The organism is Hymenobacter sediminicola, assembly GCF_014250515.1.
Lineage (GTDB): Bacteria > Bacteroidota > Bacteroidia > Cytophagales > Hymenobacteraceae > Hymenobacter > Hymenobacter sediminicola.
Map to the genome: position 1 here is coordinate 3,810,731 of NZ_CP060202.1, position 56,450 is coordinate 3,867,180.

Genomic DNA, 56,450 nt, shown 5'->3' on the forward strand with positions numbered 1-56,450 from the left:
CCGGCGTCTACATCCTGCGTGCCCGCACCGAAGGCGGACTCGATGTGCGCCGCATCACCAAGCAATAGCAGCCATAGCGGCTACTTTCTAGCTTAGTCACGAAAGCCCCGCCGGTACTGCCGACGGGGCTTTTTGCTGGCCTTTAGTACTGCCCGACGGACGGTAGCGGCGCGACGCTTCCAATCATTTTTCAACTGGTTACAACCTTCTCTGCAGCCGGTAGCTCTACAAAGTACTTTTGCAGCTCACAAGTATTCATCTTCTCATATGCGTCTAATTAGACTCTGCTACGTGCTGGCCGCTGGCTTGCTGTTCCATTTTCAGGCCTCGGCCCAAACCAGCCAGCGCCCGGCAAACCATCTGGAAAACAGGCTAAAGAAGCTTCGTCCGGCCACTGTTGGCGGCCTGGCTGGCCGTAATTCGCAGCAAACCGTGAGCCGCCCGGGCCGCGCCGTGTACTACAGCTGGGACCCCAACACTCAGGCCTGGAGCACCAGCCCAGGCGTGGAAACCTACCGCTACGACAGCCGCGCCAACCTCACTCAGGTAACATATTCCGACTCAACAACCAACGCGCCAAGCATCCGCAGCACGTACAGCTACGACACCCAAAACCGCAATACGGAAGAACTGACGGAGCAATGGACAGCCACTGCCTGGGTGCCGGTCAGCCGCTACACGGCCACGTACGATGCGCAAGGCAACCACACGCAGCAAGTAGGGCAGACGCTACAAAACGGCACCTGGGTGACGACGGAAGGTTACCAGTTTCAAAACACCTACAACACGGCAGGCGTCATGACCGGGCAGATTGTCCAGCGGTTTCAGAACGGCGGATTCGTGAATGAAGGGCGCAGCCTCTACACGGTAGTCAACGGCCAGTGGACAGAAGTAGTGGAGCAGGAATGGGAAGCTGGCGCCTGGGTGAATGAGACCCGCTACACCGATATTCAGTGGGCCGACTGGGCCGCCCTGCAGCCGGCTTCGTATCGGGAACAGCGGTGGGAAGGTGCCTGGGACGATCAGGCGCGCTTCACGCATACGTATGCGCCTAATGGCACCGTCACGAGAGAAATAGAGCAGGCTACGGGCCCGGGCACCTGGGAGCTGGATGCTCGGCTCACCGACTCGTTTGATAATTTTGGCAACTACCTGGGGGCCCGGTTCGAAGAGTATCGCAACAATGCCTGGGTAATCGACTACGAGGAACGCAACGTGCTGCTCTACACGGCCACCAACGACGTGCGCCGCAGCACCAGCCAGGAGTACGACAGCTTCATCACCGGCGCGGGCTTCGAAAATCAAAGCCGCTACAACTACTCCAACTTCCAGAGCATTACGCTGAGCACCGCTTCGGCGGTATTGCTGGCCCAAGCCAGCATCTATCCTAATCCTACTGCTAGCGCCGCTACGTTCACGCTGTCGGGCCTCCCGGATAACGGACCGGTACAGGTGCAGGTATTCAACCAGTTGGGCCAGCCCGTACTGACGCGCACGACCACGCCCCGGGCGGGCACACTACAGACTTCGCTCAATGTGGGCGAATTGCCAGCGGGCCTATACTTGGTGCGGGCCACTACCTCGGCCGGTACCGTAGTGAAGCGTCTGGTGCGCGAGTAACCCGTTTTCTTTCCTTCAGTAGCAACGCCCCGGCCCGCCATGCGAGCCGGGGCGTTTTTTGTGCAGGCCCCACACATTTCCTGGCAGATAGTAGCTTTACGGTATGGCGTCCCTGTTTCAGACCTATCTCCAGCTCGGCTTCCACCATATCCTCAACCTGCAGGCCCACGACCATATCGTGTTTCTGCTGGCCCTGTGCGCTCCTTATGTGCTGGCCGACTGGCGGCGTGTGGTAGCACTGGTAACGAGCTTCACTATTGGGCATTCGCTCACGCTGGCACTGGCCACGCTGGGCGTGGTGCAGTATAGCGCCGGCTTCATCGAGAAGCTGATTCCGATTACGATTCTGATTACCTGCATCGTGAATCTGGTGAAAGCGGGACGAACTGAACCGCGGCTGGCACGCCGGTTGCGCCCCGAACCCGTTGTGCTGGCGCTTCCCAACCTGCTGGCCATTGTGTTCGGATTGGTGCATGGTCTCGGCTTTTCCAGCTACCTGCGTGAGCTGCTGGGCCAGCAAAGCCGCCCGGTGCTGGAATTGCTGGCGTTCAATGTGGGCGTAGAACTGGGCCAGTTGCTCATCGTGAGCTTCATTCTGCTGCTGGGGTTTCTGCTGTTGCGCGGTTTCGGCGTAAGTCGCCGCGACTGGCTGCTGGTTGTGAGCGGCGCCGCAGCCGGTATTGCCGTGGTATTGCTGCTGGCGTAATGCCAAGCGACACCAGGGCCCTGACGAGCCTGCACATATTTCATAGCCAGAATAGTATATGCAGCATACAAAGAAGGTGCAACGCCCGTCGTCAGCACGTGTCTTTGCCCAATCTGCCGGTGAACTTTCCGTAGATTTACCTCCTTCGCTTTCTGCCTTTTCTGCGCTTGACTATTATGCTTAAACCTTTCCTGCCGGTGGCGGGCCTTGCCTTGCTGCTGGCGTCGCCGGCGCTGGCTCAAACCACCAATTCGGGCACCGACAAGTTCGCGCAGCTCGAAACGCTACTGCCCACGCCCAACTCCTACCGCACCGCCTCCGGCGCCCCTGGCTCCGACTACTGGCAGCAGCGCGCCGACTACAACATCCGGGTGAAGCTGGACGATGAGAAACAGGCCATTACCGGCTCCGAGGACATTACCTACACCAACCTCTCGCCCGACGTGCTGACCTACCTGTGGGTGCAGCTCGACCAAAATATCCTCGACAAAAACTCCATCACGACGGCTACACAGGTGGGCCAGATTCAGGACCGGATGCCGTTCCAGACCCTGGATTATCTGCAGCGCAGCGAGTTTGAAGGCGGTTTCAAGATTGGGGAAGTAAAGCTGAAAGGCGGCAAGGCCCTACCCTACGTCATCAACCACACCATGATGCGTGTGGATTTGCCTACGCCACTACGGCCCAAGCAGGCTGTCACGTTCAGCATTACGTGGAGCTACAATATCAACGACCAGCTCAAAATCAACCAGCGCAGTGGCTACGAGTATTTCCCGGAGGACAAAAACTACCTCTACGAAATTGCGCAGTTCTACCCGCGCATGGCCGTGTACTCTGACAATCAGGGCTGGCAGCACAAGCAGTTCCTCGGCAACGGCGAATTTGCCCTGCCCTTCGGCGACTACCGCGTAAGCATTACCGTTCCCGCCGACCACGTGGTGGGCTCGACCGGCGTGCTGCAAAACCCCAACGACGTGCTGACCAACGCCCAGCGCCAGCGCCTCGAAAAAGCCAAAAACGCCAAAACGCCGGTGCTCATCGTGAGCCAGCAGGAAGCCGAAAAGGCCGAAACCAGCCGCGCCAAAGGCACCAAGACCTGGACCTACGCTGCCAAAGACGTGCGCGACTTTGCTTGGGCCAGTTCGCGCAAGTTCATCTGGGATGCTATGGGCATTCAGCAGAAGGGCAAGCCGGTGATGTGCATGAGCTACTACCCCAAAGAGGGCAACCCCCTGTGGGGCAAGTACTCGACGGAAGTAGTTGCGCATACCATCAAAACCTACTCCAAGTATACCATCGACTACGAGTATCCGGTGGCTATTTCGGTGCACGGCCCGGTAGGCGGCATGGAGTACCCAATGCTGTGCTTCAATGGCGGCCGCCCCGAGAAGGATGGCACGTACTCTGCTGACCGGAAATACGGAATGATTTCGGTGATTATTCACGAAGTAGGCCACAACTTCTTCCCGATGATTATCAATTCCGATGAGCGGCAGTGGAGCTGGATGGATGAAGGCCTGAACACGTTCACGCAGTACCTCACCGAGCAGGAATGGGAGCGTGACTACCCATCGCGCCGTGGCGAGCCGAAGAACATTGTGGACTACATGCGCACCGGCAAAAACCTGCAGACGCCCATCATGACCAACTCGGAGTCGGTGCTGCAGTTTGGGCCGAACGCCTACGCCAAGCCGGCTACCGGCCTCAACATTCTGCGCGAGACGATTCTGGGCCGTGAGCTGTTCGACTACGCTTTCAAGGAATATGCGCGCCGCTGGGCCTACAAGCACCCCACACCAGCCGACTTCTTCCGCACGATGGAAGACGCCTCCGGCACCGACCTCGACTGGTTCTGGCGCGGCTGGTTCTACACCACCGATGCCTCCGACCTGGCCATTACGGGCGTGAAGTGGTACTCGGTGGACTCTAAAAACCCCGAAATTGAAAACGCCCGCAAGCGGGAGTTAATTAATCAGGCACCGCAGACTCTGTCGCAGCAGCGCAACCTGCAGGACATCAAGCGCACCCTCGTAGATGAGAAGCCCGAGTTGAAAGACTTCTATAACAACTACGACCCGCTGGCCACCACCGACGCCGACAAGCAGCGTTATCAGCAGCTGGTAAAAGGCCTCTCGCCGGAGCAGCAGAAGCGCCTGAACAGTGGCCTGAACTTCTACGAAGTGGGACTGAAGAACGTAGGTGGCCTGACCATGCCCGTTATCGTGCAGATGACGTACGAAGATGGCAAGCAGGAAAAGATGACGATTCCGGCCGAAATCTGGCGCAAAAACAACGCGGAGGTAACCAAGGTATTCATCACCGAAAAGCCCGTAGTAAGCTTCGTGCTGGACCCCTTGCAGGAAACCGCCGACATCGACCAGAGCAACAACGCTTGGCCCCAGAAAGCGGCGCCGTCGCGCTTCGAGCTGTTTGAGTACCAGCACCGCCCTCAGCCCAACCCGATGCAGCAGCAAACCTCGATGCAGAAGATGGAGCAGAAGCCAGCTGGCAGCAGCACTGGCGGCACCAACTAAAGTTGTTGTTTCCGAACCTAATGACAGAGAAGAGCCGGGCGTTATCGTCTGGCTCTTTTCTGTTTTATATTACTCCGTAATGGCTTGGCTAAGCAACGAGGATGAGGCGTCGGATGTGGAGTTGCTCAATAGATTTGCGCCTTTTGCACTGCTTTTTGGCCTTTTTATTGGAGCGCTATTTCTTTGGTCAAATAGATGCGCACAAATTGAAAACGCCAGGAAACTTAAAACACGCAGCATTGCAGCTGTTATTTATCAGAAGTATATAGACAAGCAGGATCATGGATATCGAAGGATATACTTGCGCTATGTGGAAGAAGATATCTACTTCCCCGGCAGCTGGCTTTATTACGACTCCCTGCAAGTGGGTGACTCGCTGTATAAGCCGTCTGGCTCCACTTATTTCTATCTTGTGGGGCACCAAAACGGCGTAAGGACCCTGCGCCGCCTTCTCAACGATTCACTTTAACCTCCACCACTATGGGACTTCTCGACGGCCTGCTGGGCAACGCTTCCGAAACTGATGCGCAAGACATTCAGCTGGAACTGAGCCAGCTGCTCTCTCCCGGCGAAACCGTGCGCAACGCCTATGCCGTCATCCGCGACCTGATGGTGTTCACGACCAAGCGCCTCATCATGGTAGATAAGCAAGGAGTGACGGGCAAAAAGCGTGAGTACCTGAGCATCCCGTACCGTAGCATCGAGCGGTTTTCGATGGAAACCACCGGCCACTTTGACCTCGACGCGGAACTGAAAATCTGGGTGCGCGGCCAAACCGAACCCATCAGCAAAACCTTCCGCGGCGACAAAAACGTGTATGACGTCTACCGCGCCCTCGGCGAATTTGCCGTCTGAGCGGGCGGGGTGGTGAGCAAACTGTCATCCTGAGCTTGCGAAGGACCTTATTACGCGTAAACGATTTACGTACCAACGCGCCGTTCTGCCGTAACAAGGTCCTTCGCAAGCTCAGGATGACAGTTTTCTAACGCTCTCTTATGCCCCGCTTTTCTTCCGCCCACGCCCTCAAGCAGGCCCGGCAGCATCCGCTGATTCCGGTATTTTATCATGCCCAGGAAGACTACGCCCGCCGGGTGCTGGCGGCCTGCCACGCGGCCGGGGTTCGGCTGTTTGAGTTTACCAACCGCGGCTCGGAGGCGCACAGCATTTTTGCGCGGCTGCAGCGTTTCGTAGAGTCCGATTTTCCGGATTTGCTGCTAGGCGCAGGCACCATCTTCACGGCCGAAGAAGCTGGCCGCTTCATCGAGGCCGGCGCCGACTTTATCATCCAACCCGTCACTAGTCCCGACGTGGCCGCCATCTGCCGCAGCCTCGATTTGGCTTGGTTGCCTGGCGCCCAGACCCTGAACGAGGTGTATGAGGCCCACCGCCTGGGCGCGACATTAGTTAAACTGTTTCCCTCAGCCTACCTCACGCCCACCTATCTTAGCATCCTGCGTGGCCCACTGCCACAGGTACCGCTGATGGTTACGGGCGGCATCCAGCCCACTATAGAGAGCCTAGCGGAGTGGAAAGCGGCCGGTGCTACCTGCGTCGGCCTCGATGCGCGCCTGCTCGATACCGACGAACCTGCCCGCCTCACAGCCCAGGTCCGGGAGTTGCTGGGGGTGCTGACAAAGGAATAGCCCCATACCCTATACTACCCTCCTACTACCGGGGCGCTGGGTGTGGGCACTGAGGGCGTGTACTGCGGCGTCTGGGCGTTATGCTCGGCGCGGGCCTTGCCTTTGTCGTCCTTGAAATCGGAGCGTTTGTAAGGGCGGATGATGAGACGCAGGGCCTTATCGGTGCTGAAGTAGCTGATGGCCCAGCTGATGAGCGTCACGGCTTTGTTGCGGAAGCCCACTAGCGTCATCAGGTGCACAAACAGCCAGGTCAGCCACCCGAAAAAGCCGCCGAACGTATGGTTGCCAGGCAGGTCCACGACGGCCCGGTTGCGCCCTACAATAGCCATGGAGCCTTTGTTGGTGTACTTGAAATCCAGGGGGGCGTCACCGCGGAGCAGGCGCTTGAAGTTGCGGGCCAACTGCTCGGCCTGCTGAATGGCCACAGGCGCCAGCATCGGGTAGCCGCGCGGCATATCGTCGCTCACCATATTGGCCACGTCCCCGATGGCGTACACGTTTTTCCGGCCCTCTACCCGATTCCAATGATTCACGCTGATGCGCCGGTTGCGGGTCACGACTTCCGGTGCCAGCCCTTCCAGCGCCGAGCCGTTGACGCCGGCCGCCCAAATCAGGCAGCGCGTCGGGATAAACTCGGTGTCTGAAATATAGGCTTTGCCCTCCTCGTAGCGCTGCACTTTTCGGCTGAGCCGCAGCTGCACGCCCAGGTCTTCGAGGTAGGCCCGGGACTTCACCTGCGCTTCCTTCGACATCGGCCCCAGCACTTCGCCGTCGGCCTCCACAATGAATATCTGCATTTGCTGCAAGTCCAGCTCGGGGTAGTCTTTGGGCAGCACGTCGTTGCGCATCTCGGCCAGGGAACCTGCAATTTCTACGCCGGTAGGCCCGCCGCCAACAATCACCACGTTCAGCAGGGCCTGCCGCTCGGCGGGGTCTTCGGTGAGAATGGCGGTTTCGAAGTTCTGGAACAGGTAGCTGCGCAGGTTCAGCGCATTGGGCACGCTCTTAATCTGCATGGCGTTTTTCTCGATGCTCTCAATGCCGAAAAAGTTGGTGAGTGAGCCGGTAGCCAGCACTAGGTGGTCGTAGCGGATGCTGCCGATGTTGGTTTCGAGAGTGTTGTGGGCTGTATCCACGCGCTGCACGTCGGCCATGCGGTAGAACAGGTTTTCCTGGCCGGCGAAAATCTTGCGAATTGGGTAGGCAATGCTGTCGGCTTCCAGCGCGCCGGTAGCCACTTGGTAAAGCAGCGGCTGAAAGTTGTGGTAGTTGTTCCGGTCGATGATGACTACCTGCACGGGTGCGTCGGCTAGGTCCTTGGCCAGACGCAGCCCACCAAAACCGCACCCGACAATAACAATGCGCGGCTGCGAGGTAACTGGAATATTGGTATCCATTTCGGGTCAGGGAAGATAAAACACTTCCTGTACCACGAAACGAGGCCGGAGGTTGTGCCGCAGCGTATCTGCTCTGTATACGGCTGCGTATCAACAGGAAGCCCCTTACTGTATGTCAGCAAGGGGCTTCTATATTTTCTTCCGTCAACTAGCGGCAGCACACTGCGGGCTAGTAGTCTACGCCCTCTTTTTTCTTGAACTCGCCGTCTTTCACCTGCTTAATCAGCTGCAGCCAGCTGAAGGGGTTGAGCAGCGGGTTGTTGGTGTACGGCGAAGGGCCCATGCCCATACGGCGCTGCTGGTCGAGTTGCTGAGCCTGCAGGGTCTGGCGGTAATTGCCCATACTCGTAACGGGCGCATTGTTGAAGATGCGCCGCAGAATATCCTGGTTGAGGTTGTCGGCGGCACTGGAGCCTTTTTCTTTGGGTAGGCGCAGAGCCAGGAAGGCTTCTTTGAAGGCTTTTTCGGTGGCATATGGGAACACCCGCACCTCGGGCAGCACCGTCACGTCTTCGCGCAGCTGCACAATTACGGAGTAGCTCTGGCGCGGGTAGTCGGCCGGAATTACCACGTACTGGTTGCGGTAGCCAAGGCTTCGGATTACGATACTGTCGCCGGCTACTACCGGAATAGAGAAGTAACCGTAGGCGTTGGTGGCGGTGCCGCGGCCGGCTTTGGGCACAAACACGGTGGCACCGGGCACGCCCAGCAGCGAGTCGCCGGTGGCCACGATGCCCGTGAACTGCACCACACGCTGCTGGCCCTGCGCCCGCGCCGCCGTGGGCGCCAGCCAGCAGGAGGCCAGCAACATCAGCGCGAAAGCCGCCAGCAAAGAGGGAAATCGAACTACTACAGACATACAGGGAATTACAGACTACAAGTATACGGCACTTTTGGGGGTCGCTGCCGGGTTTGAAGTAAATTCGCGCCGGGCCGCTATGGTCCGCTCCGCCCCTACTTCGTCTAAAGATGCGCCTCAAACACTTCAGCGTTGCATTTGGCCAGCAACTCTTCAAAGCTTTCGGCGATGAAAGCCGGGTGCGCATCCTGCATCTGCTCTGGCGCAACCAGGAAATGTGCATTTCCGACCTGGAACAGGTGCTCGACTTCACCCAGACCAAAACGTCCCGGCAATTAGCGTACCTCAAAAATGCAAGCCTGGTGAACTACCGACGCCTCGACAACTGGGTGTTCTACTTCATCAAGGAGGAAGCGCAGGACTTCGTGCAGCAACTGCTGAGCTATATGGAGCGCGACGCCCAGCTGCAGCACGACCAGAAGATTTACCAGACGCTCTGGTCGAACCGCGAGCTGGCCGCGTATAAGCTGCAAAACCGCCGCTGGACCGGCATTGCCGAATAACTAATATTCATGCGTAGCGGTTCTTTTCTGCCTATTGCTTTCTGCTTCCGTGAAATCAGCCGCTTCCGTTATCCGCCTGTTTGTTTGTACTGCTCAAAAAGATGAAGTGGGCCGGGATGTGGCCCGGGCTCTGAAAATCGAGCTAAAGAAACAGGGCCTGAAAAAGCTGCTTACGGGCGGCGAGCGGCATAAAGTGCGCGTGCAAACCTGCAACTGCCTCGACCTTTGTAAGCACTGCAAGAAAGGCCCCGGCGCAGCCCTCGTCATTCATCCCGAAGGAACAGTATATGGCGACGTACGGCCCAAAGATGCTGCTGATATCGTGCACGAACACTTAGGCGAAGGCCGGGTTGTTAAAAGACTGCTACTTGAGTAAGAGCTTCTGCTCCACCTGTCATCATTTACCTCATCACTATAATCAGTGAAGTACCAGCACATTTTCTTCGACCTCGACCACACGCTCTGGGACTTCGAAACCAACGCCGACGAAACCCTACGTCACCTGTTTGAACTGCATGACCTGGGTCGCTACGGCACCTTCACGGTAGAAGAATTTATCCGGGTCTATTCCGATATCAACCACGCGCTGTGGCGCTTATACCAGGGCGGCAAAATCACGCAGACCCAGCTGCGCTCCGTGCGCTTTGTGCGGACATTAGCCAAGTTGGGTGTGCCCGAAGAGGAAGTACCGGCTGATATTTCCAGGCAGTTCACCGACATTCTGCCCCAGAAAACGGCCGTATTCCCCTACACCTACGAGGTGCTGGATTACCTCCGGGCCAAAGGCTATAAGCTGCACCTGATTACCAACGGCTTCCGCGACATCCAATACATCAAGCTCAACTCTTCCAACCTGACGGATTACTTTCAGGAAATCGTAACGTCAGAGTGTTGCGGACACCTCAAGCCCGATAGCCGCATCTACCAGCACGCGTTGGAGCGCACCGGCGCCACTGCCCCGGAAAGCATTATGATTGGCGACAATCTGGAGTGCGACGTGCTAGGCGCCTACAATGCCGGCCTCGACCAAGTGTACTTCAATCCCGAAAAGCGCCGCCACTTCGCCCAGACCACCTACGAAATAAGCTGCTTGAGCGAGTTGAAGCACATTTTATAGGCACTACACAGCAAAACAGTCTTTCTACCTTTGCAGTCGATGATACGACTGATTGGCTTTTCGGGAAAACGGGGTAGCGGCAAAGACACGGTGGCGCGCTTGCTACAACAGCTGCAGCCGGCTCGGCAGTGGAATATCCGTTCTGTAGGGGAGCCAATTAAGGCAGTTTGTGCGGCGCTGGCCGGGGAAGAACAGGCGCCCTATTTTTCGCAGCAGGGCAAAACGGAGCTGCTTCCGGCCTTCGGGCGCACCCGTGGCGAAATGCTGCAGCAGATTGGCTTGGCCCTCCGCCAATGGGAGCCGGATATTTGGGTGCAGGCATTCTTTTTCCAACTCCCCCCGGAACAGTTCACGCTGATTCCCGACGTGCGTTTCCCCAACGAGGCCGACCTTATCCGCAGCCAGGGCGGCCTAATGGTGCGCGTAGAAGGCGACCCGCTCCGCCAGCGCGGCGACGGCACGCGCGACGACCAGCACCTCAGCGAAACCGCCCTCGACGACTACCCCCATTTCGACTTCACTGTCCACAACACCGGCTCTGTGGCTGACCTAGAGTTGCAGGCGCGGGCGCTACTAAGACGGCTGTAAGCGTTGGAATTCTGAACCCTGCCCTTTCCTCATAGTAGTTCAGTTCTTATGGGATATACTTACGCATTCTGTATGAGCAATATAATCACCGATCCTTCTGCTCGAATCTATCCATAACATGATAACCTCGACTGGCCAAATCAGGAGGGTACTATTCCTTACGAAACATTGTAAAGGATTAGCGGCCAGCTTGGTTTTCCTGCTTATTGTAGCTAAGCCTAATATCCTTTTGGCAGCACTTCTTCCCTGAAAAAAGTCCTTGTTTGCATATAAAAGCCAGGCGAATCCCCAATCCCATAGCTCAAAGTCTGATCCTTCCGCAACGAGTAGTACTGGTATACAGAAGCAACACATTATGCAATGATCTAAGAAGGCTGAGCCGAGGCGTTTATAACGGTTCATAAAATTTTTACTCCAAGTCTATTGCCAAAATGCTGGCAAGTAAACGGATATATGATTATTGGCAGCGGATATTCAACGCCTATTCTGTCTACATTTTGATTGGACGCAACGCGTAATGAGAAGCTGTAAGATCAGGTATCCTACCTTTGCTTCTCCCCACAACCTAAACCAGCCCCCTACTATGGCCAACGGCTTTTTCAACGTCCCGACCCCGATAAACGAGCCCGTAAAGGGCTACGCCCCCAACTCGCCTGAGCGGGTGGAGCTGCTCAAGACCCTGCGGGAGCTAAAGCAGCAGAAGCGCGACATTCCGATGCACATCGGCGGCCAGGAAATCCGCACCGGCAACAAGAAAGATATTACCCCGCCCCACGACCACCAGCACGTGCTGGGCCAGTTCCACGAAGGCGACGCCTCGCACGTAGCGCAGGCCATTGACGCGGCGTTGGCCGCCCGCCCGCTGTGGGCCGAAATGCCCTGGGAGCACCGCGCCGCCATCTTCCTGAAGGCCGCCGACCTGCTTGCCGGCCCCTACCGGGCGCGCATCAACGCGGCCACCATGCTGGGCCAGAGCAAGAACGCCTTCCAGGCCGAAATCGACGCGGCCTGCGAGCTGATCGACTTTTTCCGGTTCAATGTGCATTTCATGCAGCAGATCTACCAGCAGCAGCCCGAGAGCCTGCCTGGTATGTGGAACCGCCTAGAGCACCGCCCGCTGGAAGGCTTCGTGTTTGCCCTCACGCCCTTCAACTTCACCTCCATTGCCGCCAACCTGCCCGCCTCGGTAGCCATGATGGGCAACGTAGTGGTGTGGAAGCCTTCCAACACGCAGATCTACTCGGCCCAGGTGCTGATGGAGCTGTTCAAAGAAGCCGGCGTGCCAGACGGCGTCATCAACTTGGTGTACGTGGACGGCCCCACCGCCGGCGACGTTATATTCAAGCACCGCGACTTTGCCGGCATCCACTTCACCGGCTCCACCGGCGTGTTCCAGAACATCTGGAAGACTATCGGCCAGAACATTGCCTCTTACAAGAGCTACCCGCGCATCGTGGGTGAAACCGGTGGCAAGGACTTCATCTTGGCCCACCCCTCGGCGCACGCCAAGGCCGTGGCCGTGGGCATGAGCCGGGGCGCGTTTGAGTACCAAGGCCAGAAATGCTCGGCGGCTTCGCGGGTGTACCTGCCCTCCAACCTGGCCGACGAAATCCTGGGCTACGTGAAGGAAGATCTGGCCTCGTTCAAGATGGGCGACGTGGAGGACTTCTCGAACTTCATCAACGCCGTTATCGACGAGAAATCCTTCGATAAGCTGGCCAAGTACATCGATGGCGCCAAGGCTGATCCGAACGCCGAAATCGTGGCCGGCGGCGGCTACGACAAGTCGAAAGGCTACTTCATCGAGCCCACCGTCATCGTGACCAAGGACCCGAAGTACGTGACCATGTGCGAGGAGCTGTTCGGCCCCGTGCTCACCGTGCACATCTACGACGCCGACAAGTTCGACGAGGTGCTGGAACTGGTGGATACGACTTCGCCCTATGCCCTCACCGGCGCCATCTTCTCGCAGGACCGCTACGCCATCGACCATGCCTCGAAGAAGCTGGTGCACGCGGCCGGCAACTTCTACATCAACGACAAGCCGACCGGCGCGGTAGTTGGCCAGCAGCCCTTCGGCGGCGCCCGCGCCTCCGGCACCAACGATAAGGCCGGCTCTATGCTGAACCTGCTCCGTTGGGTGTCGCCGCGCGCCATCAAGGAAACCTTCGTGCCCGTCACGGATTACCGCTACCCATTCCTAGGCTCGGCTCCAGCTGAGGATCTGAATCGGGACAAGGGCCTGTAGGCCGCTGCTCGTTTTCTGAGAAATAAAAGGCCGCTCCGGAATTCCGGGGCGGCCTTTTTGTTATTCACCGGCTTTGCCATTCGGCCTGCAGAGTCGGTAGGTACTCAGTACCATCAGCCAGCCATTCCAACGCAGCATCGGGGTGCGGAAAGTAGTGCGACTCAAAGCGAATGTCGGGCTGGACCAAATCGTGCAGTGCGTCTACCACCAGTTGGTTGTGCACGCGCTCCACATCGATGGTTAGAATCAGGTGCTGCAGCGGTAACTGCACGATACCGGGCATCCAGTGCTTACCCAGCCATATCTCGTCTTCAATAGTAATGTCGGGCACGGTATTTATGTCCAATAGCAGCACTCGCACACCAAGCTGCCGGGCTAGCAGCAGCAGTTGCGCCGAGCTGGCTTGCATCGTCCCAGTATTGTCGTTGGAAACCCACTCCAGACGCAGCAAGTCAAGGGGTTTGTGGTATTGCAGACAGAAATCAGGAATACTAGTAATCAGCACAAAAACACGCAACTGACAATTACAACGAAGTGGCTGCTTACAGCCACTAACAGCTTTACCGTATAACTCGCAATCCGGCAGAGCGGATTGCAGCCGCGCCCAATTCTGCTACAACCAGTCCATTACGACTAGTTCGGTGCGCGGAAGCAGCCGACAGGCCAAATATACCCCTTTCCCCTACCCTCCTATTTCACCTTTGTTCCCAACCGGCTAGGCCCTACCTTTGCCTCCCATGCCGTTTCTACGCGGCGTTTATTTGTCGCAGCCTATGCTTCTCGCCGTTCCGACCCAATATCAGCCCCAGGATTTCCTGCCCATCGTGGTGCAGTTTGTGCTGGCCGTGGCCTTTGTGGCCTTCGCCATGATTACGTCCCACCTACTGGGCCCACGTCGCAAGAGCGTGGTGAAGGACGAAGCCTTCGAGTGCGGCATCGAGTCGGTGGGTAACGCCCGCACCCCGATTTCGGTGAAATACTTCCTCACGGCCATTCTGTTCGTGCTTTTCGACGTGGAAGTTATCTTCATGTACCCTTGGGCCGTGAACTTCCGCCAGCTGGGCACCACCGGCTTCTACCAGATGCTGGTGTTCTTGGCGTTGCTGATGGCCGGCTTCGCCTACGTGATTAAAAAAGGTGTTCTGCGCTGGAACGAAGCCCGTTAAGACGGCGCAACGGCAACCTTTGGCCCCGGCCGGATGTTGCCTTTCTGAAGCGTAGCTGCTTCTGTTAACCTGACTTGCTCCCATGGATACTCGAGTTCCTGAAATCAAAACGGTAGACGCGCCCGACGGCCTAGAAGGCGCCGGTTTCTTCGCTACCTCGCTGGAGAAAGTGGTGGGCATTGCCCGCGCCAACTCGCTCTGGCCCTTGCCCTTCGCCACCTCCTGCTGCGGCATCGAGTTCATGGCCACCATGGGCTCCCGCTACGATATTTCCCGCTTCGGCTCGGAGCGCCCCAGCTTCTCGCCCCGGCAGGCCGATCTGCTGATGGTGATGGGCACCATTGCCAAGAAGATGGCGCCCATCGTGAAGCAGGTGTACGAGCAGATGGCCGAGCCCCGCTGGGTGCTGGCCATGGGTGCCTGCGCCTCCTCGGGCGGCATTTTCGACACCTACTCCGTGCTCCAGGGCATCGACCGGATCATTCCGGTAGACGTGTACGTGCCCGGCTGCCCACCCCGCCCCGAGCAGGTGCTCGACGGCCTGATGCGCATCCAGGACCTGGCCAAAAACGAATCCTTCCGCCGCCGCAACTCGCCCGAGTATCAGGCCCTGCTGGCGTCTTACAATATCAAGTAAGCTACAAGCTGTCAGCTACAAGCTCCAAGCCTTTATTAGACGCTTGTAGCTTGCAGCTGACAGCTTGTAGCCAACAGCTAATAGCTCAAAAAATGGCTGACCAGAACGAATCCACCCCGGCTCAGGAACAGGCTGCCGCCCAGGACCCGGCCGCGCAGAAAAACGCGCAGCTGCTGGCGCTGCTGCACCGCCTGTTCGGGGCCGACGCCTTCACCGACGTGGAGGAGCCCTACGGCCTGCTGACGGCTACCACCACCCGGGAGCAGATTCACGGCATCATCGAAGGCCTGCAGAAGGATGAGGAGTTGCAGCTCAACTTCCTGACTACCATGTGCGGCATGCACTGGCCCGAGAAGAAGGATCAGGAGCTGGGTATTGTGTACCACCTGCATAGCCTGACGCAAAACATCCGGCTGCGCCTGAAGATCTTCTTCCCGATTGCCGACCCGGTTGCCCCAACGCTGACCGACCTCTACTCCGCCGCCAACTGGATGGAGCGCGAGGCCTTCGACTTCTACGGCATCATCTTCCCCGGCCACCCCAACCTCATGCGCATCCTCAACGTGGAGGACATGGACTACCACCCGATGCGCAAGGAGTACGCCCTGGAAGACGGCACCCGCGAAGACAAAACCGACCTGTTCTTCGGACGATAACAAGTTGTCATGCTGACGAAGGAAGCACCTTATCACGGGTGCCTTCGCCAGAGTTAGAAACCCCAGCGGCGCGGACGTGATAAGGTCCTTCGCTGCGCTCAGGATGACAGTAGTAACATGGCAGTAAACGACACGCTGGAAGGCACCCATAAAATCATCGAGTCGGCCCGGGAGCAGCAGCCCAACCTGAATCCGCTGGCCCCGACCGTCAACGACTTCAACCAGGAGCTCACCACGCTGAACCTGGGCCCCACGCACCCCGCTACCCACGGCATCTTCCAGAATATTCTGCAGATGGACGGGGAGCGGATCATTTCCGGCGTGCCCACCATCGGCTACATCCACCGGGCCTTCGAGAAGATTGCCGAACGCCGGCCCTTCTACCAGATTACCACCCTCACCGACCGGATGAACTACTGTTCGTCGCCCATCAACAACTTTGGGTGGCACATGACGGTGGAGAAGCTGCTCGGCGTGGAGGTGCCTAAGCGCGCCCAGTACATCCGGGTAATTCTGATGGAGCTGGCCCGCATCACCGACCACCTGATCTGCAACGGCATTCTGGGCGTGGACACGGGCGCTTTCACCGGCTTCCTCTACCTGATGGATGAGCGGGAAAAGGTGTACGAGATTTACGAGGAACTGTGCGGCGCCCGCCTGACCACTAACATGGGCCGCGTAGGTGGCATGGAGCGCGACCTTTCCGACGTAGCTATTGCCAAGCTGCGGGCCTGGCTGAAAACCTTCCCGGCCGTGATGGCGGAGTTCGAGAAGATGTTTAATCGTAACCGCATCTTCATGGACCGGGTGGTAGACGTGGGCGGCATCTCGGCCGAGCGCGCCCTCAACTACGGCTTCACCGGCCCCAACCTGCGCGCCGCCGGCGTCGATTACGACGTTCGGGTGATGAACCCTTACTCCAGCTACCAAGACTTCGAGTTCGAAATTCCGGTAGGCACCAAGGGCGACACCTACGACCGGTTCATGGTGCGCAACGAGGAAATCTGGCAGAGCCTGCGCATCATCACGCAGGCCCTGGAAAACCTGCCTGAAGGCCCCTACCACGCCGACGCCCCCCACTTCTACCTGCCGCCCAAGCAGGCCGTATACCAGAACATGGAGGCCCTCATCTATCACTTCAAGATTGTGATGGGCGAGATTGATGCCCCCGTGGGCGAGGTCTACCACTCGGTAGAAGGCGGCAACGGCGAGTTGGGTTTCTACCTGGTTTCCGATGGGGGCCGCACGCCCTACCGCCTGCACTTCCGCCGGCCCTGCTTCATCTACTACCAGGCCTATACCGAAATGGTGGTGGGCCAGACCCTCTCCGACGCCATCGTGACGCTGTCATCGATGAACGTAATTGCCGGGGAGCTCGACGCGTAGTTTTTTGCTGAATACAACTGATATGGAATCGACTGCTACCAAGCCGCAATTCTCCGAAGCCGCGAAGGCTGAAATTGCGCGCATCTGCAAGCAATACCCGGAGGAGCGCCGCAAATCGGCCATGCTGCCGGTACTGCACATTGCCCAGGCCGAATTTGGCGGCTGGGTAAGCCCCGAAGTGCAGGATCTGGTGGCCGAAGTGCTGGGCGTGGCCCCGATTGAGGTATACGAGGTGTCGTCGTTCTACACCATGTTCAACCTCAAGCCGGTAGGTAAGCACGTGCTGGAAATCTGCCGCACCGGCCCCTGCATGCTGCGCGGCTCCGACGAGCTGACGCAACACTTGGAGCGCATCACCGGCGCTAAAGTAGGCGGTCCGGCTTCCGAAGATGGCCTGTTCACGCTGAAGGAAGTAGAGTGCTTGGCTGCCTGCGGCTTTGCGCCTGTGGTACAGGTGCGTGAGAAGTACTACGAGCAACTGGACACCCAGGAATCGGTGGATGCCATGCTCTCGGAGTTGCGCAACCAGGTGCACCGCCCGGCGCTGCCCTGGGAAGAAACCGGCCTCCCGAACGCAGTGGCCAACAACTAACGTCTTTCAGCTCTGAACCTATGGGACGCAAACTGCTGACCGAACATATTAACGTTGAAGGCATCGAAACCTTTGAGGTATACCGCAAACACGGCGGTTACCGCTCGGTGGAAAAGGCCATCAAAACGATGACGCCCGACGAGGTGGTGGAAGAAGTGAAGAAGTCGGGCCTACGGGGCCGCGGCGGCGCGGGCTTCCCCACGGGCATGAAGTGGAGCTTCCTAGCCAAGCCGGAGGGCGTGCCGCGCTACCTCGTCTGCAACGCCGACGAATCGGAGCCGGGCACCTTCAAGGACCGCCAGCTGATGTCGAAGCTGCCCCATCTGCTCATCGAGGGCATGATTACGAGCTCGTACGCGCTGGGCGCCAACACCTCGTACATCTACATCCGCGGCGAGTTGTTGTACGTGCTGCGCATCCTGGAAAAGGCCATTGCCGAGGCCTACGCGGCCGGTTTCCTGGGCAAGAACATCCTGGGCTCGGGCTACGACCTGGACCTGTTTGTGCATCCCGGTGGTGGCGCTTACATCTGCGGCGAGGAAACCGCCCTGCTGGAATCGTTGGAAGGCAAACGCGGCAACCCGCGCAACAAGCCCCCATTCCCGGCTGTACAGGGCCTCTACGCCCGCCCCACGGTGGTTAACAACGTAGAATCCATTGCCGCCGTGCCGGTGATTGTGAATGACGGCGGTGATGAATACGCTAAAATCGGTGTCGGCCGGAGTACGGGTACCAAGCTATTCTCGGCTTGTGGCCACCTCAACAAGCCCGGCATCTACGAAATTGAACTGGGTCTGCCCGTCGAGGAATTTATCTACTCCGATGAGTATTGCGGCGGCATCTGGAAAGGCCGGGAGCTGAAGGCGGTAGTAGCTGGCGGTTCGTCCGTTCCAATTCTGCCCAAAGAGCTGATCCTAAAAACCGCCGCCGGCGAAAACCGTCTGATGACCTACGAGTCGCTCAGCGACGGGGGCTTCGTGACGGGGACTATGTTGGGCTCCGGTGGCTTCATTGCCATGGACGAGACGACCTGCATCGTGCGCAACACCTGGAATTTCAGCCGCTTCTACCACCACGAGTCGTGCGGGCAATGCTCGCCCTGCCGCGAGGGAACGGGCTGGATGGAGAAGGTGCTGCACCGCTTGGAGCACGGCCACGGCCACATGGAGGACATCGACCTGCTGGTGAGCGTGGCGAAGCAAATCGAGGGCAACACCATCTGCCCCCTCGGTGAAGCCGCCGCCTGGCCCGTAGCCGCCGCCGTGCGCCACTTCCGCCACGAGTTTGAGTGGCATGTGACCCACGCCAAGGAAGCCGCCCAACCCGGCGCGGTGTACCGGCCAAGCGGTGTACTGGTGTAATAACAGAACGTCATGCAGAGGCGCAGCCGAAGCATCTCGCTCGTGTAGTAATCAATAGTACCACAACGTCAGCACGCGAGATGCTTCGCTCCGCTCTGCATGACAGACGATTTTCGATAATGGCTAAAATAACTTTCGACGGCATCGAGGTGGAAGTTCCGGACGGAACCACCATCCTGAATGCGGCCCGCCAGATTGGCGGCAGCATCGTGCCCCCGGCCATGTGCTACTACACCCCACTGAAAGGCTCGGGCGGTAAGTGCCGCGCCTGCCTCGTTCGCGTGGCGGCCGGCTCAGCCAAAGACCCGCGCCCCATGCCCAAGCTGGTGGCCTCGTGCGTAACGCCGGTGCAGGATGGTATGGTGGTGGAAAACACCACCAACCCGCAGGTGCTGGACGTCCGCAAGGGTATTGTGGAGATGCTGCTCATCAACCACCCCCTGGATTGCCCCGTGTGCGACCAGGCTGGGGAGTGTGATTTGCAGAATTTCGCCTTCGAGCACGGCGTGAGCACCACCCGCTACCAGGAAGAGCGCCGCACCTTCGAGAAAATCGACATCGGCCCGCTGATTCAGCTGCACATGACCCGCTGCATCCTGTGCTACCGCTGCGTGTACACCGCCGACCAGATTGCCAAGGGCGACCGGATTCACGGCGTACTGGGCCGCGGTGATGCTGCTGAAATCGGCACTTACATTGAGAATATCATCGACAACGACTTCTCCGGCAACGTCATCGACGTGTGCCCGGTAGGCGCCCTCACCGACAAGACGTTCCGCTTTAAGTCGCGCGTGTGGTTCACCAAGCCCGTGAATGCCCACCGCGACTGCCCCAAGTGCTCCGGCAACGTGGTGCTCTGGTACAAAGGCAACGACGTGCTACGCACCACGGCCCGCAAGGACCAGTACGGCGAGGTGAAGGAGTGGATCTGCAACGAGTGCCGCTTCGAGAAGAAGGAAACCGCCGACTGGACCATCGAAGGCCCGGCCCACATCGACCGTTCTTCGGTCATTTCGGCCAACCACTACGAACTGCCGGTCCTCAACCAATCCGTAGTAGCCGACCTGCCCGAAAGCACCCAGCGCGACCTGCAGCAGAACCCACCGCTGAAATTAGGCAACTAACCCCAGCACGTCATGCTGAGCTTGCCGAAGCATCTCTACCGCCAAAGTAATCAGTTACTATTGCGGTAGAGATGCTTCGGCAAGCGAACGACAGATGAAGCATGACAGACGTCCTCAAGGCTAACAGCTCAAAATAATATGATTGAACTACCCGCACTAGGCTGGCAATCCATTGTCATCTTCATCGTATTCGCGCTTTCGCTGCTGATTGCAACGTATTGCACCTACGCGGAACGCGTAATTGCCGCATTTCTGCAGGACCGTGTGGGACCCGACCGCGCCGGACCCTACGGCTTGGCGCAGCCGCTGGCCGATGCCGTGAAGATGTTCACGAAGGAAGAATTCTTCCCCGGCGGTGCCAACAAGGCGCTGTTCGTGTTCGGCCCCTGCCTGGCCATGATTACGGCACTGATGTCATCGGCGGTAATTCCGTTCGGCAACATCATGAACTTCGGCAACAACCTGTTTTTCCTGCAAGGCATTGAGGTGAACATCGGCATGCTGTGGGTGTTCGGCGTCGTGTCGCTGGGCGTGTACGGCGTGATGATTGGCGGCTGGGCTTCCAACAACAAGTTCTCGCTGCTGGGTGCCATCCGCGCGGCTTCGCAGAACATCAGCTATGAGCTGGCCATGGGCATGGCTCTGATTGCTGTGCTCATGATTTCGGGTACCCTGAGTCTGCGCGACATCACGCTGCAGCAGTCGGTAGCCGGCGAGTGGCACGTCTGGAACATCGTGAAACAGCCGCTGGGCTTCATCATCTTCTTGGTATGCGCCTTCGCCGAAACCAACCGCACGCCCTTCGACCTTCCCGAGTGCGAAACCGAGCTGGTGGGCGGCTACCACACCGAGTATTCGTCGATGAAGCTGGGTCTGTACCTATTTTCGGAGTACGTGAACATCTTCGTGGTGTCGGCCGTGATGAGCGTGCTGTACTTCGGCGGCTTCAACTTCCCCTTCCAGTACGAGCTGCGCGACTGGTTCGTGAGCAACCAGGGCTGGGAGCTGGCTTCGGCCCAGAACCTGATTACGCTACTGGGCACCGTGGGCCTGTTCCTGAAGATTTTCGCCTTCATCTTCTTCTTCATGTGGATCCGCTGGACCCTGCCGCGCTTCCGCTACGACCAGCTGATGCGCCTGGGCTGGACCATCCTCATCCCGCTGGCCATTTTCAACATCGTCCTCACCGGTGGTCTCATCTTGGCCGGCGTGATTTAAGTATCTTTAAACTGCCCGCGTCTGTCATGCAGAGCGCAGCGAAGCATCTCGCGTGCTGACGTTGTGCTACCAGCTAACGGCGCATGCGAGATGCTTCGCTGCGCTCTGCATGACGGCCCATCATTCCGACAGTTTTCGTAACTGATTATATGCAACTCACCAACCGAGCCAAGAAGCTAGAAAAGAAGCCGATGACGCTGGCTGAGCGGGCGTACCTGCCGGCCATCTTCCAGGGCCTGAGCATCACGATGCGCCACTTCTTCATGAAGAAGGCCACCGTGCGCTACCCCGAGGAAGTGCGGCCCTTCTCCAACACGTTCCGCGGCCTGCACGTGCTCAAGCGCGATGAGCAGGGCCGGGAGCGGTGCACGGCCTGCGGCCTGTGCGCCGTAGCCTGCCCGGCCGAAGCCATTACGATGGTGGCCGGCGAGCGGAAAAAGGGCGAGGAAGGCCTCTACCGCGAGGAGAAGTACGCCATTAGCTATGAAATCAACATGCTGCGGTGCATCTTCTGCGGCCTCTGCGAGGAAGCCTGCCCCAAAGCCGCCATCTACCTCCAGCCCGACAAGATGGCCCCACCGCGCTACGAGCGGGACGAGTTCATCTACGGCAAGGACCGCCTAGTGGAGCCCGTGTCGCCGGACGAGCGTTCCGTGCGCGGCATCCAGCTCACGGCCGACCAGGCAACCACGCTGCGCACCCGCTTGGCCTAGTTGTTAGTTGCTGGTTGTCAGTTTTCAGGGCTTTTGCGCTGCATAACTGACTACCGCCTTTCAAATTAACAACTGACAACCAACTACTGACAACTCACTCCATGTCTCCCATCTTCCTCTTTCTGACTTTCGTGGCGCTGCTGAGCGCGCTGGGTGTGGTATTTGCCAAAAACCCGGTGCACAGCGTACTGTTCCTGATTCTGACGTTCTTCTCGCTGTCAGGGCACTACCTGCTGCTGAACGCGCAGTTTCTGGCGGCCGTGAACATCATCGTGTACGCTGGTGCCATCATGGTGCTGTTCCTGTTCGTGATTATGTTCCTGAACCTGAACGTAGACACCGAGCCGCACAAGCCAGCCCTGGCCAAGATTGCCGCGGCCGTAGCGGGCGGCTCCCTCCTGCTCATCCTCGTGGCCGCCCTGAAAGACGTAACGCCCATCGGCGTACCCGCTGGCACGGCGTTCAACTCGCAGATAGGCATGGTGGACCAGTTAGGCATGAAGCTCTACACCGACTACCTACTGCCCTTCGAGCTGGCCTCCGTGTTGTTCCTGGTTGCCATGGTCGGCGCTGTAATGCTTGGCAAGCGCGAAGTAGGCGAGCGGAATTTCTAGTAGTATCTGCTGGCTTCAGCGGAAACGAAGCGCGGCGGCTGATACATCAGTCGCCGCGCTTTTTTTAGGAATCCAGTAAGGAAATAAGATGCACACTATAACTAATGATTTGGGCCGAATCAGTTTTCACGATTCATCCATCGAGAAAACAAGTCGTAGTGTTAATGAATTGGCATTGCATTTCGACTGGGCGAAGATTCAGAACTACGGGAAGGATTGTGACCTTATAGATATAGTAGTTGGCGAGTGTTATCTGGTTCTTTTCGGAGTAACGTCCGAAGTATTTTTAAAGCACCAAGACACGCTTGGTTCGAGCCAAGTCGTAGGCCCGCCACAAGTACACGTATCCATAGATATTGAAACAGCATTCAGCCTGATAGGCCACAATGAGTTCCGCACTACTACATCTGGCCAAGTCTTGTCGTTGAGTGGAATGTATGAAGGGGTAGATGGTATTTATTGGTTGGAGCAGCAGATTTGCTTTCAGACAGGTTGCTTTCATTGGAACAACCACGTCACACTGTCAGACTGGCGGCAAGGCGCTATTCCGCAATAAAACAGCGGCACCCGATTCCTCAGGTGCCGATGCTGTTTTGCTACGTACCCAAAACTACCTATTCCACTTCCGGACTACGGCGGCGCATCCAGGCGGGGCCGGTGCAGGCGCCTTCCATTTTCTGGCGGAACTTCTCCTTTTCCTCGGGCGTGAGGCATTCCAGACGGGTTTCCATCTTCTGCTTCCACTGGCGGCGCTTGCGGGCCCAGTCGGCGCGGTGGCCGCGGCCGCCCCAGCCCCCGAACAGGATGCGCGAAAGCACCAGCAGCCCCAGCGCCTGCCAGATGCTGATGAGGGGCAGATTGAAAAGGTCAGGCAGCAGCCAGTTCCAGAGGCGCATGGTTACGTAGCCGGCCACGGCCAGGAACAGTGTAATCAGGAGCAGTATTTTTAGGCCGTGTAACAGGCGAAAGGAGCGGTTCATGGTAATTGGGTGTTAAAAGAACGTGATGCAGAGCGCAACGGAGCCTCTCGCGTGCATACTATTGATTACTACTCAGGCGAGATGCTTCGCTCCGCTCTGCATGACGTTCTGCTTGGTTCATCTAATCCGTAAACAGCTCGGTGTAGAGCGTGCGGAGGCGTTTGCGCAGGTGCTGCACGGCGTAGTGCTTGCGCGAAATCAGGGTTTTGAGCGGGACGCCGGTTTCTTTCTCCATTTCGCGGAAGGTTTTGTCTTCCAGCTCGTGCCAGATAAACACCTGGCGCTGGGCGGCGGGCAGCTCGGCCAGCGCGTCGCTGAGGGCTTCCATGAGGGTTTCGCGCAGCAGTCGGTTCTCGGGCGCGTCGTCTACGGCCGGCAGAATATCGGCCAGCAGCAACGAATTTTCGTCGCCGTCGGCGGCAAAGGCAGCCATTTCGTTTTCCAGTGAAACGGGCTTTTTGCGGCGGTAGAGGTCGGTGATTTTGTTGCGGGCCACACGGAACAGCCAGGCGGCGGCCTGCTCCACGGGCTTCATCAGCCGGTAGCTTTCCACGAGCTCGGCAAACACGTCCTGCAGCACGTCTTCGGCCTCGTCCTCGTTGGGAATGCGGCGGCGGATAAACGCCAGCAGACGCTTCCGCTGGGTGCGCACGGCTTCCTGTATCTGCAGGTCCTGGTGGCCGGCCGTCATGCGTGCAGCGTCGAGTGGTAGAGCTATGGATTCCATTCTGCTGACACAGACGTGGAGCGCCGGAAGATACTTTATCAGTACGCGGAAATTTTATCGGGGCAGCAAAACGCCGGTCATCCTGAGCGCAGCGAAGGACCTTACCACGCTGGAACGAGTCGTTGAAACGATTGTCGTGCAGACGTAATAAGGTCCTTCGCTGCGCTCAGGATGACAGGTGTGTTGTTGTTGCTTACAAAAAGTGGTACAGGAACGTAATGACGCCGGTGTAGGCAGGCTTTTTATTGCCTTCGATTTCCATCGTCACGCCGATGTTGGCTTTGGCGATGCCGCGCAAATCTTTCACGGCCAGCAGCTTGGCGTGCAGGCGCACAGGCGTGTTCACCAGCACGGCCTGGTTGAAGCGGAACTCACTGATTTCGTAGTTCACCTGCATCTTCAGGTTTTCCACCTGCACCAGCTGGTTCCAGAAGTAGGGCAGCAACGACAGCGTGAGGTAGCCGTGGGCAATGGTGCCCCCGAACGGTGACTCGGCGGCGGCGCGCTCGGGGTCGGTGTGGATCCACTGGAAATCCAGGGTGGCGGCGGCGAACTGGTTGATTTGCTCCTGCGTGATGACGTGCCAGGGCGTGATACCGAGGTCCTGGCCCTCGTGCTGTTGCAGCTCGGCTAAGCTGCCAATGGTGATGCTCATGAGGCAATAAGTTGCGGTGGCGGAAGTGCTAAAGTACGGTTTGCCTACGGGAGCGGCTATACCTGCGCCGAAAAAGGTCCGGCTGCGGCCCCGAAGACTTTCCTGAGAGCGAATCTTCGCCCCGAAAACGCCCAATCAGGCCAATTTAAAGGGTGGCGTTTTCCGATTTTCAGGATACCTTTGCCAGCTAATTGCCCCGCCGTGCCCCGGCCGATGGGGATTCGTTCCGCCGCCAACGCTACCGCATGGACCAGAACATACCGCAGGTTATCCAAACGGTTCCTCTTCAGTACTACGTTTTCTTCGCCGCCGCGCTGTTCAGCATCGGTGTGCTGGGCGTACTTACCCGGCGTAACGCCATCATCATTTTTATGTGCGTGGAGCTGATGCTCAACGCCGTGAATGTGCTGCTGACTGCCTTCTCGGCCTACCGCGCCGACCCCAACGGACAGGTTTTCGTGTTCTTCATCATGGCCGTGGCCGCCGCCGAAGTGGCGGTCGGGCTGGCCATTATTGTGATGATTTACCGCAACCTGCAGAATACCGACGTCACTCTGCTCAACCGCCTGAAGTTCTGATTTGCCATGTCATCCTGAGCGGAGCGAAGGATCTTATCACGTCTGGATTATTTCTGAACGATTACCGTTCTAACGTGATAATATCCTTCGCTCCGCTCAGGATGACAGACGTACTTCTGCATCCCTGACTTATGCAAGAAACTGTAATCCCCGCTGCCGGCGCGCCGTACTCCACGTTTCTGTACGTGCTTATTCCGCTGCTGCCGTTTTTGGGCTTTCTGATCAACGGGCTGCTCAACCGCAAGCTTTCGGGCACGGTGGCCGGTGCCATCAGCAGCTTGGCGGTGCTGGGCTCGTTCGCCATTTCGGTGTTCCTGTTCCTGAACTTCCAGTACCAGTACACCGTCACGCTGTTCGACTGGATTTCGGTCGGCTCGATGCAGATTCCGTTCAGCTACCAGATCGACCAACTCAGCCTGATTATGCTGCTGCTCGTAACGGGCGTGGGCTTCCTGATTCACGTGTACAGCATCGGCTACATGCACCACGACGAGAACGTGGGCAAGTTTTTCAGCTTCCTGAATCTGTTCGTATTCAGCATGCTGGTGCTGGTGCTGGGCGCCAACTTCGTGATTCTGTTCATCGGCTGGGAAGGCGTGGGGCTGTGCTCCTACCTGCTCATCGGCTTCTGGAACAAAAACACCAGCTACAACAACGCCGCTAAGAAAGCCTTCATTATCAACCGCGTCGGTGACCTGGGCTTCCTGCTCGGCATCTTCCTGATTTACCTGACCTTTGACTCGGTGCAGTACGCCGAGGTGTTCCAGAAAGCATCAACGATGCAGATTGGCGCGGGTGTGGTCACGGCCATTACGCTGCTGCTGTTCGTGGGTGCTACCGGTAAATCGGCGCAGCTGCCGCTCTACACCTGGCTGCCCGACGCCATGGCCGGCCCTACCCCCGTGTCGGCCCTGATTCACGCCGCTACCATGGTAACGGCCGGTATCTACATGATTCTGCGCGCCAACGTGCTGTTCACGCTGGCCCCCGATACCCTCGAAGTTATTGCCATCATCGGCGCGGCTACGGCCCTGTTTGCCGCCACCATCGGCCTGGCACAGAACGACATCAAGAAGGTGCTGGCCTACTCCACCGTTTCGCAGCTGGGCTACATGTTCCTGGCTCTGGGCGTGATGGGGTACAGCACCAGCCTGTTCCACGTCCTGACCCACGCCTTCTTCAAGGCGCTGATGTTCCTGGGCGCCGGCTCTGTGATTCACGCCATGAGCAACGAGCAGGACATGCGCCGCATGGGCGGCCTGCGCAAAGCCCTGCCGATTACGTTCATCACCTTCTTCGTGGGCTGCCTGGCCATTGCCGGCATCCCGCCCTTCTCGGGCTTCTTCTCCAAGGATGAAATCCTGCTGCACGCCTTCGAGCACAGCAAGGTGCTGTACGCGGTGGGCCTGTTCACGGCCTTCCTGACGGCCTTCTACATGTTCCGTCTGCTGTTCCTCACCTTCTTCGGCGAGTTCCGGGGCACCGAGGAGCAGAAGCACCACCTGCACGAGTCGCCGGCTTCCATGACGCTGCCGCTCATCGTGCTGGCTATTCTGGCCGCCGTGGGTGGCTTCATGAACGCGCCCTTCTTCCTGGGTGAGGAAAACGCCTACCTAGCCAACTACCTCGCGCCCCTGTTCACCTACTCCAAGCAGCTGAACCCGGCCGCCTTCGGCGTACACCCTGACCACGCCACCGAACTCATGCTCATTGGCCTCTCGGTGGGTGCGGGCGTGCTGGGCATCATTCTGGCCTACGTGCAGTACGTGAGCCGCGGGGTGCGCCCGGTGGAAGACGGCGAGTCGCGCGGCTTCCTCGAAAACCTGATTTACCACAAGTACTACATCGACGAGCTGTACAACGCACTGATCGTGCGCCCCATCATGTGGCTCTCGCGCGGTCTGTTCCGCTACGTGGAGAACGGCATCATCGACCCCATCGTGAACGGCTTCGGCCGCCTGACTATGGGCGGGGGCCAGCTCCTGCGCTACGTGCAAACCGGCTCCGTGGAAACCTACCTCATCCTGATGGTGGTGGGTATCGTGCTGGTAATGGCGCTGAACTTCGGGAAGTTTTAAAATAGAGCTATGAAATACAGTTTCCTCACTCTTGTATTCACCTTCTTAGTGAACATCGCCTTTGCTCAGAAGCAAAAGATAGAAGTGAAGGGGGATGCCATTTTGGTCGATGGAGCAAAGTATGCTTTGATTGAACAGGAAGGTTGCGGCATTATGGATGTAGACTGCTTCTACTACATAAAGTCGTTGGAGGGCAAACGGCTATTCGTTGTGAAACAACAACTTTTCAACGATCCGTCAGAAGTAAAAGCCTCCGACCCGCAAGGAAAAGTCCTGTACCTGCAGTTTGTCTTCACTGGCTCTGGTGCAAAAGCTGAAACTACGTTTCCTACCACCTTGCACTTACGTGCTATTGATGTAGCCCGCAAAGTGGTAAAAGCTCAGCTTATGAATAATGGTACCCTTGACGAACAGGCCACGGCTGATTTTGTGACTAACAATGGCACTCCTTTTTCGGAGCGCCGTCAGGCTTTAGGCGGTCCTAAGGTCATCGTAATTGAAAAAAATTAGGGCTGCTTCGGCCAGCCCATCCTTGGCCCTCCTTGCGTCTGGTGTGCGCCTGAAATCTGCGGTTTTTTCTACATGCTGACTGTCCTTCTTCTACTCTGGCCCGTGGCGGCCGCCCTGCTGCTGCACTTCTTCAAAGGCCGTGCGGCCCGGGTTCCGGCGCTGGGCGCGGCCCTGGTTGAATTTGCGCTGGCGGCCTACGCCGCCCTCACGTTCAACGCCAACAACTCCGGCCAATTCAGCTTCAACCTGAACTGGATTCCCTCGGCCGGTATCCACTTCGCGGTGGGCATGGACGGGCTGAGTTTGCTGCTGGTGCTGCTGACGGCCGTGCTGGTGCCCGTGATTCTGCTGAGCGCCTTCCGCCGCAACTTCGAGAACGAGTCGGTGTTCTACGCGCTGGTGCTGTTCATGCAAACCGGTTTGGTGGGCGTCTTCACGGCCCAGGATGCTTTCCTGTTCTACTTCATGTGGGAAGTGGCCCTGATTCCGATTTACTTCCTGGCCGGTGTGTGGGGCGGCGTGAACCGGGCCCGCGTCACGTTCAAGTTTTTCCTGTACACCATTATCGGCTCGCTGTTCATGCTGGCCGGCTTCGTGTACCTCTACTTCCAGACCGGCCCCGCCGCCGACGGCCTCTCGGCCCACAACTCGGCGCTGGCCTCGTTCTACGCCCTCAACCTGCCTGCCGAAACGCAGGTATGGCTGTTCTGGCTGATTTTCGCGGCCTTCGCCGTGAAGATGCCCATCTTCCCCTTCCACACCTGGCAGCCCGACACCTACACCGAGGCTCCGGCTCCAGCCACCATGCTGCTCTCGGGTATCATGCTGAAAATGGGTATCTACGGCTGCATGCGCTGGCTGCTGCCGGTGGTGCCGATGGGCGTGGATTACTGGCAAAACCTCATCCTGATTCTGGCCATTATCGGCATTATCTACGGCGCCATCATCGCCATCCGGCAGCAGGACGTGAAGCGGCTGATTGCCTACTCGTCTCTGTCGCACGTGGGCCTGATGATTGCCGGCGTGTTCTCGCTGACCCAGATGGGCTTGCAGGGTGCCGCCATTCAGATGCTGGCCCACGGCGTGAACGTGGTAGGTATGTTCTTCATTGCCGACGCCATTGAGAGCCGCACCGGCACCCGCAATATTGCGGACCTGGGCGGCCTCACCCGCAAAGCGCCCGTCCTGACGGTGTGCTTCCTGGTGCTGCTGCTGGGTACGGTGGCGCTGCCGCTCACCAACGGCTTCGTGGGCGAATTCCTGCTGCTGGCCGGCGTGTACCAGTTCAACGCCTGGATGGGCGCCGTCGCTGGCGTGACCATCATTCTGGGCGCGGTGTACTTGCTGCGCATGTTCCAGCGCGTGATGCTCGGCCCCGATTCCTCGTTCACCGAAACCTTCACCGACCTCACCGGCTCGGAGCTGGCCCTGCTGGTGCCGCTCATCGTGCTGGTGTTCTGGATCGGCCTGTTCCCCAACACGTTCCTGCACCTGTCGGAAGGCAGCGTGTTGAACATTCTGAACGAGGTAGTAAAACGGTAGTTCCACCCGCGTCCCAGGGCTGAAGTCCTGGTCTACGCAGCGGTTCTGCTTCTTATTCTGGCTATTCGGGCCGCATTTGTACACGCTCCATAGCCCAGGGCTTCAGCCTTGGGAACTCCAGCCGACCATATGAATTCCATCATTCTCCTTTCCGTTCTGGGCCTCGGCAACCTGTTCCTGGGTTTCCGCCGCTCCAACCGGCTACTGCTGCCCGTGATGATGCTCATCCTGGGGCTGGTGCTGACCGTGAACTTCATCGACTGGAACGAGGGCGCGCAACCGTTTTTCAACGGCATGCTTACCATCGACAACTTCTCGGTGGCTTTCACCGGCATCGTGCTGCTGACGGCGCTGGTGCTGGTGCCCTTCTCCCAGAAATACGTGCTCGACGGCGAAAGCAACCTGGCCGAGTACTACTCGCTGCTGCTGTTTTCGCTAGTGGGCGCCATTATGCTGGTGAGCTACAACCACCTGCTGATGCTGTTTCTGGGCATCGAAATCCTGAGCGTGGCCATGTACGTGTTGGCCGGCTCCGATAAGCGCAACCTGCGTTCCAACGAGGCCGCCCTCAAGTACTTCCTGATGGGCGCGTTCTTCACCGGCATCCTGCTCTTCGGCATGGCGCTGGTGTACGGCGCCACCGGCACGTTCGTGCTGAGCGAAATCAGCTTCGCGGTGCAGAATCCGGTCAATGCCTCGCTCACGCCCATGCTCTACATTGGCATGCTGCTGATGCTGATTGGCATCGGCTTCAAAGTATCGGCCGCGCCCTTCCACTTCTGGACGCCCGATGTGTACGAGGGCACCCCTACGTTCTTCGCCGCCTTCATGAGCACGGTGGTGAAAACCGCCGGTTTCGCCGCCTTCCTGAAGCTGCTGGTGCAGGCCTTCCCGGCTGCCAATGCCCAGGGCATCTGGCTGCCCACGCTTACCGCCATGTGCGTGCTTACGCTGCTCATCGGCAACGTGGGCGCCGTGGCCCAAACCAGCATCAAGCGCATGCTGGCCTACTCCAGCATCTCCCACGCCGGCTACCTGATGATTGCGCTGGTGGCCTACAACGGCCAGCTGGAAGGCGCTTCCGCCAACGGTATTCTGTTCTACTCCCTGGCCTACTCAGTAGCCACCGTCGCCGCTTTCGGGGTGGTGAAACTGGTGGCCGATGCCCGTCAGCGCGAGGACTACAACGGTCTGAACGGGCTGGCCAAAACCAATCCGCTGCTGGCGTTTTCGCTCACGGTATCCATGCTGAGTCTGGCTGGTATTCCGCTCACGGGCGGCTTCTTCGGCAAGTTCTTCGTGTTTTCGGCGGCCGTGGAGAATGGCTATATCGGCTTGGTGGTGTTTGCCGTGCTGATGTCGATGGTGAGCATCTACTACTACCTGCGCCCCATCATTGCCATGTACATGCGCGACACCGACGCGACTACCGAATCGCCAGTACCGGTCAGCACGTTTCAGGCGGGCGCGCTGTTGCTGCTGGCTGCCCTCACCGTGCTGTTGGGCGTGCTGCCGGGTTTGGTGGCCGGTGTACTGTAGGCCTGAATCATTCGTTTTCCCTTCTCTCCCATATTGAAACGACCCTACCAGTTGGTAGGGTCGTTTTCTTTTGAGCCATCCGCAATACCTGGTCTGTAGCAACCATGTCCAGTAATTCATCTGCTCGAATCCGGCTATACTTGTCGCCATGAAATTTCCTTTGACGCTGCTGACTCTGTTTGTGCTACGCTTTCCGGTCTTTGCTCAAACGCCTACGCTGCTAAGCCTACCCGAGCAAAGCTTCGAGCAGTTCTGGCAGACCTTCCGCGACAACTACGCCTTCTTTCCCCTCAAACAAGTAAACTGGGAGGCCTCCTACCGCACCTTTCGCCCGCGTATTACAGCCACTACTCCCACTGACACGCTGGTGCAGGTATTTCGCCAGATGGTGGAACCGCTGCACGACGGGCATATTACCATTTCTCGGGGCGAGGCAATCCTGTACAAGGGCGAAAGCACCCGCAATACGTTCAAACAGACTTTCAAAACTGTGCAGCCGGAGTTCTGGCGCGTGACATATGCGCAGTTGCAAAAGGCTGGATTTGGACCAGTGAAAGGTATCGGGCCCGATTTTAAGGGCAAGCAGGTGCTTTACACCAGCCAGAATGGCTCTGTCGGATACCTGCACCTGACCCGCAGTTTCGCCGATATCAGCGGGGCTATTGGCACGGAGGCGCAGGAGAAAAAAGACCAGCATAAGCTGGAGAGACTATTTTCTCAGGCCCTGAAGCAGCTCCAGGGTTGCCAAGTGTTACTGCTCGACCTACGCGACAATGGCGGCGGACACAGCGGCTACGAACTGGCCGGACACTTTACGCAGGCGCGGTATCTGGCCAACTACAAAGCGTTACGCCGGCCCGGCGGCTACGACCTGTTTACAGAACCACAACCGGTATACGTCACGCCGGCGGCCGGCCCCCAGTTCACCGGCCCGCTGGTGCTGCTCACCTCCGACCAAACGGCCAGTGCCGCCGAAGACTTAGCTATTGCCCTCACCCAGCTTCCACAGGTTACGCAGGTGGGCACGGCCACCAAAGGCATGCTGTCGGATATGCACAGCGTGCACCTACCAAACGGCCTCGACGTAACTCTTTCTAACCAGCGCTACACTACGCCAGAGGGAAAGGCATTGGAAGACATTGGGGTGCAGCCGGATATAGTCGTGGAAAACACACTGGCTGATCTGGAGAAGCAACACGATGCGGTGTTGGTACGGGCGCTGGAACTGGCTTTAGAGGAAGCCCGCCACAAGGCGCAGGTGAAATAAGCAGTCTGAGATAGGCGGAGCAAAGGCCGCGCGGCCTACTTCTTAATCACGCGGATGCTGATGCGGCGGTTGAGGGCGCGGCCTTCGGGTGTGGCGTTGGGAGTAATGAAAAACTTACCGCCGTAGCCTTTGGCCTGAATCCGATTCATGTCAATGCCCATACCGGCCATGGCCAGCATAGCCGTTTTGGCCCGCTCCTCGCTCAGCTGAAAATTTTTCAGCGGGGTGCCGGTGCTATCAGTGTAGCCGCCCAGCTTTACTACAGAAGTTGGGAAGGTTTTGAGGATGCTGGCCACGTTGCGCAGCTGCTGAAACGATTCGTCGGTGAGCGTGGTAGCGCCCGGATCGAAATACACCCGGTCGAAATTGATCCAGCCTTTAGTCCGATTCACGGAATCCACCTCAATGGCCGGGTCGGCGAGGAAGGTGAAGAGGCGGTTTTCGGTGGAATTGGCTCCTACTTTCTGGGTAGTGCCGTCGGCGAGGCGCAGAATAATGGGCTGGCCGGTATCGTAGATGTAGTTGCCACTGGCATCGTCGTAGCGGCCGGACACGGCAGCAGTTGGGGCTTTGGAACTAGTAGCCGCAGACGTGGCTACCGGGCTCAGGGAGGCTACTGCCGCCCCGTCGACGGGCTGGCGCGGGGCCGGCCGGTCGTGCCCGAACAGGTAGCCCAGCAACACGGCCACCAGTAGCAACAGCCCCCATTGCCACCGTATAGGACCACTGCCAGCCGCCCCAGTCGAAGGAGCGACAAAATAGGCCTCACTTGCCGCCGGTCTTATCCGAACCGGTCCATCAGTTGCCATTTCCGGCAACGTGGCGTAGTCGGGCGGTAGCGGATGCTCCGCCAGGCTACGGCTGCTTCCGTCGGCGGCCACTGTCTGCCGGCTGACGAGCAACGCGCGCCGGAGAGTATCTTTTTCTCTGCTTACCCATCCGGCAAGGGCCGCTGGGTCTAGACTATTCTCTTGCGCAAGGTCCCCAGCAACGCCCAGAATAGCAGTTGTGCTGATGCCCAATAGGTGAGCAGCCGTGCGGTCATCAAGTCCGGTGGCGGTAGCCCGGTCGTGCACAATAGCATCGTGTGCATCGCCAAGCAGGTCGCGCATCAGGTCTTCGCTACGCTGCTGCCAGCCATTCTGCCCTGGCCTGGCCAGAGCTTCCAACACGCTGGCTCCGTATGCTTCGCGGCTGAGCTTCCAGAAGATTTCGGGGCCGTATGGTTTCTCAATACGCCCTATCAGCGTGTGCAGGGCCAGCGGTAGCAGCTGGTCGAGGCCGGTTCTTAATTCGGTTTCGCTCTCCGGGCCAGCCTTAGCCAGAGCGGTCAGCACATCTTTCGTAAAAGTTGCGCGAGCAGTTTGCAATAGGGTTTGTTCCATGGGTTTGCAGCACTAGAGTCCAACTTCTCATAAAAGGTAAGTTTTTTATTACAATAATTACATATAATTTTATATGTAATTCACCTAATATGCCTCTCGCGTCAGCAAAAGGCTTTTTAGGTGAAAGCAGAGCAAATGAATTAAGTATTCCAGCTGCACGTAGCGACAGGCATGGTACTACTATTGCTGCCTATGCGCGCTGCATTAGCACCGTAGCTTCGTCAGCATATTGCACTGCATCGTCACTGAACGGCTCGTCGCCGCGGAACTTGAGGAGCAGGCGGGCCGTGGTGATGATATCCTTCTGGCAATAGCGCGCAATGCGGGGCAAATCATTTTCCTCGTAGTATACGCGGGCTACGTCTTTGCCCTGGATATCGTCTTTGGGCGTTGGAATGCCGAACATGGCGGCCAGTAGGCTCAAAGAAGTGAAGGATTTCCGGTCGCCGAACTTCCAGAGTTCCATGGTATCGAGGTGGGTGATTTCCCAGGGCTTTTTGCCGGCCGTATCGAGGTGGGGCGGCAGTTCGAGGCCATTGATGAGCATCCGGCGCGACAGGTACGGAAAGTCAAATTCCTTGCTGTTGTGGCCACACAGCCGGAAATGCGGCCGGTGGCTGATGACTTCACTGAACTCCTGCAGTAGCTTTTTCTCATCGTGCCCATAAAACGACTTCACGCTAAAGCGCAGCTCGCCAGTGGGCGCCGTCCGGAAGCGGCCGATAGAAATGCAGACCACCCGCCCAAATTCGGCGTAGATGCCCGCCTGCTCAAACAGAGTAGCGGCGTGCAGCGTATCCGGCAGAGGCGCAATATGGTCGTGGTGCGAAATCCAGCCTTTTTCGCGGCGCAGAGCGTGGCACTTGTGCTCCCAGAGTTCCTTGAGCATCTCATGCAGGTCGTCGTGGCAGCCTACACACGGCACCGTTTCGATATCAAGAACAAATACCTCATCGAGCTTCAGGTCACGGAGCAGGCGCATAGACGGAGCAGATCAAACAGTGTGCGGACACCGAATATAGGCTTTTCCGTTGCGCAAGCACCATTTCGATTATGATGCGGCTTACCCCTGTGCCACCGTCGGAGGCTGCCTGAAACCGGCATCCTTTCCGGCGGTGGTGCCTGCCAGAGCCGCTACGGGTTGCAGCACCGCAGCAGAAGAGCTTCCGACTGCGGCTGCCTGGGGCACTCTCATTCTGGAAGCACTCAGGCCAGGGCGGGGTGCTTCCGAATCCAGAGGCCCAATAAAGAAATCAGCAGCTGCGGACGCGGGTGCGGCATATCAACAGGCATTTAGGTAACCCAACCGGCTCCGGATGCCCTCCACTTGCGCAGATTTGCCGGGGTCGTTGGTCAGGTTGAAGGTGCCATATTCCAGCGTGCCCGTCAATCACACAATGATGTGAGAGGGTGGCGTATAGCTAGCCGTTGGCAACCTTGCTCCGGCCCCAACCAGCTACGTCAGGCCCTGACGAAGGGCTTTGCTGACGGCTTCGGTCATGGAGCGCACATGCAGCTTCTCATAGATTTTCTTGATGTGCGAGCGGACCGTATCAATGCTGATGCCCCGGTCGGCGGCTATCATTTTGTAGCTGTAGCCTTCTACCAGCAGGCCCAGAATTTCCTGCTCCCGGGCGCTTAGGTTGGCCGGCGACTCGTCGGCGGTGGTGCGGCGCGGCGCTTTCGGAAACAGCCGCAGCACCTGGCGGGCAATGGCGGGGGTCATGGGGGCTCCTCCGGCGCGCACCTCCCCAATGGCATCTATCAGCCGGGCTGGGGGCGTTTTCTTGAGCAGGTACCCGTCGGCACCAGCGCAGATGGCATCGAATACCCGGTCGTTTTCTTCGAACACAGTTAGCATTACCACGTTCACGCCGGGCGCCACAGCCTTGATGCGGCGCAGACCTTCGATGCCGGTACAGCCGGGCATGTCAATATCCATCAGCACTACATCAGGGCGCAGGCGCTCCATATCAGCCTCGGCCTGGGTGCAGTTGCTGAGTGCTCCGGCCAGCTCCAGGCCCGAAGATCCGGAAAGCAGCTGGCTCAGACTGGCCCGCAGGTCAGCGTTGTCTTCGTAAATCAGGACGCGGGTAACAGTTTCCATCATAAGAGGCAGGTAAGCCGGGAATCTAGCTAAGGTACGCGCTTCAGCGGCGCTATCCGATTACATAATAATGTGAGCAACAGCTACTAGAAAAACTGGCTGACGGCGCGGTGTACTGCTGCGTCACGCTCTTAGTCACTGAGCGGAACTCTCAGATGCAGCGTGGTGCCCTGGCCAGGAGCTGTTTCGATGGTGAGCTGGCCAGCCATAGCGGCGGCCCGGCTGCGCATATTCGTGAGGCCATTGCCACTTCCCTGCGCCGGCTGCGTAGGGTCAAACCCGACTCCGTCATCCTGTACGGTGAGATGAAGCAGGCCCTGCTCATAGGTCAGCTGGATGCGGGCATGCTGGCAGCGGGCGTATTTGGCAAGGTTGTTTATGGCTTCTTTGAACAGCAGAAAAAACTCTCGCCGGGCACGCATGTCCAGTTTCAGGCCCTGCATGGAAGGTGAGGCTTGAAACACAAATTCAATACCGCGGGCTTCCAGCACCTCCGAAGCAAAGCTGCGCATGCGGGCCGTTACGTCCTCCAGCGAATCGTGCGCAGGATTGATGGCCCACACAATGTCGTCCATGGCGTCCAGCATGCGGCGCGACGACTCCCCTATTTGCTCCAGCAGCGCGGCGGCCTGCTCGGGGCGGTGTTGATGCTGGTGGTTGCGGGCAATCTGGCTCAGAATGGAAATGCTGCTGAGCGTGGAGCCCATATCGTCGTGTAGGTCGCGGGCAATGCCGTGGCGCACCCGCTCCAATGCCAGCAGTTGGCGCACCCGCATCCGGTAGGCCATGAACAGCAGCCCGAATATCACCCAGCTTAGGCCTACCCGAAACCACCAGGTGCGGTACCAGGGCGGCGTTACGATGATACGTAGCGCCGCACCCTGCGGACTCCAGACGCCGTCGTTGTTGGTGGCCCGTACTCTGAACGTATAGATGTCGGGGTCGAGGTTGGTGTAGGTAGCTTCCCGGCGAGACCCGGCATCAATCCAGTCCTTGTCGAAGCCCTCCAGCATATAGGCGTAGCGGTTTTTGTCGGGCTGGCGGAAGTTCAGGGCCGCAAATTCGAGCGAAAAAAAGTAGTCCTGGGGTCCGAGGCGCAATACGCGCCGCTCCGTAATAGCCGTGTCTGGCAGTTCCACAGGCCGGTTGAATTGGCGGAATCCGGTTAGTACTACAGCTGGTGGAGTGGTGTTGGTTTGCACTGCCGCCGGCAAGAAGCCAACCAGTCCGTTCACGCCACCGAAGTAGAGGCGCCCAGTGGCAGCCCGGTGGCTGGCGCCGGCATTAAACTCATCCTGCAGCAGACCATCCCGCTCATCGAAGGTGTGAAACTGGCTGGTGCGGGGCGCAAAGCGGGCTAGGCCCTTGTTGGTAGAAAGCCAGAGGTAGCCTTGCCGGTCTTCCTGCATGCCATACACGACATCGTTGGGCAGGCCTTCGGACTCCCGAAACACAGTAAACCGCCCCTTGGCCGGGTCATCGAGCCGGCAAAAGCCTCCGCCTTCGGTGCCCACCCAGAGGGTGCCGCGCTGGTCCTGCAGCAGGCAGCGCACAAAGTTGCTGCTCAGGCTGCGGGGATTGTGTCCATCAGCGCGAAACGTGGTGAACCGGCCGGAAACCGGATTGTAGCAGCTTAGCCCACCGCCGCCAGTACCAATCCAGAGCCGGCCTTGGCGGTCTTGCAGCGTTACGCGCACAAAGTTGTTGGAGAGACTGTTGGCGTCGCCGGGCTTATTGCGAAATACAGTAAACCGCTGTTTAGCGGCATCGTAGCGGTTCAACCCTCCTTCGGTACCCACCCAGAGCCGTCCGGAGGGGTCCTCGTAGAGGGAGCGAATAAAGTCGTCGGACAGACTGCCTGCCACAGTAGCGCTGTGGCGGTAGTGCACAAACTCGGTGGCACCCGGCAGCAGGCAGTCGAGTCCGTGGCTTTGCGTGCCGACCCACAAGCGGCCATCCTTTCCGAAGCATAAGGCTCTAATGAAATCTTGTGCCAGACTGCCCGGTTGCGCCGGATTGTGGCGGAACAGACGTCGGCGGCCGGTAGCTGGCTCATAACATATCAGCCCCTGGTCTTCGGTGCCTACCCAAATGCAACCGGCACCATCTGACGTTACGGCCCATATGGGGGCCGGCGCCGATGTAACCGGGATGGTATTGAACGGCCGAGGGCGCAGGTCGGTGTGGGTAAGGCCGCCCTCCGTGCCGACCCAGAGCAGGCCGGAAGTGCCCTGAAACAGCGCCTGCACTGTATTATCGGGCAGGCTCAGGGGCTGCCGGGGCTGGTGCACAATGCGGCTGAATGTGCCGGTGGCGGGCTCATAGCGGCACAGCCCTTCGCTGGTACCCACCCAGATTCTGCCCTGCTGGTCTTCCAGCAGGCTGCGTACGGCACCGGGCGGCAGCTGGCCGGGGGCTGCGCCGGGCACAAATACGCGGGTAGCGCCATTGGCCGGCGGCAGATACCGCAGCAGGCCCGTTTCCGAGCCTACCCACAGCCCGCCTTTGCGGTCGGGGCACAGTGTGGTGATGGCGCCGGCCGGCGTCAGGCGCGGATCGGTAAGGAGGAGCCGGCGCGCGGTATCGAGCCGACTGACGGCTCCTTCACCGGTTCCGACCCAGAGCGTACCGGCCCGGTCCTGGGCCAGAGCCCGCACTGAATTCTGCCGCACGCTGCCGGCTACCTTCGCGGCGTGGCGAAACAGCCGAAAGCGCCGGCCGGCCGGACTGATTTCGTGCAGGCCATCTTCGGCCCCGGCCCACACCCGCCCCTGCCGGTCGCAGTATACCGCCCGGATAAAATTATTGGTCAGGCCGCTGGAGTCGCCGGGTTCGGCCCGGTACGTCCGGAACCGGCCGGTGCGTGGGTTGTAGCGCGAAAGGCCACCCGCGGTGCCTACCCATAGCTGCCCGACCTGGTCGTGGCACAACGACAGCACGAAGTTGCTGGCCAGACTGCTGGGCCGGCGGGCGTCGCTGCGGAACGTGCGGAAACCGACCCCGTCGTAGCGGCTCAGGCCATCCTGCGTGCCAACCCACAGGAAGCCTTTTGCGTCCTGCGCGATGCTGTACACGCTGTTTTCCGTCAGCCCGTGGGCATTGGTGAGGGTTTCGAAGCGTAGCTCCGCCGCGGATTGTGCACAGCTGCGCCGGCTCCAAAGCCCTGACAGGGCCATCAGCAGAAACCACAAAGCAACGGAGTGTTTCATAGCAGCCAGCTCAGACCAAGTGGCTGAATGTACCGAATTACATTAACACAATCCTATACTGTATAGCATGCCTCCTAAACCGGCCCGTAGGAGGCCACTACCCTGAACAGCCTGGTTCACTCCCGCCCGCTGCTGCTTCGGCCCTTGCTTACTTGGTAGTGGCCGGCATTTCCTTCTTGTACAGCCAGTACGAGTAGCTGTAGGCCACAACCGCCGTTGCCAGCGCCCCCACTACCAGCACTGTAGTGGCGGCCGCTACCACTCCCAGCAGACCAAGCACAGCACTCAGCACACCCGTAGCGAAGAACAGCCGGCCGCCTACGCGGTGCACCCGCACCCAGATGCGCGGAAACTCCAGGGCCCACGGCGTTTTGAAGCCCACAAAATAATTGGGCTGCACGGTAGTAAGGTAGTTGCCGATAAAAGCGAAAAACAGCCCCATGAGCACCGCCAGGCCCTGCCCGGTTTGCTGGCCTGGATGCAGCGCCGCGTACAGACTGTATATGGACAGCCCGCTCATCAAGGCGACTACGGCCAGCGTCAGTTTCTGGTAATTGGAATTGCCGGCGTCCAGTTGCCGCTTGGGGTCGAAGCGGGGCAGAAACGCCAGCAGCAGGTAGGTGCCTACCGGCAAGCCCAGGCACAGCAGCCACATATGCTGCTTGGCGGTATAGCCGTCGGCCTTTCCAGCAGTATCAAAGTGCGTAGGAATCTGTGCGGGCAGTGCGCTCCAGCTGTAAGCAAGGTATAGAGTAGGCAGCACGAGCAGCAGCACCAGCAGTAGGTGCCAGGTGGAAAAAGGACGTTTCATGGCAGTAAAGTTTATCAGATAAGCTTTATCCCTATTAAGGAAGGGGAGATTACACGGTATAGAACAGCCAGTAGCATCACACTAAAAGCAGTTACCAACACAGCTCGAAGCTGGCGCTGACGATGGCTACGCCATAAGTTAAATCCAGTGCGGTGTACTTGCGGTATGAGCGTCAGGACGCAGTACAACACTAGAGGCAGTGTGGCTACCTCCCGTAGCCGTTGTTGGCTAGCAAATAGATCAGCTTGGCCATTGGTGTAGTGGGTAGGCACCTGAGTGGGAAGCAGGTCGTCGAGATAATAGCACAACAACAAAGGCAACGCTGCAATTAATACTACTATCACTCCTCCTAAAAGGCGCTGATTTTTCATGACTTTTGAAATTGCAGCAACCAGCCCAGTAGTTCGTCCATCACCGTCATATTGAGCGTGTAGGTCACGAATTGGCCCTGTTTGTCGCTGCTGACGAGGTCCGCTTGGCGGAGCAGGTCGAGGTGGTGGCTGATGGTAGGCTTCGAGAACTGGAAGTAATCGGCTATTTCCCCAGCCGTGCGTGGTTGCTCACGCAGCAATTCCAGAATGGCGCGGCGCGTGGGGTCGTTAAGAGCTTTGAAGAGGGCGTTCAAGTTCGGTTAGGTCTTTAGACAAATATCTAAATATTTATCAGATCAGCAATTCTATCAGAAGTAATTATTTCTATGAAGCAAAAGTGGCGCCTGATGCATCAGGCGCCACTTTTTAGTATCTATGATTACGTGTTAATCACGCTTGTATTGCCGTAGTAGCTGGCCTAACTTCTCTGTAGGACCGCTCATACTTGTGAGAAAAATCACCTCAAGCCGTTTCTGGCTTTGTCGGTTCTTAATGATTAAAATCTCGAATGAACCGGCTTTCCCACTGGAAACCGAATCAAGCGCGACTTGAACGTGCCTCCAGGGAAGAAACCCAAGCTTAGGGGTCCATATACCACTTGGCCCAAGTTTTAAAAGAGCCTTTGTAGTCATTAAAATACTCAAGCCTATCAACCAGAGGGCAGCACCCACCAACATAGCGCCAGCCATGATGGCCATTTTTGGTGGGCTTTGCGTGCCAGCCCACGCAGAAAACACAAAGCTGACAGAGCCAACGAATAAACCTAGATATCCACCTCTAGGAGAATTGAAAAAGACGTTAGGATAATCCTTCGGCTCCATCTGCTACTTCCCTACCACGGCCGTAGCAATGCTCAGTTCCTTTAGCTGGGCGCCGGAAATCTGCGAAGGCGAATCAATCATGACGTCGCGGCCGGAGTTGTTTTTGGGGAAGGCAATAAAGTCGCGGATGGAATCGGCACCACCGAAGAGGCTGCAGAGCCGGTCGAAGCCGAAGGCAATGCCGCCGTGCGGAGGCGCGCCGTACTCGAAAGCGTCGAGCAGGAAGCCGAACTGCGCTTTGGCTTCTTCATCCGAGAAACCCAGCAGCGAGAACATGCGGGCCTGCACGGCGCGGTCATGAATGCGGATGGAGCCACCGCCCACTTCCACGCCGTTTATCACCATGTCGTAGGCGTTGGCGCGCACCTCCCCTATCGTGTCGGGGTTGTCGAGCAGGGCCACGTCCTCGGGTTTGGGCGAGGTGAAGGGGTGGTGCATGGCGAAGTAGCGGCCTTCCTCCTCGATGTATTCGAGCAGCGGGAAATCCACGACCCACAGCGCCGAAAACGTGTCTTTGTTGCGTAAGCCGAGGCGCTGGCCCATTTCCAGGCGCAGCTCTGATAGGGCCTTGCGGGTTTTGTTGGGCTCCCCGGCCAGTACCAGCAGCAAGTCGCCGGGCTGCGCGTTGAAAGCGGCTTTCCACTGCTGGAGCTGCTCCTGGCCGTAGAACTTGTCCACCGACGACTTCACCGAGCCATCGGCTTCCATGCGGGCATACACGAGGCCGGTAGCACCAATCTGGGGGCGTTTCACATATTCAGTCAGCTCGTCGAGCTGCTTGCGGGTGTAGCTGGCCGCACCGGTGGCGCAGATGCCCACTACCAGCCCGGCCGCTTCGAACACCGGGAAGTTGTGGCCTTTCACCACGTCGTTCAGCTCCACAAAGCGCATTTCAAAGCGCGTGTCGGGTTTGTCGTTGCCGTAGTAGCGCATGGCGTCGGCGTAGGTCATGCGGGGCAATTTCCCGATTTCCAGCCCTTTCACCTCGCGGAACAGGTACTGCACCAGGCCCTCGAAGGTGCTCAGGATGTCTTCCTGCTCCACAAATGACATTTCGCAGTCAATCTGCGTGAATTCGGGCTGGCGGTCGGCGCGCAGGTCTTCGTCGCGGAAGCACTTCACAATCTGGAAGTACCGGTCGAAGCCCGACACCATGAGCAGCTGCTTGAACGTCTGCGGCGACTGGGGCAGGGCGTAGAACTCGCCGGGGTTCATGCGGGACGGCACCACGAAGTCGCGGGCGCCTTCGGGCGTGCTTTTGATGAGTACCGGCGTTTCCACCTCGATGAACTCCTGGCCATCCAAATAGCGGCGTGTAGCCTGGGCCACGCGGTGGCGCAGCATCAGGTTCTGGCGGACGGGGGCGCGGCGCAGGTCCAGATAGCGGTATTTCATCCGCAGGTCGTCGCCGCCGTCAGTGTCGTCTTCAATCAGGAAGGGCGGCAGCTTGGCCGGATTGAGCACATCAATCTTTTCCACCCGGATTTCGATGCCGCCGGTGGGCATTTTGTCGTTTTTGGAGTGGCGCTCGGCTACTTTGCCGGTCACGCTCAGTACAAACTCGCGGCCCAGTTGGCGGGCCTGCTCGCGCACCTCGGCGGTTTCCACGCCTTCTTCCAGGGCCAGCTGCGTGAGGCCGTACCGGTCGCGCAGGTCTACCCACAGGATGCCGCCTTTGTCGCGGGTGCGCTGCACCCAGCCGCAGAGCGTGACGGTTTGGCCAATGTGTTCGGGGCGTAAGTCGCCGCAGGTATGAGTCCGGAGCATTTCAGTAGAGCTGAGAGGTGAGACCTTAGAGGTGAGAATGGTGAGGAAGCCCAGGCAGCCAGGTTTTCTCTCGTCTGATTTCTTCGTTCTGAGGTCTATACTAATAGCGAAGGTAGGCAGGAAAAATCAGTCAGGGAGGGAAAAAACGTGGCTGGCAGGCTGATACTGCAGATGTAGCGTGGCAGAATACTTCACGATTTAAGCGGCGCATCAGGGTTTTGCGTAAGCTTGCGAAAAATTGGTACGGAGTATGCAAAGGCATTTCCCGAACCAACTCCCCTCCGACCACAACCTCTTTTTTGCCTTCCTATGAAACGCCCCGTTCTGCTCGCTCTGGCTGCTACCCTCCTTTCCTTCTCAGCCGCTCAGGCCCAGACCAAGATCAAAACCAAAGCCAAAACGGCAAACGGCACCGAGGTTAAAACCAAGTCCGAAGCGGAGGCCGTGACTCTCAGCGGCCCCATCAAGCGGGTGGAAACTCTGTCGGGCATCGACGTGTTTCCGGCCTCCAACGGCCAGACCATCATGCTCAGCTTTACCCAGCAGTTTACCAAGCCCGGCACGCTGGTGATGACCAACTACAAAAAGCAGCCCGTGTACACCACGGAACTCGATCCGGCCAACAACACCGGCGAGCCGGTAGACTTGGGCCGCATTCCGGCCGGCACTTACCTCATTGAAGCCAAGACCGGCAACTACGTTTACTGGAAGAGCGTCAAGATTAAATATCCGGCGGCTCCGGTGGCCAAGAAGCGCCGCTAACGGCCTTTTAAGCAGCCCATTTGCAAGCTCCGGAGTCGTTGCGGCTTCGGAGCTTTGCGTTTGTGGCACTACCAGGCGGCCCGGTGGTCGTTTGGTACCTGGCAGGGCTCCTTTCCGGGCCTGACGCCTCATCCTCGTACCTTTGCCTGCGTCTATGAAAACTACTTCCTCTTTTTTCCGCCTTGCGCCGCTGCTGTTTTTGCTGCTGGGTCTGGTGGCATTCGTAGCTCCAAAGCTCAAAAAAACGGCCATCAACAAAAGCATCAGCGTGGGTGTGCCCGACGGCTTTCAGGCGCTGCCCGATGATGGCATTGCCGTGAAATATCCGTCGCCGCGCAAGCCGCTGGCTGTGTTCAGCAACCCCAGTGGCCGCGTCGACTTCAGCGTGGCCCAGAAGCCCAGCACCTTCAGCAACCGCGACTACGCTCTGCTGCTGAAGATTTACAAGGCCAGCATCCAGAATATGTACTCCAAGGTCGATTTTCTGGCCGAGGACATCCGTACTATTAACAAGCGTGATTTTGTGGTGCTGGAGTTCGTCTCGACAGTGGCCGACAACCGCCGGACCAGCAATCTGGCTCCTATTCGCCGCTACCAAATGGTGCAGTACACCATCACCGGCGACCAACTCACGGTATTCACCTTCGTGGCTCCCGCCGACGAGCAGGCGCAGTGGCAGCCCACCGCGCAGGCCGTGATGCAGAGCATTGTGATGAAGTAAGTATCAGGAGACTGTGAAGTGAATGCTGCCAACAACCTATCATCCTGAGCTTACGAAGGACCTTGTGACGCCTGAGAAAAATATCCTGCCTACCGGCTGACGTGATAAGGTCCTTCGCAAGCTCAGGATGACACTTCCTCATTCCACCAACCCGCCACTCATGTCCGACGAGCAGTACATGCGCGAGGCGCTGAAGCAGGCGCGCTACGCTTTTGCGGAAGAAGAAATTCCGATTGGAGCCGTGGTGGTGCTGGACCGGCAGATTATTGCGCGAGCCTACAACCAGACCGAAAAGCTGCGCGACGTGACGGCCCACGCCGAAATGCTGGCCCTGACGGCTGCCGCCAACCACGTCGGCAACAAATACCTCTCCGACTGCACGCTCTATGTGACGGTGGAGCCCTGCGTGATGTGCGCCGGCGCCACGGCTTGGGCCCAGCTGCGGCGCGTGGTATATGGTGCCGACGAGCCCAAATTCGGGTACCGGCGCCACGGCAACCTGCTGCATCCGAAAGCAGAAGTGGTGACGGGGGTGCTGGGCGCGGAGTGCGGCGAGATAATGCGGGAGTTTTTCGCGCGGAAGCGGAAATAGGCTACTTTTGGCCGGCCCCGCAACCCTGACCGGGGTGCGGCGGTTATACTCTGACGCGGGGCTGGCCCCGCATCCGGTTTTTCTCTCCCATCACCTCAAAACCCAACTACTATGGCTTTCGAACTGCCCAAACTGCCCTACGCCTACGACGCTCTGGAGCCGCACATTGATGCGCAGACGATGGAAATCCACCATACCAAGCACCACCAGGCCTACGTCACGAACCTTAACAACGCCATTGCCGGCACCGAGCTGGAAGGCAAGAGCCTCGAAGACCTGATGCAAAATATTGCCTCGGCCCCGGCAGCAGTGCGCAACAACGGCGGTGGCCACTGGAACCATTCCCTGTTCTGGACCATTCTGGGCCCGAACGGCGGCGGTGAGCCCACGGGCGCGGTAGGCGAGGCCATCACGAAGGCATTCGGCAGCTACGAGAAGTTCAAGGAAGAATTCACGAAAGCCGCTACCACGCGCTTTGGTTCCGGCTGGGCCTGGCTGTGCAAGCAGACCGACGGCTCGGTGAAGATCTGCTCGACGCCCAACCAGGACAACCCGCTAATGCCGGACTCCGGCTGCCAGGGCACGCCCGTACTGGGCCTCGATGTATGGGAGCACGCCTACTACCTCAAGTACCAGAACCGCCGCCCCGACTACATTGCCGCGTTCTACAACGCCATCAACTGGGACGAAGTGAACCGCCGTTTCGCCGAAGCTGCTTAACGCTTTCGGGCATTAATAAAAAAGGGCCTTCTGCATGCAGGAGGCCCTTTTTTATTCGCATTGGTACTCAGGCTGAGTCGGTGCCGGGTGAGAGGTAGCGCTGCAACGACTGCACGTAGGTTTCGAAGGCCGTGACGCCCTGCTGCGTGATGGCACAGCGCGTGAGCGGATAGCTGCCGTTGAACTCCTTGGTGAGCGTGAGGTAGCCGGCGTCGCGGAGCTTGCCAAGCTGTACGCTGAGGTTACCGGCAGTAGCGCCGGTTTTGTCCTTCAGGAAATTGAACTCCGCTTCCCGAACGCTCAGCAGCAACGACATAACGGCCAGCCGCAACTGCGAGTGCAGCAGCGGGTCAAGGTCCTCAAACGGCGCGGCCACGACGGTATTGGCTTTTGAGCAAATGCCCTGGCACAATGTAGGCAACCAGCACGGCCGCCGCTACCAGCAGTAGCTTAGCATCCATATCGACGCGAAAGGCTACGGCCGCTAGCAGCCAGCAGGCCGCGCCACCCCAGATGAGGGGCCGGAACCGTAGGGCGCCGCCGGTGGCAAATGTGCCCAGGCCATAGAGCGCAATGATAAGCGGATAAGCAACCTGCCAGCCGTACGCGGTACCCACGCCAATCAGCATCAGCATCAGCACGCCAAAGCCACCCCACAGAAACGCCATAAAATCACCCTGTGCGGTGCGTGTCCGCTCGCGGCGGCCCCGGCGCATGCCGTGCACGAAAGCCACTACAGCGCCCAAGCTCATAAGCACGGGCCAGGCCACCCAAGGCTTGTCATAGCCGATTTGGCGCAGACCGAAGTGCGCGAGGGCCGCGACCAGTACCAGCCAGCCCCAGAGCAGCAGGTCAAAGGAATTGTCGCTGAGGTCCTGCTTGGCGGCCTGAATCATCTCCTGAATCAGGCGTAGGCTGTCGGGCGCTGACAGCGGTTTTTCGGAGGTTTCCATGAATAGAGGAAGTTAAAAAAGCTGAAAAAACGGATTGAAGCCGGCTGCGTGTGGCTGAACTTCTGGCTGCGGAGGCCGCCGGAGTGGTGCAGTTGGCTGCTGCCTGGCCACATGCCCGGCCTGGGGCGACCAGACCAGTAAGGCGGCTCCAAGCAGCAGTACGCCCAGCACTATACCGGCCGCTAGCTGCGCCTCCAGCAAACCCGCAGCACAGCCTACCAGCATTATAGCTGCAAGTGCAAGTACCCGACCGGATGCGGCGGCAACCCTATGTAGTATGCTGGCAGTGCCGGCTGGCAGGAACTTAGCGGTGGGCTGGGCTTCCATGGTAGTAGTTGAAGAAGATGAATAACTGATTCAACGTTGCAAACATAAACTAGTTTACATTATAAACAACATTACAACACAAACTTTTATAAGGGTCCTACTTTAGCCGGCTCGTCGGGCATTTTCGCCTTTCTGATTTTGCCTATCTTTGAAGGCTTGGCTGCGCCTGTGGCCAAGCTGTTCTTTCCTCCACTCTTCCCACTTTCTTCTCGGGCAGATTGACCAGACTGGCCGGCCGTGCGCTGATTCCGGGGCACTGCTGCCCTGCTATCAGAAAGCCGTTGGTGCAGCTGAATCAATTTTCCTGAGAAGGGCTCCCACCTTCAAACTAAACCGGCATGAGTACCAAGTTGCGTCTCATTATTCTGAGCTTTCTACAGTTTTTTATCTGGGGCTCGTGGCTGATAACCATTGGGGCGTACTGGTTTCAGACCAAGCAGTGGTCGGGCGCGCAGTTCGGCGCTATTTTCTCCACCATGGGCATTGCTTCCATTTTCATGCCCTCGCTCATGGGCATTGTGGCCGACAAGTGGGTGAATGCCGAGAAGCTTTATGGTGTACTGCATATCCTGGGCGGTATAGTGCTTTGCACGATTCCTATGGTGACTGACCCGAGCATGTTCTTCTGGGTGATACTGCTGAACATGATTTTCTACATGCCCACACTGGCCCTTAGCATTGCCGTATCGTACTCGGTACTTAAGCGTGAAGGCTTTGACGTGGTAAAGGACTACCCGCCCATCCGCGTGTGGGGCACCATTGGCTTCATTGCAGCCATGTGGACGGTCAGCCTGCTGGGCTTCGAGAAGTCGGCCAACCAGTTTTACATAGCGGCCAGCGCGGCTATTTTGCTGGGTTTGTATTCGTTTACGCTGCCCGCTTGCCCACCCCAATCCACCAATACGTCCAGCCAAAGCCTGATGGAAGTATTGGGCCTCAAGTCGTTTGCCATTCTGCGCGACATCAAGATGCTCACCTTCTTCCTGTTTGCCATGCTGCTCGGTGCCGCTCTGCAGCTCACCAACGCTTACGGCGACACTTTCCTGCATGATTTTGCCAACGTGCCGGCTTACCAGGACACGCTGGCTGTGAAGTATCCGGCCATCATCATGTCCATCTCGCAGGTTTCCGAGACGCTGTTTATTCTGGCTATTCCATTTTTCCTGCGTCGCTTCGGCATCAAGCAGGTGATGCTGTTCAGTATGATTGCCTGGGTACTGCGCTTCGGCCTACTCGCCTACGGTAACCCCGCCGACGGCCTGTGGATGATTATCCTATCCTGCATCGTCTACGGCATGGCGTTCGACTTCTTCAACATCTCCGGCTCCTTGTTCGTGGAAACACAAACGGCACCTTCTATCCGCGCCAGCGCACAGGGTCTGTTCATGATGATGACCAATGGATTCGGCGCGGTGCTCGGAAGCTTGGTAAGCGGTGTGGTTATCGAGCAGTACTTCACGAACGCCGACCAGAGCAAGAACTGGCAGGGTATCTGGCTGTCATTTGCTGGTTATGCGCTAGCCATTGCGGTGCTGTTCGTTATTCTGTTCAAGCACAAGCATACCACCCAGGAGGTACACGAAGCTCCCGACGAATCGCTGCTAACGGTTGAACAGGCATAAGCCTGATACGGGCTGTATCATTATCTGCGCCGTCGTTCCTGCAAAGTATGTAGGGTCGGCGGCGCAGCTGTTTTCCTACCGTTCCACTGTAATCTCTATAGGTTGCCTGGTTTAGCTCATGCCACCCGCATGCGTATTACCGACGCTATCTAAGGCTCTTGGTGATAATTAGAAACCTCTACTAGCGGCATGTATCTTCCGCACGTCAAGTCTAGGCAGCATAAAAAAAGTTTATAATAAGTCTGTTTCTAGCAAACGAAAAATCCCGCTCTGCAAGCTGCAAAGCGGGATTTTACATGTTGAGACAATCTTAGCAGCAAGTTGCTGCCCAACTGACTTAGAACTGCTCGTCAGCGCCGAAGAAGAAGTTGCCTTCGATCTGAGCGTTTTCGTCGGAGTCAGAACCGTGCACGGCGTTGGCTTCGATGCTCTTGGCATATTTCTTCCGGATGGTGCCCTCAGCGGCCTGAGCCGGGTTGGTAGCGCCAATCAGGGTGCGGAAGTCAGCCACTGCGTTGTCCTTCTCCAGGATAGCCGCCACGATGGGGCCCGAAGACATGTATTTCACCAGGTCGCCGTAGAAGGGACGCTCGGCGTGCACTTCGTAGAATTTGCCGGCGCGCTCAGCCGTCAGGCGTACTTTTTTCAGCGAAACGATACGGAAGCCACCTTCCTCAATCATGCTCAGGATGCCACCGATGTGGTTTTCCTGGGTGGCGTCGGGCTTAATCATGGTGAACGTGCGGTTCGTAGCCATTGTACTAGGTATGGTTAGGGGTTGAAATGAAGAGTTGATGCACCGATGTGCGTTTGCGGGCGCAAAAGTAGCCGGATTATTTGGGGTCCGCGCAAAAGGCTTAGCGGAAACGCTGACAAACTGCTGCCGGCCGCTACTACCCGCCACCTCATTTCTGACATTCCAGCCAATCTCCGCACTAAAGCGAAACCCGTTTTGTTGGAACCCAGAATATTTACGACTTTTGCCGCCTTTGTACGCGGCCTAAACCACCGAAATTCAGTCACCTACCCCGTAGGAAATGTCCACAATATCTGAGTTGCAGGAGTTGCTGTCGCAGCCCCGGCAGGTTTTCATCACCACCCACCACAAACCCGACGCCGATGCCCTGGGCTCGTCGCTGGGCCTGGCGGGCTACCTTCGCAAGAAGGGACATTCCGTGACGGTTGTTACGCCTTCCGACTACCCTGATTTCCTGGCCTGGATGCCCGGCAACGAGGAAGTGGTGGTGTATGAGCGACGCGAGAACGATGCCCAGGTGCGCGATATTATTAATTCGGCCGAGGTGCTGTTCTGTCTGGATTTTTCCTGCCTGAACCGCATCAACGAAATGGGCGAATACATCCGGCACGCCACCGGCACCAAAGTCCTCATCGACCACCACCAGGAGCCAGAAGCCTTTGCCGACCTCGACTATTCCAACTCCAAGGCGGCCGCTACGGCCGAGCTGGTGTTTGAGGTAATCCGGGACCTGGGCGACCAGAGCCTGATTGACCGCGGTATTGGGGAGTGTCTGTATGCCGGCATCATGACCGATACAGGCTCGTTCCGGCACCCTAGCACTTCGCGCAACGTGCACCTCATCATTGCCGAGCTGCTCAATGCCGGCATCAACCTGAGCGACGTGCACCGCCGCATCTACGACTCGCACTCCGAAATGCGCCTGCGTTTCCTGGGTTTCGTGCTGAAGGACAAGCTGACGGTGCTGCGCGAATACAACACCGCCTACATTGCCATTACGCAGGAAGAGCTGCGCCAGTACGACTCCAAAACCGGTGATACCGAAGGGCTTGTAAACTTTGCGCTCAGCATCGAGGGCATTGTGTTTGCGGCCGTGCTCATCGACCGGGGACAGGCCATCAAGATTTCCTTCCGCTCGGTCGGCGACTTCTCGGTGAGCAGCTTCTCGCGCGACCATTTCCAGGGGGGCGGCCACCACAACGCGGCCGGCGGCATCAGCTACGACAAGCTGGAGCCCACCGTGCAACGTTTCCTGGGTTTGCTGCCTCAATACCAAAGCCAACTGGTGACGGCCCCGCTGGCAGTTGCGCCGCCTTCGGCGTAACTTGCCCGAAATTTTCTTTTTTCACCCCTTCTCTGCTTCATGCATTTGCATCGCAACATTCTGAGCCTGGCCCTGGCGGCCGGCGTACTGGGCCTGGCCTCCTGCAACAAAGGCGGCGACTTCGCGAAGACGAAAACCGGCATCGAATACAAAATCTACAAAAACGACGGCGGTACCAAATATTCGCCGCGTGACGTAAGCGCCGATGGCGACGCGACTTACAAGGACCGTCTGGGCAAAATCATGGCGCTGGACGTGGAGTATCGCACGGCCAAAGACTCAGTGCTGTTTAACTCGCGCAAGCAGCAGGGTATTCCGATGCGCATTGAGCTGCAGGAGTTGAAAGTGAAAGGTGGCCTGGAAGAAGCTCTTTCGCTGCTCCAGCCCGGCGACTCAGGCGTGTTCCGTTTCAACGTGGATACCATTTTCGCCAAGTCGTTTAAGCAGCCGGTGCCGCCCTTCATGAAGAAAGCTGGCAACACCATGACCATGTTCGTGAAGGCGCAGAAGCTGCAGACCCGCGAAGAGGCCATGGCCGACCAGCAGAAAATGATGATGGAGCAGCAGCAGAAAATGGCGGCCCATGCGGAAGATCAGCTGAAGAAAGATGACGTGATTCTGCAGGAGTACGTGAAGAAAAACAACCTGACCATGCAGAAAGACGCTTCTGGCGTGTATTACATGGTGACCAAGCCCGGCACCGGCCCCAAGCCGAAAGCCGGCCAGACGGTTTCGGTGCTCTACAAAGGCTCGTTGCTGGATGGCAAAGTGTTCGACTCGTCGGAGAAAATGGGCAATAAGCCAATTGACTTTCCGATTGGCGTAGGCCAGGTGATTCCGGGCTGGGACAAAGCCATTCCGCTGCTGGCTAAAGGCAGCAAGGCTACGCTGCTGATTCCGTCGTCGCTGGCCTATGGGCAGCGTGGCGCTGGTGCCGACATTCCTGCCGATGCGCCCCTGCGCTTCGACGTGGAGTTGGTGGACGTGAAGTAGAAACAATAGCCGCGGCCGGTTTCGGCCGCGGTTTTTTACCCTTTTAGTTGCTTACGCTTATGAAAACCGGATTCAAACGCTCGGCATTGGTGCGTGTGGCGGTGGCTCTGCTAGCCGTTGCGGCCCCGGCCCTCTCAGGCTGCGGCAAAACCGATTATGCCAAGCAGCAGGAACAGCATCAGAATGAATACAAAGTCATTGATGATGGCCTGATCCAGGCGTACCTGACGCGCCACAACATCACGGCGTCGGGGTACACGCGCACTGAGTCGGGACTGTACCTGGTAAAAATCAGCGACGGGCCGGCTGCTGGAGAGAATATCAAAGGCGGGCAGCAGGCTGACGTGAAATACGTGGGCCGCTACCTGCGCGACCCGGCTACCAGCAACAATTACAACGAAACTATCATCTTCGACAACTCGACCGACCGGCGCGTGCCTTGCGGCTGCCTGAGCGTAACGGTAGGTGCCAGCCAAGTAATTAAGGGCTGGGATGAGGCGTTGCTACTCATGAAGAAAGGTGACCGGAAACTGCTGCTGATTCCGTCGTATCTGGCGTATGGCCCAACGGGCAGCGGCACAATTCCTCCCGACGAGCCACTGGCCTTCGATATGGAAGTGCTGGACGTACGGTAAGCTAATCGATACACGATGCAGACAATTCGGTGCGTATTGTTGCTGAGTTGCTGGCTGCTTTCGGCGGTAGCGTGGGCCCAGACGGTCCCGGCTACCGCCGATTCGCTTTCCAGCCCTCCTGCCAACAGTCTTTCTACTCCTAGTGGCATCCGCTATGTGGTGCTGCGGCCCGGCACTGGCCCGCAAGCCGTAGCCGGCAGCCGGGCGGCCGTATACTACCGGGGCTTCCTGCCCAACGGTAAGCTCTTCGACCAGACGCTGTTTCCAAACAAGCCGCTACGCGTGCGGGCGGGCCGCGGCGACGTCATCAAAGGCTGGGACGAGCTACTACTGCTGCTGCCCGTCGGGAGCCGCGTACAGGCCTGGATTCCGGCCCGGTTGGCGTATGGTGCCAAGGGCGTCCGCAGTCCTGCCGACGAGGACCGCTACCTCATTCCGCCAGACACCGACCTGCGCTTCGAGATGGAAATCATGCCGTTGAAATAGCAGGTTGCTCTTATTCTTCGTCCGGTATCCTACCGGCAGCCCCTCCTACCTTCGTTCTTTATCGTTTGCTATGCGCCGCCTGTTGCTTCCTTTGCCGCTGTTGTTTTTCGGGTTCCTGGGTTTTGGCTTCCAGCCCTTTCAGGGAGAACCAAAACCCTTCAGCAAGACACCTTCCGGTATCGAGTACCGTATCTACCGGAAGGTGAACGGGCGCTACACGCTCCGTACTGATGTGCAACCAGCCGGTGATGCAACGTATGCCAGCCGGGTTGGCAAGGTTCTGTCGGCCCATCTGCAATACCGCACCGGCAAGGATTCAACCGTGTTTAACTCGCGGCGCCAGCTTCGGGTGCCCGTGCAGATACCGTTGGCGGAGCTGAAGGTAAAAGGAGGCGTGGAAGAGGCCATAGCGCTGCTGCAAGCCGGCGACTCGGCTATTTTCCGGTTTCAGGCCGACTCCGTTTTCGCGAAGTCGTTTCGGCAGCCAGTACCGCCACCCGTGCGGCAAGGCGGCAACGTGCTGCAGCTCCTGGTGAAGGCTAATCAGGTTATGACACCCGACGAAGCGCGCACCGAGCAGCAGCGCATGGTGGAGCTGGCCCAGCAGAAAGAAGCCGCCGAAGCGGCCCAGCGCCTGCCCAAGGATATTGCCGCCATTCAGGCGTATGCCACCCGCAACAAACTGCCAGCACTGCAGAAAGCGCCCGGCGGCACCCACTACGTCATCACGAAGCGCGGCACCGGGCCCGTGCCGGCACCCGGCCAGACGGTATCGGTACTATACAAAGGGGCGTTGCTGAACGGCAAGGTCTTCGACTCATCGGGGAAATCTGGTGGCCGGCCGATTGACGTGCCGATTGGCCGGGGCATGGTGATTCAGGGTTGGGACCAGGCTATTCCGCTTTTGCCCAAGGGCAGCACCGCCATTCTGCTCATTCCTTCCGGGCAGGCCTATGGTACCCGCGGCGCCGGCCCCGATATTCCTGCCAATTCTATCCTTCGCTTCGACGTGGAGTTGGTGGACGTGAAGTAGCAGTGGGGGCCAGCATGTGCCTTAAAAACTATTTCGTTACGCTCATCGCGCATCTACCCAAAAGCCCTTCAGCGCCAGTTTAACAGACTGACGTCAAAGGGCTTTATACTTTAGGACACTATCTGAAACTGGCGGCCATACTGCGTTTCACTTGAAATACACAGGAAGCTACTCAGCCAGCACTTCTGACAAAATAGACAGAGAGCGGACTTCGCCCAGCCGTTCCACGTGCAGCTGGTAGTATCGGATAAGCACCGCCAGCAGCTCGCGCCGTATACGGCCATTAGGCACTGTGGCGTGCGCCGGGTCGCGGAGAAGTTCATCAAAATACTGCTCAAACTCCTGCAGGCGCAGCACAGCCGGGCCACTGCCCTGCGCGGTAGGCGCGGTAGCAGCAAAAGCCACCTGCGTTGTAATTTCCTCGCCGCTTTCCACGCCGAAACCCAGGTAGCGGGCCAAACCCAGCAGAAATGTCAGCGCGAAGTTCTCGTGGCCGCTGGTCTGCTGGTCGAAGGTCAGCAGGCTATCATGCAGAAACTGGAATAGCGGCTCGTTTTCCTCTTCTTCCAGCAGCGCGTGGCCCAGAATTTCGGATAGCACCAATGCCACACTGCTTTTCTGCACATCGTACGGCAGGCTGCTGTACGGCTCGGCGCAGCGGAACTCCGAGAGACGGGTGAGGCCGCCAGTGCGTGAGGTGTAGGCCACCAGCTCCAGCAGCGTGAGCGGCTGAAACAGCGCAATCCGGCCCGGGGGCTTGGCTTTGCGCACGCCATTCACTACGTAGCTCTGCACACCCAGCCGCTCGGTGTATACCCGCGCAATGATGCTGGTTTCCCGGTATCGGATATAGCTCAGAACAATACCGCGGGTTTTGATTAACATGAAATGCTGTGCTGCTTAGTTGATGAGCTGATATGCTCTCCGAGAGCCTGCTGTGCTGCATAACGTGGGAACTACCCAGCACAGTAGCACATCCAGGAATCGGCTTGTCTACTGCTCTACTACGGCAATCTTGCTGATACAGCCGTTCTTTCCTTCCGCATCCGATGAAAGCACCAGATACACCCCCGACTGTACTTTGCGGCCGTTGTAGTCGGCCAGATTCCAGATGACAGTGCCGCCAGTGGCAGTGGTCTGAAACACCAGCTTGCCGGTGACATCCGTGATTTTGACGATGCCATTGTTGGACAGCCCCGACACACCTACCTGCCCCGTGAAATTGGTGCGCACCGGGTTGGGCGTCACTTTGGCGCATTGCGGCGTGCCTTCCGTAACCGTAGCCGAGCCTTTATAAGACACTACGCCGGCCACCGTAGCCGCGAATACCTCCCCGGTTTTATCATTCACGGCTACATCTACAATCTGGTTGCTGGGCAATGGGCTGTTAGCGGTGGTGAAATGGTGCACAACTGCGGTGCCGTCTTCGCTGAGCAGCCACAGGCCCCGGTCGGTACCGAACCACTTACGGTTGGCTCCATCTACTGCCACAGCGCGTACCACTTCCTCGTTCAGGGCTGGAAACCGGTCGAGGATGGGGGTAGTGAAAGCAGGGCGGGCATCCGTGAAGGCCGAGCTTGGGTCGTCGAACACGGCAATGCCTTTGTCCGTAGCGACCCATATAGCCCCTTTACGGTCCTTGGCCAGCGCATAAATCGTGTTCGAAGGCAGGCCATTGGCTTGCGAGAAATAGACCGGCGGCGTTTTGTTCACATCATCGTAGGCCATCAGCCCAGCACCCAGCTTACGCGCCTGCGACACCCACACTGCCCCAAAATCGTCGAGCACCAATCGGTCCAGGTTGTCGAAGCCGGGATAGAACGGGATGGTACGCCACGTGTCTGTGGAGGGGGTCAGCACGTGCAGGCCAGAGCGGCTAGGCTGCTCCGGATGGCGTGTAGCCACCCAGACGTCGCCGTTGGCCGCCGCTGCCACATCTGTCACGCGGGTGTACGGCTGCCCCGGAATAGCACTTATGAGTGGACTGTTGGCGGGCGTATAGAGCGTAAAGTCTCCGGGAGCTTTCCAACGGAGCAACCCGTCGCCATAGCTACCTACATACAGCGTCCCATCTGGTGTGCGGGCACCCCGGGTAATGTCCTTGATGTTGGGATACTGCGTTGTTGTCGGGTAGTTCTCGCTGGTATAGTTGGTCCAGCGGCCTTCCTGGTACTCGTAAAAGCCTGAACGGCGCTCCTGCTGGGTGTACGCCAAATCAAAGCCTCCTGTAAACACATTCACTGTATTGCTACGGGCATCAGCCAGCAGCCCAAAGGCCTGTTGCGTTTGGGGCGCATTGCCCATAAACGCCTCATATGTGTTCCGGTCAGTGGTTCGGAGCAGGCCGCGCTGCAGGTCGGCAATATAGATAGCGCCGTCCTTGGCGCGAAGGCCAAACCGGGGCGAGGAAAACGCTGCGTTGCTCAGTACCGTCACGGCATTGCTGGTGACATTCAGCAAGGAAACCTTGGTTTCATCCGTGAAAAGCAGCCCTGC

General features: G+C 58.2%; 56 protein-coding genes (2 of these 56 running past the window's edge). 38 read left to right on the forward strand and 18 right to left on the reverse strand.

The window, feature by feature from the left end; all coding sequences use genetic code 11:
- From H4317_RS16335 to H4317_RS16365, 7 genes are all read left to right on the forward strand, one after another.
- Positions 1-68: the 3' end of a T9SS type A sorting domain-containing protein gene (locus tag H4317_RS16335; RefSeq protein WP_185887632.1), read on the forward strand. 4,081 nt of this gene lie to the left of the window's left edge; 68 of the gene's 4,149 nt are visible here — the last part of the coding sequence; its start codon lies beyond the left edge, outside the window; its stop codon occupies positions 66-68.
- Between the two features lie 199 nt (positions 69-267).
- A complete protein-coding gene (locus H4317_RS16340; protein ID WP_185887633.1) occupies positions 268-1,620 on the forward strand; it encodes a T9SS type A sorting domain-containing protein in 1,353 nt (450 codons plus the stop codon).
- A gap of 103 nt (positions 1,621-1,723) precedes the next feature.
- Positions 1,724-2,326: a HupE/UreJ family protein gene (locus tag H4317_RS16345; protein ID WP_185887634.1), complete on the forward strand. Its 603-nt coding sequence runs from the start codon at positions 1,724-1,726 to the stop codon at positions 2,324-2,326.
- 176 nt (positions 2,327-2,502) lie between these two features.
- Positions 2,503-4,860, forward strand: coding sequence for a M1 family metallopeptidase (locus tag H4317_RS16350; RefSeq protein ID WP_185887635.1), 2,358 nt, complete (start codon positions 2,503-2,505; stop codon positions 4,858-4,860).
- Positions 4,861-4,939: 79 nt separating this feature from the next.
- Positions 4,940-5,329, forward strand: coding sequence for a hypothetical protein (locus tag H4317_RS16355; protein WP_185887636.1), 390 nt, complete (start codon positions 4,940-4,942; stop codon positions 5,327-5,329).
- 11 nt (positions 5,330-5,340) lie between these two features.
- Positions 5,341-5,715, forward strand: coding sequence for a PH domain-containing protein (locus H4317_RS16360; protein WP_185887637.1), 375 nt, complete (start codon positions 5,341-5,343; stop codon positions 5,713-5,715).
- 140 nt (positions 5,716-5,855) lie between these two features.
- On the forward strand, positions 5,856-6,503 hold the full coding sequence (locus tag H4317_RS16365) for a beta/alpha barrel domain-containing protein (protein WP_185887638.1): 648 nt from the start codon (positions 5,856-5,858) through the stop codon (positions 6,501-6,503).
- A 14-nt stretch (positions 6,504-6,517) separates the two neighbouring features.
- Here H4317_RS16365 and H4317_RS16370 read toward each other — a convergent pair whose 3' ends face one another.
- Both H4317_RS16370 and H4317_RS16375 read right to left on the reverse strand, forming a co-directional pair.
- Complete coding sequence (locus tag H4317_RS16370; RefSeq protein ID WP_185887639.1) at positions 6,518-7,900, reverse strand: NAD(P)/FAD-dependent oxidoreductase; 1,383 nt, start codon at positions 7,898-7,900, stop codon at positions 6,518-6,520.
- A 169-nt stretch (positions 7,901-8,069) separates the two neighbouring features.
- Positions 8,070-8,759, reverse strand: a complete 690-nt coding sequence (locus H4317_RS16375; protein WP_185887640.1) for a carboxypeptidase-like regulatory domain-containing protein — start codon at positions 8,757-8,759, stop codon at positions 8,070-8,072.
- Positions 8,760-8,869: 110 nt separating this feature from the next.
- Between H4317_RS16375 and H4317_RS16380 the strand changes: the two genes are divergently transcribed.
- The 5 genes from H4317_RS16380 to pruA all read left to right on the forward strand — a co-directional run bounded on the left by H4317_RS16380 (position 8,870) and on the right by pruA (position 13,215).
- Complete coding sequence (locus H4317_RS16380; RefSeq protein WP_185887641.1) at positions 8,870-9,262, forward strand: ArsR/SmtB family transcription factor; 393 nt, start codon at positions 8,870-8,872, stop codon at positions 9,260-9,262.
- A gap of 34 nt (positions 9,263-9,296) precedes the next feature.
- Positions 9,297-9,638 carry a (2Fe-2S) ferredoxin domain-containing protein gene (locus H4317_RS16385; RefSeq protein WP_185887642.1) on the forward strand — a complete coding sequence of 114 codons (342 nt, stop codon included), beginning with the start codon at positions 9,297-9,299 and terminating at the stop codon, positions 9,636-9,638.
- 45 nt (positions 9,639-9,683) lie between these two features.
- Positions 9,684-10,379, forward strand: coding sequence for a YjjG family noncanonical pyrimidine nucleotidase (locus H4317_RS16390; protein WP_185887643.1), 696 nt, complete (start codon positions 9,684-9,686; stop codon positions 10,377-10,379).
- Positions 10,380-10,418: 39 nt separating this feature from the next.
- Positions 10,419-10,967 carry a nucleoside/nucleotide kinase family protein gene (locus H4317_RS16395; protein WP_185887644.1) on the forward strand — a complete coding sequence of 183 codons (549 nt, stop codon included), beginning with the start codon at positions 10,419-10,421 and terminating at the stop codon, positions 10,965-10,967.
- 583 nt (positions 10,968-11,550) lie between these two features.
- On the forward strand, positions 11,551-13,215 hold the full coding sequence (gene pruA / locus H4317_RS16400) for an L-glutamate gamma-semialdehyde dehydrogenase (protein ID WP_185887645.1): 1,665 nt from the start codon (positions 11,551-11,553) through the stop codon (positions 13,213-13,215).
- A 64-nt stretch (positions 13,216-13,279) separates the two neighbouring features.
- Here the strand turns inward: pruA and H4317_RS16405 are convergent, their stop codons facing one another.
- Positions 13,280-13,720 (reverse strand): hypothetical protein, encoded by a 441-nt coding sequence (locus H4317_RS16405; RefSeq protein ID WP_185887646.1) that lies wholly within the window; start codon positions 13,718-13,720, stop codon positions 13,280-13,282.
- A gap of 268 nt (positions 13,721-13,988) precedes the next feature.
- On the opposite strand from H4317_RS16405, the gene H4317_RS16410 reads away from it, so the two are divergent.
- From H4317_RS16410 to H4317_RS16455, 10 genes are all read left to right on the forward strand, one after another.
- Positions 13,989-14,381: an NADH-quinone oxidoreductase subunit A gene (locus tag H4317_RS16410; RefSeq protein ID WP_044014256.1), complete on the forward strand. Its 393-nt coding sequence runs from the start codon at positions 13,989-13,991 to the stop codon at positions 14,379-14,381.
- Between the two features lie 82 nt (positions 14,382-14,463).
- Positions 14,464-15,018, forward strand: a complete 555-nt coding sequence (locus H4317_RS16415; RefSeq protein WP_044000931.1) for an NADH-quinone oxidoreductase subunit B — start codon at positions 14,464-14,466, stop codon at positions 15,016-15,018.
- A gap of 92 nt (positions 15,019-15,110) precedes the next feature.
- Complete coding sequence (locus H4317_RS16420) at positions 15,111-15,674, forward strand: NADH-quinone oxidoreductase subunit C (protein ID WP_185887647.1); 564 nt, start codon at positions 15,111-15,113, stop codon at positions 15,672-15,674.
- Positions 15,675-15,791: 117 nt separating this feature from the next.
- Positions 15,792-17,060, forward strand: a complete 1,269-nt coding sequence (locus H4317_RS16425) for an NADH-quinone oxidoreductase subunit D (RefSeq protein ID WP_185887648.1) — start codon at positions 15,792-15,794, stop codon at positions 17,058-17,060.
- A gap of 22 nt (positions 17,061-17,082) precedes the next feature.
- A complete protein-coding gene (locus H4317_RS16430; RefSeq protein WP_185887649.1) occupies positions 17,083-17,652 on the forward strand; it encodes an NADH-quinone oxidoreductase subunit NuoE family protein in 570 nt (189 codons plus the stop codon).
- A gap of 20 nt (positions 17,653-17,672) precedes the next feature.
- A complete protein-coding gene (gene nuoF / locus H4317_RS16435; protein ID WP_185887650.1) occupies positions 17,673-19,013 on the forward strand; it encodes an NADH-quinone oxidoreductase subunit NuoF in 1,341 nt (446 codons plus the stop codon).
- A 119-nt stretch (positions 19,014-19,132) separates the two neighbouring features.
- Positions 19,133-20,137, forward strand: a complete 1,005-nt coding sequence (locus H4317_RS16440) for an NADH-quinone oxidoreductase subunit G (RefSeq protein WP_185887651.1) — start codon at positions 19,133-19,135, stop codon at positions 20,135-20,137.
- A gap of 138 nt (positions 20,138-20,275) precedes the next feature.
- The gene (gene nuoH, locus H4317_RS16445; protein ID WP_185887652.1) at positions 20,276-21,355 is read left to right on the forward strand and encodes an NADH-quinone oxidoreductase subunit NuoH; all 1,080 of its coding nucleotides are present in this window, start codon (positions 20,276-20,278) and stop codon (positions 21,353-21,355) included.
- A gap of 149 nt (positions 21,356-21,504) precedes the next feature.
- On the forward strand, positions 21,505-22,068 hold the full coding sequence (locus H4317_RS16450; protein ID WP_185887653.1) for a NuoI/complex I 23 kDa subunit family protein: 564 nt from the start codon (positions 21,505-21,507) through the stop codon (positions 22,066-22,068).
- 101 nt (positions 22,069-22,169) lie between these two features.
- Complete coding sequence (locus H4317_RS16455; RefSeq protein ID WP_185887654.1) at positions 22,170-22,682, forward strand: NADH-quinone oxidoreductase subunit J family protein; 513 nt, start codon at positions 22,170-22,172, stop codon at positions 22,680-22,682.
- Positions 22,683-23,296: 614 nt separating this feature from the next.
- Here the strand turns inward: H4317_RS16455 and H4317_RS16460 are convergent.
- The 3 genes from H4317_RS16460 to H4317_RS16470 all read right to left on the reverse strand — a co-directional run bounded on the left by H4317_RS16460 (position 23,297) and on the right by H4317_RS16470 (position 25,044).
- On the reverse strand, positions 23,297-23,662 hold the full coding sequence (locus H4317_RS16460; protein WP_185887655.1) for a hypothetical protein: 366 nt from the start codon (positions 23,660-23,662) through the stop codon (positions 23,297-23,299).
- Positions 23,663-23,783: 121 nt separating this feature from the next.
- Positions 23,784-24,389 carry an RNA polymerase sigma factor gene (locus H4317_RS16465; RefSeq protein ID WP_260625709.1) on the reverse strand — a complete coding sequence of 202 codons (606 nt, stop codon included), beginning with the start codon at positions 24,387-24,389 and terminating at the stop codon, positions 23,784-23,786.
- A gap of 193 nt (positions 24,390-24,582) precedes the next feature.
- On the reverse strand, positions 24,583-25,044 hold the full coding sequence (locus H4317_RS16470; protein WP_185887656.1) for a MaoC family dehydratase: 462 nt from the start codon (positions 25,042-25,044) through the stop codon (positions 24,583-24,585).
- 245 nt (positions 25,045-25,289) lie between these two features.
- On the opposite strand from H4317_RS16470, the gene nuoK reads away from it, so the two are divergent.
- The 6 genes from nuoK (at position 25,290) to H4317_RS16500 (ending at position 32,558) form a co-directional block, all read left to right on the forward strand.
- On the forward strand, positions 25,290-25,622 hold the full coding sequence (gene nuoK, locus H4317_RS16475) for an NADH-quinone oxidoreductase subunit NuoK (RefSeq protein WP_185890075.1): 333 nt from the start codon (positions 25,290-25,292) through the stop codon (positions 25,620-25,622).
- Positions 25,623-25,753: 131 nt separating this feature from the next.
- Positions 25,754-27,700, forward strand: coding sequence for an NADH-quinone oxidoreductase subunit L (nuoL, locus tag H4317_RS16480; protein WP_185887657.1), 1,947 nt, complete (start codon positions 25,754-25,756; stop codon positions 27,698-27,700).
- Positions 27,701-27,709: 9 nt separating this feature from the next.
- Entirely contained in the window at positions 27,710-28,210 is a 501-nt protein-coding gene (locus tag H4317_RS16485; RefSeq protein ID WP_185887658.1) for a hypothetical protein, read from the forward strand.
- A 72-nt stretch (positions 28,211-28,282) separates the two neighbouring features.
- Complete coding sequence (locus H4317_RS16490; protein ID WP_185887659.1) at positions 28,283-29,752, forward strand: complex I subunit 4 family protein; 1,470 nt, start codon at positions 28,283-28,285, stop codon at positions 29,750-29,752.
- Between the two features lie 129 nt (positions 29,753-29,881).
- Positions 29,882-31,291 carry an NADH-quinone oxidoreductase subunit N gene (locus tag H4317_RS16495; RefSeq protein ID WP_185887660.1) on the forward strand — a complete coding sequence of 470 codons (1,410 nt, stop codon included), beginning with the start codon at positions 29,882-29,884 and terminating at the stop codon, positions 31,289-31,291.
- 148 nt (positions 31,292-31,439) lie between these two features.
- The gene (locus tag H4317_RS16500) at positions 31,440-32,558 is read left to right on the forward strand and encodes a S41 family peptidase (protein ID WP_185887661.1); all 1,119 of its coding nucleotides are present in this window, start codon (positions 31,440-31,442) and stop codon (positions 32,556-32,558) included.
- Between the two features lie 35 nt (positions 32,559-32,593).
- Here the strand turns inward: H4317_RS16500 and H4317_RS16505 are convergent, their stop codons facing one another.
- The 7 genes from H4317_RS16505 to aspS all read right to left on the reverse strand — a co-directional run bounded on the left by H4317_RS16505 (position 32,594) and on the right by aspS (position 43,029).
- Positions 32,594-33,943 carry an OmpA family protein gene (locus H4317_RS16505; RefSeq protein WP_185887662.1) on the reverse strand — a complete coding sequence of 450 codons (1,350 nt, stop codon included), beginning with the start codon at positions 33,941-33,943 and terminating at the stop codon, positions 32,594-32,596.
- A gap of 190 nt (positions 33,944-34,133) precedes the next feature.
- Positions 34,134-34,925 (reverse strand): 3'-5' exonuclease, encoded by a 792-nt coding sequence (locus H4317_RS16510; protein WP_221899171.1) that lies wholly within the window; start codon positions 34,923-34,925, stop codon positions 34,134-34,136.
- Positions 34,926-35,399: 474 nt separating this feature from the next.
- Positions 35,400-36,053, reverse strand: coding sequence for a response regulator (locus H4317_RS16515; RefSeq protein WP_260625710.1), 654 nt, complete (start codon positions 36,051-36,053; stop codon positions 35,400-35,402).
- Between the two features lie 128 nt (positions 36,054-36,181).
- A complete protein-coding gene (locus H4317_RS16520) occupies positions 36,182-39,259 on the reverse strand; it encodes a sensor histidine kinase (protein WP_185887663.1) in 3,078 nt (1,025 codons plus the stop codon).
- 148 nt (positions 39,260-39,407) lie between these two features.
- Positions 39,408-40,070: an SdpI family protein gene (locus tag H4317_RS16525; RefSeq protein WP_185887664.1), complete on the reverse strand. Its 663-nt coding sequence runs from the start codon at positions 40,068-40,070 to the stop codon at positions 39,408-39,410.
- 367 nt (positions 40,071-40,437) lie between these two features.
- Positions 40,438-40,695: an autorepressor SdpR family transcription factor gene (locus tag H4317_RS16530; protein ID WP_185887665.1), complete on the reverse strand. Its 258-nt coding sequence runs from the start codon at positions 40,693-40,695 to the stop codon at positions 40,438-40,440.
- Between the two features lie 570 nt (positions 40,696-41,265).
- On the reverse strand, positions 41,266-43,029 hold the full coding sequence (gene aspS, locus H4317_RS16535; RefSeq protein ID WP_185887666.1) for an aspartate--tRNA ligase: 1,764 nt from the start codon (positions 43,027-43,029) through the stop codon (positions 41,266-41,268).
- Positions 43,030-43,338: 309 nt separating this feature from the next.
- Between aspS and H4317_RS16540 the strand changes: the two genes are divergently transcribed.
- The 4 genes from H4317_RS16540 (at position 43,339) to H4317_RS16555 (ending at position 45,824) form a co-directional block, all read left to right on the forward strand.
- The gene (locus tag H4317_RS16540) at positions 43,339-43,791 is read left to right on the forward strand and encodes a hypothetical protein (RefSeq protein ID WP_185887667.1); all 453 of its coding nucleotides are present in this window, start codon (positions 43,339-43,341) and stop codon (positions 43,789-43,791) included.
- A gap of 154 nt (positions 43,792-43,945) precedes the next feature.
- Complete coding sequence (locus H4317_RS16545; protein ID WP_185887668.1) at positions 43,946-44,512, forward strand: hypothetical protein; 567 nt, start codon at positions 43,946-43,948, stop codon at positions 44,510-44,512.
- A 127-nt stretch (positions 44,513-44,639) separates the two neighbouring features.
- The gene (locus H4317_RS16550; RefSeq protein WP_221899172.1) at positions 44,640-45,104 is read left to right on the forward strand and encodes a nucleoside deaminase; all 465 of its coding nucleotides are present in this window, start codon (positions 44,640-44,642) and stop codon (positions 45,102-45,104) included.
- 111 nt (positions 45,105-45,215) lie between these two features.
- A complete protein-coding gene (locus tag H4317_RS16555; protein ID WP_185887669.1) occupies positions 45,216-45,824 on the forward strand; it encodes a superoxide dismutase in 609 nt (202 codons plus the stop codon).
- A gap of 67 nt (positions 45,825-45,891) precedes the next feature.
- On the opposite strand, the gene H4317_RS16560 is transcribed toward H4317_RS16555, so the two are convergent.
- Both H4317_RS16560 and H4317_RS16565 read right to left on the reverse strand, forming a co-directional pair.
- Positions 45,892-46,200, reverse strand: coding sequence for a winged helix-turn-helix domain-containing protein (locus H4317_RS16560; RefSeq protein WP_260625711.1), 309 nt, complete (start codon positions 46,198-46,200; stop codon positions 45,892-45,894).
- A complete protein-coding gene (locus H4317_RS16565; protein ID WP_185887670.1) occupies positions 46,184-46,777 on the reverse strand; it encodes a hypothetical protein in 594 nt (197 codons plus the stop codon). The genes H4317_RS16560 and H4317_RS16565 overlap by 17 nt, the downstream gene beginning before the upstream one ends.
- A gap of 665 nt (positions 46,778-47,442) precedes the next feature.
- Here H4317_RS16565 and H4317_RS16570 point away from each other — a divergent pair.
- Positions 47,443-48,726: a nucleoside permease gene (locus tag H4317_RS16570; protein ID WP_185887671.1), complete on the forward strand. Its 1,284-nt coding sequence runs from the start codon at positions 47,443-47,445 to the stop codon at positions 48,724-48,726.
- Positions 48,727-49,063: 337 nt separating this feature from the next.
- Here the strand turns inward: H4317_RS16570 and H4317_RS16575 are convergent, their stop codons facing one another.
- Positions 49,064-49,483 (reverse strand): nucleoside-diphosphate kinase, encoded by a 420-nt coding sequence (locus H4317_RS16575; protein ID WP_185887672.1) that lies wholly within the window; start codon positions 49,481-49,483, stop codon positions 49,064-49,066.
- 280 nt (positions 49,484-49,763) lie between these two features.
- Between H4317_RS16575 and H4317_RS16580 the strand changes: the two genes are divergently transcribed.
- The 5 genes from H4317_RS16580 (at position 49,764) to H4317_RS16600 (ending at position 53,954) form a co-directional block, all read left to right on the forward strand.
- Positions 49,764-50,807 carry a DHH family phosphoesterase gene (locus H4317_RS16580; RefSeq protein WP_185887673.1) on the forward strand — a complete coding sequence of 348 codons (1,044 nt, stop codon included), beginning with the start codon at positions 49,764-49,766 and terminating at the stop codon, positions 50,805-50,807.
- 39 nt (positions 50,808-50,846) lie between these two features.
- The gene (locus tag H4317_RS16585; RefSeq protein ID WP_185887674.1) at positions 50,847-51,800 is read left to right on the forward strand and encodes an FKBP-type peptidyl-prolyl cis-trans isomerase; all 954 of its coding nucleotides are present in this window, start codon (positions 50,847-50,849) and stop codon (positions 51,798-51,800) included.
- Between the two features lie 59 nt (positions 51,801-51,859).
- Positions 51,860-52,435 (forward strand): FKBP-type peptidyl-prolyl cis-trans isomerase, encoded by a 576-nt coding sequence (locus H4317_RS16590; protein WP_185887675.1) that lies wholly within the window; start codon positions 51,860-51,862, stop codon positions 52,433-52,435.
- Positions 52,436-52,450: 15 nt separating this feature from the next.
- Entirely contained in the window at positions 52,451-52,921 is a 471-nt protein-coding gene (locus H4317_RS16595; RefSeq protein WP_185887676.1) for an FKBP-type peptidyl-prolyl cis-trans isomerase, read from the forward strand.
- A 70-nt stretch (positions 52,922-52,991) separates the two neighbouring features.
- Positions 52,992-53,954, forward strand: coding sequence for an FKBP-type peptidyl-prolyl cis-trans isomerase (locus H4317_RS16600; protein WP_185887677.1), 963 nt, complete (start codon positions 52,992-52,994; stop codon positions 53,952-53,954).
- 168 nt (positions 53,955-54,122) lie between these two features.
- Here the strand turns inward: H4317_RS16600 and recO are convergent, their stop codons facing one another.
- Together recO and porZ are read right to left on the reverse strand one after the other, a co-directional pair.
- Positions 54,123-54,839, reverse strand: a complete 717-nt coding sequence (recO, locus tag H4317_RS16605) for a DNA repair protein RecO (RefSeq protein ID WP_185887678.1) — start codon at positions 54,837-54,839, stop codon at positions 54,123-54,125.
- A gap of 108 nt (positions 54,840-54,947) precedes the next feature.
- Positions 54,948-56,450: the 3' portion of a type IX secretion system anionic LPS delivery protein PorZ gene (porZ, locus tag H4317_RS16610; RefSeq protein WP_185887679.1), read on the reverse strand. 807 nt of this gene lie beyond the right edge of the window; only the last 1,503 of its 2,310 coding nucleotides appear in the window; the start codon falls outside the window, past its right edge — the gene reads right to left on this strand; it ends in the stop codon at positions 54,948-54,950.

Coding starts and splice junctions, on each gene's coding strand:
- H4317_RS16465 (WP_260625709.1), bottom strand. CDS start 24,389: ATGGAATCCATAGCTCTACCACTCGACGCTGCACGCATGACGGCCGGC.
- H4317_RS16360 (WP_185887637.1), top strand. CDS start 5,341: ATGGGACTTCTCGACGGCCTGCTGGGCAACGCTTCCGAAACTGATGCG.
- H4317_RS16585 (WP_185887674.1), top strand. CDS start 50,847: ATGCATTTGCATCGCAACATTCTGAGCCTGGCCCTGGCGGCCGGCGTA.
- H4317_RS16565 (WP_185887670.1), bottom strand. CDS start 46,777: ATGGAAACCTCCGAAAAACCGCTGTCAGCGCCCGACAGCCTACGCCTG.
- H4317_RS16485 (WP_185887658.1), top strand. CDS start 27,710: ATGAAATACAGTTTCCTCACTCTTGTATTCACCTTCTTAGTGAACATC.
- H4317_RS16365 (WP_185887638.1), top strand. CDS start 5,856: ATGCCCCGCTTTTCTTCCGCCCACGCCCTCAAGCAGGCCCGGCAGCAT.
- aspS (WP_185887666.1), bottom strand. CDS start 43,029: ATGCTCCGGACTCATACCTGCGGCGACTTACGCCCCGAACACATTGGC.
- H4317_RS16410 (WP_044014256.1), top strand. CDS start 13,989: ATGCTTCTCGCCGTTCCGACCCAATATCAGCCCCAGGATTTCCTGCCC.
- H4317_RS16340 (WP_185887633.1), top strand. CDS start 268: ATGCGTCTAATTAGACTCTGCTACGTGCTGGCCGCTGGCTTGCTGTTC.
- H4317_RS16495 (WP_185887660.1), top strand. CDS start 29,882: ATGAATTCCATCATTCTCCTTTCCGTTCTGGGCCTCGGCAACCTGTTC.
- nuoH (WP_185887652.1), top strand. CDS start 20,276: ATGATTGAACTACCCGCACTAGGCTGGCAATCCATTGTCATCTTCATC.
- H4317_RS16470 (WP_185887656.1), bottom strand. CDS start 25,044: ATGAGCATCACCATTGGCAGCTTAGCCGAGCTGCAACAGCACGAGGGC.
- H4317_RS16460 (WP_185887655.1), bottom strand. CDS start 23,662: ATGAACCGCTCCTTTCGCCTGTTACACGGCCTAAAAATACTGCTCCTG.
- H4317_RS16595 (WP_185887676.1), top strand. CDS start 52,451: ATGCAGACAATTCGGTGCGTATTGTTGCTGAGTTGCTGGCTGCTTTCG.
- H4317_RS16520 (WP_185887663.1), bottom strand. CDS start 39,259: ATGAAACACTCCGTTGCTTTGTGGTTTCTGCTGATGGCCCTGTCAGGG.
- nuoK (WP_185890075.1), top strand. CDS start 25,290: ATGGACCAGAACATACCGCAGGTTATCCAAACGGTTCCTCTTCAGTAC.
- H4317_RS16550 (WP_221899172.1), top strand. CDS start 44,640: ATGACACTTCCTCATTCCACCAACCCGCCACTCATGTCCGACGAGCAG.
- H4317_RS16580 (WP_185887673.1), top strand. CDS start 49,764: ATGTCCACAATATCTGAGTTGCAGGAGTTGCTGTCGCAGCCCCGGCAG.
- H4317_RS16590 (WP_185887675.1), top strand. CDS start 51,860: ATGAAAACCGGATTCAAACGCTCGGCATTGGTGCGTGTGGCGGTGGCT.
- H4317_RS16570 (WP_185887671.1), top strand. CDS start 47,443: ATGAGTACCAAGTTGCGTCTCATTATTCTGAGCTTTCTACAGTTTTTT.
- H4317_RS16455 (WP_185887654.1), top strand. CDS start 22,170: ATGTCTCCCATCTTCCTCTTTCTGACTTTCGTGGCGCTGCTGAGCGCG.
- H4317_RS16415 (WP_044000931.1), top strand. CDS start 14,464: ATGGATACTCGAGTTCCTGAAATCAAAACGGTAGACGCGCCCGACGGC.
- H4317_RS16575 (WP_185887672.1), bottom strand. CDS start 49,483: ATGGCTACGAACCGCACGTTCACCATGATTAAGCCCGACGCCACCCAG.
- H4317_RS16355 (WP_185887636.1), top strand. CDS start 4,940: ATGGCTTGGCTAAGCAACGAGGATGAGGCGTCGGATGTGGAGTTGCTC.
- H4317_RS16500 (WP_185887661.1), top strand. CDS start 31,440: ATGAAATTTCCTTTGACGCTGCTGACTCTGTTTGTGCTACGCTTTCCG.
- H4317_RS16450 (WP_185887653.1), top strand. CDS start 21,505: ATGCAACTCACCAACCGAGCCAAGAAGCTAGAAAAGAAGCCGATGACG.
- H4317_RS16370 (WP_185887639.1), bottom strand. CDS start 7,900: ATGGATACCAATATTCCAGTTACCTCGCAGCCGCGCATTGTTATTGTC.
- H4317_RS16555 (WP_185887669.1), top strand. CDS start 45,216: ATGGCTTTCGAACTGCCCAAACTGCCCTACGCCTACGACGCTCTGGAG.
- H4317_RS16380 (WP_185887641.1), top strand. CDS start 8,870: ATGCGCCTCAAACACTTCAGCGTTGCATTTGGCCAGCAACTCTTCAAA.
- H4317_RS16545 (WP_185887668.1), top strand. CDS start 43,946: ATGAAAACTACTTCCTCTTTTTTCCGCCTTGCGCCGCTGCTGTTTTTG.
- H4317_RS16430 (WP_185887649.1), top strand. CDS start 17,083: ATGGAATCGACTGCTACCAAGCCGCAATTCTCCGAAGCCGCGAAGGCT.
- H4317_RS16395 (WP_185887644.1), top strand. CDS start 10,419: ATGATACGACTGATTGGCTTTTCGGGAAAACGGGGTAGCGGCAAAGAC.
- pruA (WP_185887645.1), top strand. CDS start 11,551: ATGGCCAACGGCTTTTTCAACGTCCCGACCCCGATAAACGAGCCCGTA.
- H4317_RS16540 (WP_185887667.1), top strand. CDS start 43,339: ATGAAACGCCCCGTTCTGCTCGCTCTGGCTGCTACCCTCCTTTCCTTC.
- H4317_RS16425 (WP_185887648.1), top strand. CDS start 15,792: ATGGCAGTAAACGACACGCTGGAAGGCACCCATAAAATCATCGAGTCG.
- H4317_RS16490 (WP_185887659.1), top strand. CDS start 28,283: ATGCTGACTGTCCTTCTTCTACTCTGGCCCGTGGCGGCCGCCCTGCTG.
- H4317_RS16420 (WP_185887647.1), top strand. CDS start 15,111: ATGGCTGACCAGAACGAATCCACCCCGGCTCAGGAACAGGCTGCCGCC.
- H4317_RS16345 (WP_185887634.1), top strand. CDS start 1,724: ATGGCGTCCCTGTTTCAGACCTATCTCCAGCTCGGCTTCCACCATATC.
- H4317_RS16515 (WP_260625710.1), bottom strand. CDS start 36,053: ATGATGGAAACTGTTACCCGCGTCCTGATTTACGAAGACAACGCTGAC.
- H4317_RS16600 (WP_185887677.1), top strand. CDS start 52,992: ATGCGCCGCCTGTTGCTTCCTTTGCCGCTGTTGTTTTTCGGGTTCCTG.
- nuoF (WP_185887650.1), top strand. CDS start 17,673: ATGGGACGCAAACTGCTGACCGAACATATTAACGTTGAAGGCATCGAA.
- H4317_RS16440 (WP_185887651.1), top strand. CDS start 19,133: ATGGCTAAAATAACTTTCGACGGCATCGAGGTGGAAGTTCCGGACGGA.
- H4317_RS16350 (WP_185887635.1), top strand. CDS start 2,503: ATGCTTAAACCTTTCCTGCCGGTGGCGGGCCTTGCCTTGCTGCTGGCG.
- H4317_RS16505 (WP_185887662.1), bottom strand. CDS start 33,943: ATGGAACAAACCCTATTGCAAACTGCTCGCGCAACTTTTACGAAAGAT.
- nuoL (WP_185887657.1), top strand. CDS start 25,754: ATGCAAGAAACTGTAATCCCCGCTGCCGGCGCGCCGTACTCCACGTTT.
- H4317_RS16525 (WP_185887664.1), bottom strand. CDS start 40,070: ATGAAACGTCCTTTTTCCACCTGGCACCTACTGCTGGTGCTGCTGCTC.
- recO (WP_185887678.1), bottom strand. CDS start 54,839: ATGTTAATCAAAACCCGCGGTATTGTTCTGAGCTATATCCGATACCGG.
- H4317_RS16510 (WP_221899171.1), bottom strand. CDS start 34,925: ATGCGCCTGCTCCGTGACCTGAAGCTCGATGAGGTATTTGTTCTTGAT.
- H4317_RS16375 (WP_185887640.1), bottom strand. CDS start 8,759: ATGTCTGTAGTAGTTCGATTTCCCTCTTTGCTGGCGGCTTTCGCGCTG.